This is a genomic window from Mycobacterium sp. 050272, from assembly GCF_039023525.1.
Classification (GTDB): Bacteria; Actinomycetota; Actinomycetes; order Mycobacteriales; family Mycobacteriaceae; genus Mycobacterium.
In genome coordinates this window covers 1-57,671 of record NZ_JBCHKV010000018.1, presented here as the reverse complement: position 1 = coordinate 57,671, position 57,671 = coordinate 1, and the positions used below count along the sequence as shown (strand labels likewise).

At 66.5% G+C, this 57,671-nt stretch carries 50 protein-coding genes and 2 tRNA genes (1 of these 52 running past the window's edge); 31 read left to right on the top strand and 21 right to left on the bottom strand.

All coding sequences use genetic code 11. The features are described 5' to 3' along the window. A protein-coding gene (gene gatB, locus AAHS21_RS26225; protein WP_342930445.1) for an Asp-tRNA(Asn)/Glu-tRNA(Gln) amidotransferase subunit GatB crosses the window boundary here: on the top strand, positions 1–463 show its end. 1,052 nt of this gene lie to the left of the window's left edge; the window shows 463 of its 1,515 coding nt (coding positions 1,053–1,515); the start codon falls outside the window, past its left edge; its stop codon occupies positions 461–463. Positions 464–500: 37 nt separating this feature from the next. Here the strand turns inward: gatB and AAHS21_RS26220 are convergent, their stop codons facing one another. Further along, positions 501–1,622: a PQQ-dependent sugar dehydrogenase gene (locus AAHS21_RS26220; RefSeq protein WP_342930444.1), complete on the bottom strand. Its 1,122-nt coding sequence runs from the start codon at positions 1,620–1,622 to the stop codon at positions 501–503. Between the two features lie 238 nt (positions 1,623–1,860). Between AAHS21_RS26220 and AAHS21_RS26215 the strand changes: the two genes are divergently transcribed. Then, positions 1,861–2,703 (top strand): DoxX family protein, encoded by an 843-nt coding sequence (locus tag AAHS21_RS26215; RefSeq protein WP_342930443.1) that lies wholly within the window; start codon positions 1,861–1,863, stop codon positions 2,701–2,703. Positions 2,704–2,718: 15 nt separating this feature from the next. Here the strand turns inward: AAHS21_RS26215 and AAHS21_RS26210 are convergent, their stop codons facing one another. Then, a complete protein-coding gene (locus tag AAHS21_RS26210) occupies positions 2,719–3,057 on the bottom strand; it encodes a PH domain-containing protein (protein WP_342930442.1) in 339 nt (112 codons plus the stop codon). A 379-nt stretch (positions 3,058–3,436) separates the two neighbouring features. On the opposite strand from AAHS21_RS26210, the gene AAHS21_RS26205 reads away from it, so the two are divergent. The 3 genes from AAHS21_RS26205 to ilvC are packed head-to-tail and all read left to right on the top strand — an operon-like array spanning position 3,437 to position 6,870. Beyond that, positions 3,437–5,305 carry an acetolactate synthase large subunit gene (locus tag AAHS21_RS26205; protein WP_342930441.1) on the top strand — a complete coding sequence of 623 codons (1,869 nt, stop codon included), beginning with the start codon at positions 3,437–3,439 and terminating at the stop codon, positions 5,303–5,305. 1 nt (position 5,306) lies between these two features. Next, positions 5,307–5,813 (top strand): acetolactate synthase small subunit, encoded by a 507-nt coding sequence (gene ilvN / locus AAHS21_RS26200; protein ID WP_090601096.1) that lies wholly within the window; start codon positions 5,307–5,309, stop codon positions 5,811–5,813. Between the two features lie 55 nt (positions 5,814–5,868). Next, the gene (ilvC, locus tag AAHS21_RS26195) at positions 5,869–6,870 is read left to right on the top strand and encodes a ketol-acid reductoisomerase (protein WP_342930508.1); all 1,002 of its coding nucleotides are present in this window, start codon (positions 5,869–5,871) and stop codon (positions 6,868–6,870) included. A 71-nt stretch (positions 6,871–6,941) separates the two neighbouring features. On the opposite strand, the gene wrbA is transcribed toward ilvC, so the two are convergent. After that, positions 6,942–7,544: an NAD(P)H:quinone oxidoreductase gene (gene wrbA, locus AAHS21_RS26190; protein WP_342930440.1), complete on the bottom strand. Its 603-nt coding sequence runs from the start codon at positions 7,542–7,544 to the stop codon at positions 6,942–6,944. Beyond that, positions 7,541–8,977, bottom strand: coding sequence for an NAD(P)/FAD-dependent oxidoreductase (locus AAHS21_RS26185; protein ID WP_342930439.1), 1,437 nt, complete (start codon positions 8,975–8,977; stop codon positions 7,541–7,543). The genes wrbA and AAHS21_RS26185 overlap by 4 nt, the downstream gene beginning before the upstream one ends. Before the next feature lie 41 nt (positions 8,978–9,018). Between AAHS21_RS26185 and serA the strand changes: the two genes are divergently transcribed. Together serA and AAHS21_RS26175 are read left to right on the top strand one after the other, a co-directional pair. Continuing rightward, positions 9,019–10,605: a phosphoglycerate dehydrogenase gene (serA, locus tag AAHS21_RS26180; RefSeq protein ID WP_342930438.1), complete on the top strand. Its 1,587-nt coding sequence runs from the start codon at positions 9,019–9,021 to the stop codon at positions 10,603–10,605. Next, complete coding sequence (locus AAHS21_RS26175) at positions 10,602–11,612, top strand: 3-isopropylmalate dehydrogenase (RefSeq protein ID WP_342930437.1); 1,011 nt, start codon at positions 10,602–10,604, stop codon at positions 11,610–11,612. The genes serA and AAHS21_RS26175 overlap by 4 nt, the downstream gene beginning before the upstream one ends. Here AAHS21_RS26175 and AAHS21_RS26170 read toward each other — a convergent pair. Next, a complete protein-coding gene (locus AAHS21_RS26170) occupies positions 11,512–12,828 on the bottom strand; it encodes an MFS transporter (protein ID WP_342930436.1) in 1,317 nt (438 codons plus the stop codon). The two genes, AAHS21_RS26175 and AAHS21_RS26170, sit on opposite strands and share 101 nt — an antisense overlap. A 71-nt stretch (positions 12,829–12,899) precedes the next feature. On the opposite strand from AAHS21_RS26170, the gene AAHS21_RS26165 reads away from it, so the two are divergent. The 4 genes from AAHS21_RS26165 (at position 12,900) to AAHS21_RS26150 (ending at position 15,506) form a co-directional block, all read left to right on the top strand. After that, positions 12,900–13,700, top strand: a complete 801-nt coding sequence (locus tag AAHS21_RS26165) for a fumarylacetoacetate hydrolase family protein (protein WP_096285956.1) — start codon at positions 12,900–12,902, stop codon at positions 13,698–13,700. Further along, the gene (gltX, locus tag AAHS21_RS26160) at positions 13,697–15,163 is read left to right on the top strand and encodes a glutamate--tRNA ligase (protein WP_342930435.1); all 1,467 of its coding nucleotides are present in this window, start codon (positions 13,697–13,699) and stop codon (positions 15,161–15,163) included. Before AAHS21_RS26165 ends, gltX begins: the two co-directional genes overlap by 4 nt. A 126-nt stretch (positions 15,164–15,289) precedes the next feature. Further along, positions 15,290–15,361: transfer RNA gene (locus AAHS21_RS26155), tRNA-Gln, on the top strand. Between the two features lie 72 nt (positions 15,362–15,433). Next, positions 15,434–15,506, top strand: a tRNA-Glu gene (locus AAHS21_RS26150). 5 nt (positions 15,507–15,511) lie between these two features. Here AAHS21_RS26150 and AAHS21_RS26145 read toward each other — a convergent pair. Both AAHS21_RS26145 and AAHS21_RS26140 read right to left on the bottom strand, forming a co-directional pair. Then, positions 15,512–16,024: a PPOX class F420-dependent oxidoreductase gene (locus AAHS21_RS26145; protein WP_096285960.1), complete on the bottom strand. Its 513-nt coding sequence runs from the start codon at positions 16,022–16,024 to the stop codon at positions 15,512–15,514. An 87-nt stretch (positions 16,025–16,111) separates the two neighbouring features. Beyond that, entirely contained in the window at positions 16,112–16,813 is a 702-nt protein-coding gene (locus AAHS21_RS26140; RefSeq protein WP_342930434.1) for an IclR family transcriptional regulator, read from the bottom strand. Positions 16,814–16,895: 82 nt separating this feature from the next. Between AAHS21_RS26140 and leuC the strand changes: the two genes are divergently transcribed. The 3 genes from leuC (at position 16,896) to AAHS21_RS26125 (ending at position 19,756) form a co-directional block, all read left to right on the top strand. Further along, entirely contained in the window at positions 16,896–18,326 is a 1,431-nt protein-coding gene (leuC, locus tag AAHS21_RS26135; RefSeq protein WP_342930433.1) for a 3-isopropylmalate dehydratase large subunit, read from the top strand. 20 nt (positions 18,327–18,346) lie between these two features. Then, entirely contained in the window at positions 18,347–18,943 is a 597-nt protein-coding gene (gene leuD / locus AAHS21_RS26130) for a 3-isopropylmalate dehydratase small subunit (RefSeq protein ID WP_342930432.1), read from the top strand. 213 nt (positions 18,944–19,156) lie between these two features. Continuing rightward, a complete protein-coding gene (locus tag AAHS21_RS26125) occupies positions 19,157–19,756 on the top strand; it encodes an HU family DNA-binding protein (protein ID WP_342930431.1) in 600 nt (199 codons plus the stop codon). 66 nt (positions 19,757–19,822) lie between these two features. Here the strand turns inward: AAHS21_RS26125 and AAHS21_RS26120 are convergent, their stop codons facing one another. From AAHS21_RS26120 to cofC, 3 genes are all read right to left on the bottom strand, one after another. Continuing rightward, on the bottom strand, positions 19,823–20,770 hold the full coding sequence (locus AAHS21_RS26120; protein WP_342930507.1) for a bifunctional NUDIX hydrolase/histidine phosphatase family protein: 948 nt from the start codon (positions 20,768–20,770) through the stop codon (positions 19,823–19,825). A 72-nt stretch (positions 20,771–20,842) separates the two neighbouring features. Continuing rightward, positions 20,843–23,014: an RNA degradosome polyphosphate kinase gene (locus AAHS21_RS26115; protein ID WP_342930430.1), complete on the bottom strand. Its 2,172-nt coding sequence runs from the start codon at positions 23,012–23,014 to the stop codon at positions 20,843–20,845. An 80-nt stretch (positions 23,015–23,094) separates the two neighbouring features. After that, positions 23,095–23,745, bottom strand: a complete 651-nt coding sequence (gene cofC / locus AAHS21_RS26110; RefSeq protein WP_342930429.1) for a 2-phospho-L-lactate guanylyltransferase — start codon at positions 23,743–23,745, stop codon at positions 23,095–23,097. Between the two features lie 123 nt (positions 23,746–23,868). Between cofC and AAHS21_RS26105 the strand changes: the two genes are divergently transcribed. Both AAHS21_RS26105 and AAHS21_RS26100 read left to right on the top strand, forming a co-directional pair. After that, positions 23,869–24,891: an NAD(P)H-dependent glycerol-3-phosphate dehydrogenase gene (locus tag AAHS21_RS26105; RefSeq protein ID WP_342930428.1), complete on the top strand. Its 1,023-nt coding sequence runs from the start codon at positions 23,869–23,871 to the stop codon at positions 24,889–24,891. An 88-nt stretch (positions 24,892–24,979) separates the two neighbouring features. Then, a complete protein-coding gene (locus AAHS21_RS26100; protein ID WP_342930427.1) occupies positions 24,980–26,122 on the top strand; it encodes a D-alanine--D-alanine ligase family protein in 1,143 nt (380 codons plus the stop codon). On the opposite strand, the gene AAHS21_RS26095 is transcribed toward AAHS21_RS26100, so the two are convergent. Beyond that, positions 26,119–26,691 (bottom strand): DUF3515 domain-containing protein, encoded by a 573-nt coding sequence (locus AAHS21_RS26095; protein WP_342930426.1) that lies wholly within the window; start codon positions 26,689–26,691, stop codon positions 26,119–26,121. The genes AAHS21_RS26100 and AAHS21_RS26095 overlap by 4 nt on opposite strands. A gap of 148 nt (positions 26,692–26,839) precedes the next feature. On the opposite strand from AAHS21_RS26095, the gene AAHS21_RS26090 reads away from it, so the two are divergent. Both AAHS21_RS26090 and AAHS21_RS26085 read left to right on the top strand, forming a co-directional pair. Then, positions 26,840–27,808 (top strand): thiamine-phosphate kinase, encoded by a 969-nt coding sequence (locus AAHS21_RS26090; RefSeq protein ID WP_342930425.1) that lies wholly within the window; start codon positions 26,840–26,842, stop codon positions 27,806–27,808. A 9-nt stretch (positions 27,809–27,817) separates the two neighbouring features. Further along, positions 27,818–28,501, top strand: coding sequence for a uracil-DNA glycosylase (locus tag AAHS21_RS26085; protein WP_342930424.1), 684 nt, complete (start codon positions 27,818–27,820; stop codon positions 28,499–28,501). Between the two features lie 2 nt (positions 28,502–28,503). On the opposite strand, the gene AAHS21_RS26080 is transcribed toward AAHS21_RS26085, so the two are convergent. From AAHS21_RS26080 to AAHS21_RS26065, 4 genes are read right to left on the bottom strand one after another with little or no spacing between them, the layout of a single operon-like run. Further along, complete coding sequence (locus AAHS21_RS26080; RefSeq protein ID WP_342930423.1) at positions 28,504–29,334, bottom strand: oxidoreductase; 831 nt, start codon at positions 29,332–29,334, stop codon at positions 28,504–28,506. Between the two features lies 1 nt (position 29,335). Continuing rightward, positions 29,336–30,580, bottom strand: a complete 1,245-nt coding sequence (locus tag AAHS21_RS26075) for a hypothetical protein (RefSeq protein WP_342930422.1) — start codon at positions 30,578–30,580, stop codon at positions 29,336–29,338. After that, positions 30,573–31,766: a sulfotransferase gene (locus AAHS21_RS26070; protein WP_342930421.1), complete on the bottom strand. Its 1,194-nt coding sequence runs from the start codon at positions 31,764–31,766 to the stop codon at positions 30,573–30,575. Before AAHS21_RS26070 ends, AAHS21_RS26075 begins: the two co-directional genes overlap by 8 nt. A 4-nt stretch (positions 31,767–31,770) precedes the next feature. Continuing rightward, positions 31,771–32,214 carry a nuclear transport factor 2 family protein gene (locus AAHS21_RS26065; RefSeq protein WP_342930420.1) on the bottom strand — a complete coding sequence of 148 codons (444 nt, stop codon included), beginning with the start codon at positions 32,212–32,214 and terminating at the stop codon, positions 31,771–31,773. A 61-nt stretch (positions 32,215–32,275) separates the two neighbouring features. Between AAHS21_RS26065 and AAHS21_RS26060 the strand changes: the two genes are divergently transcribed. Continuing rightward, positions 32,276–33,166 carry an SDR family NAD(P)-dependent oxidoreductase gene (locus AAHS21_RS26060; RefSeq protein WP_342930419.1) on the top strand — a complete coding sequence of 297 codons (891 nt, stop codon included), beginning with the start codon at positions 32,276–32,278 and terminating at the stop codon, positions 33,164–33,166. Positions 33,167–33,174: 8 nt separating this feature from the next. On the opposite strand, the gene AAHS21_RS26055 is transcribed toward AAHS21_RS26060, so the two are convergent. Both AAHS21_RS26055 and AAHS21_RS26050 read right to left on the bottom strand, forming a co-directional pair. Then, a complete protein-coding gene (locus tag AAHS21_RS26055) occupies positions 33,175–33,681 on the bottom strand; it encodes a hypothetical protein (RefSeq protein WP_342930418.1) in 507 nt (168 codons plus the stop codon). A 58-nt stretch (positions 33,682–33,739) separates the two neighbouring features. Further along, entirely contained in the window at positions 33,740–35,401 is a 1,662-nt protein-coding gene (locus tag AAHS21_RS26050) for a DUF4185 domain-containing protein (protein WP_342930506.1), read from the bottom strand. Positions 35,402–35,461: 60 nt separating this feature from the next. On the opposite strand from AAHS21_RS26050, the gene AAHS21_RS26045 reads away from it, so the two are divergent. Continuing rightward, positions 35,462–36,283 carry a mycofactocin-coupled SDR family oxidoreductase gene (locus AAHS21_RS26045; protein ID WP_342930417.1) on the top strand — a complete coding sequence of 274 codons (822 nt, stop codon included), beginning with the start codon at positions 35,462–35,464 and terminating at the stop codon, positions 36,281–36,283. A 6-nt stretch (positions 36,284–36,289) separates the two neighbouring features. Here the strand turns inward: AAHS21_RS26045 and rpmB are convergent, their stop codons facing one another. Then, a complete protein-coding gene (gene rpmB / locus AAHS21_RS26040) occupies positions 36,290–36,484 on the bottom strand; it encodes a 50S ribosomal protein L28 (protein ID WP_036467958.1) in 195 nt (64 codons plus the stop codon). A 225-nt stretch (positions 36,485–36,709) separates the two neighbouring features. Between rpmB and AAHS21_RS26035 the strand changes: the two genes are divergently transcribed. Genes AAHS21_RS26035 through AAHS21_RS26025 form a run of 3 tightly spaced genes read left to right on the top strand, consistent with a single transcriptional unit; the run spans position 36,710 to position 41,324 of the window. Continuing rightward, positions 36,710–38,383 (top strand): DAK2 domain-containing protein, encoded by a 1,674-nt coding sequence (locus tag AAHS21_RS26035; RefSeq protein WP_342930416.1) that lies wholly within the window; start codon positions 36,710–36,712, stop codon positions 38,381–38,383. Between the two features lie 2 nt (positions 38,384–38,385). Continuing rightward, a complete protein-coding gene (recG, locus tag AAHS21_RS26030) occupies positions 38,386–40,614 on the top strand; it encodes an ATP-dependent DNA helicase RecG (RefSeq protein WP_342930415.1) in 2,229 nt (742 codons plus the stop codon). Continuing rightward, entirely contained in the window at positions 40,611–41,324 is a 714-nt protein-coding gene (locus tag AAHS21_RS26025; RefSeq protein WP_342930414.1) for an HNH endonuclease family protein, read from the top strand. Before recG ends, AAHS21_RS26025 begins: the two co-directional genes overlap by 4 nt. 49 nt (positions 41,325–41,373) lie before the next feature. Here the strand turns inward: AAHS21_RS26025 and AAHS21_RS26020 are convergent, their stop codons facing one another. Further along, a complete protein-coding gene (locus tag AAHS21_RS26020) occupies positions 41,374–42,219 on the bottom strand; it encodes an aldo/keto reductase (RefSeq protein WP_342930413.1) in 846 nt (281 codons plus the stop codon). A gap of 5 nt (positions 42,220–42,224) precedes the next feature. Beyond that, positions 42,225–43,070, bottom strand: a complete 846-nt coding sequence (locus tag AAHS21_RS26015; protein WP_342930412.1) for an aldo/keto reductase — start codon at positions 43,068–43,070, stop codon at positions 42,225–42,227. On the opposite strand from AAHS21_RS26015, the gene AAHS21_RS26010 reads away from it, so the two are divergent. The 6 genes from AAHS21_RS26010 to coaD all read left to right on the top strand — a co-directional run bounded on the left by AAHS21_RS26010 (position 43,069) and on the right by coaD (position 50,123). Next, a complete protein-coding gene (locus tag AAHS21_RS26010; RefSeq protein WP_342930411.1) occupies positions 43,069–44,187 on the top strand; it encodes an alpha/beta hydrolase in 1,119 nt (372 codons plus the stop codon). The two genes, AAHS21_RS26015 and AAHS21_RS26010, sit on opposite strands and share 2 nt — an antisense overlap. Positions 44,188–44,277: 90 nt before the next feature. Next, a complete protein-coding gene (locus AAHS21_RS26005) occupies positions 44,278–45,045 on the top strand; it encodes a DsbA family protein (RefSeq protein ID WP_342930410.1) in 768 nt (255 codons plus the stop codon). Beyond that, on the top strand, positions 45,042–45,680 hold the full coding sequence (locus tag AAHS21_RS26000; protein WP_342930409.1) for a vitamin K epoxide reductase family protein: 639 nt from the start codon (positions 45,042–45,044) through the stop codon (positions 45,678–45,680). Before AAHS21_RS26005 ends, AAHS21_RS26000 begins: the two co-directional genes overlap by 4 nt. Before the next feature lie 10 nt (positions 45,681–45,690). Beyond that, entirely contained in the window at positions 45,691–49,074 is a 3,384-nt protein-coding gene (locus AAHS21_RS25995) for a pyruvate carboxylase (protein ID WP_342930408.1), read from the top strand. Continuing rightward, a complete protein-coding gene (rsmD, locus tag AAHS21_RS25990) occupies positions 49,071–49,625 on the top strand; it encodes a 16S rRNA (guanine(966)-N(2))-methyltransferase RsmD (protein WP_342930505.1) in 555 nt (184 codons plus the stop codon). The genes AAHS21_RS25995 and rsmD overlap by 4 nt, the downstream gene beginning before the upstream one ends. Before the next feature lie 24 nt (positions 49,626–49,649). Then, complete coding sequence (gene coaD / locus AAHS21_RS25985) at positions 49,650–50,123, top strand: pantetheine-phosphate adenylyltransferase (protein ID WP_096286008.1); 474 nt, start codon at positions 49,650–49,652, stop codon at positions 50,121–50,123. A 7-nt stretch (positions 50,124–50,130) separates the two neighbouring features. Here coaD and AAHS21_RS25980 read toward each other — a convergent pair whose 3' ends face one another. Further along, complete coding sequence (locus tag AAHS21_RS25980; RefSeq protein WP_342930407.1) at positions 50,131–51,681, bottom strand: HNH endonuclease signature motif containing protein; 1,551 nt, start codon at positions 51,679–51,681, stop codon at positions 50,131–50,133. A gap of 208 nt (positions 51,682–51,889) precedes the next feature. Here AAHS21_RS25980 and AAHS21_RS25975 point away from each other — a divergent pair, with 208 nt between their 5' ends. After that, entirely contained in the window at positions 51,890–53,494 is a 1,605-nt protein-coding gene (locus AAHS21_RS25975; protein ID WP_342930406.1) for a PfaD family polyunsaturated fatty acid/polyketide biosynthesis protein, read from the top strand. A gap of 644 nt (positions 53,495–54,138) precedes the next feature. Beyond that, positions 54,139–57,671: beta-ketoacyl synthase N-terminal-like domain-containing protein (locus AAHS21_RS25970; RefSeq protein WP_342930405.1), on the top strand; the 3,533-nt coding region annotated here is incomplete at its 3' end.

The following is a 57,671-nucleotide window of genomic DNA, read 5'->3' as shown; positions in this document are numbered from 1 at the left end:
CGCGGTCGAGTTGGTCACCGCCACCATCAAGCACGGCGCCACCAGCAAGGACGCCCGGTCTTGGTGGGGAAACTTCCTGGTGCAGAAGGCCAACGAGGCGAACATCGAATTGGACGAGCTGGCCATCACGCCCGCTCAGGTCGCCGCGCTGATCGCACTTGTCGACGAGGGCAAGCTGTCCAACAAGCTGGCCCGCCAGGTCGTCGAAGGTGTGCTGGCCGGAGAAGGCGAACCCGAGCAGGTGATGACCGCACGTGGCCTGGCTCTGGTGCGCGACGACTCGGTCACCCAGGCGGCCGTGGAAGAGGCCCTGGCCGCCAATCCCGATGTGGCGGAGAAGATCCGCGGTGGCAAGGTTGCGGCCGCCGGCGCGATCGTGGGCGCGGTCATGAAGGCCACCCGTGGTCAGGCCGACGCCGCCCGGGTACGCGAGCTGGTGCTGGCCGCCTGCGGGCAGTCCTAGCGCAGCAGGCGTACGCCGCGAGCGCTGGGCCTTTTCGTCAGGCCTTGTCGTCGTTGTTGCGCGGGAAGCCGCCGCCCTGCGGGAACAGCGGGAACACCACGTCGTCGAGCTTTTCGGCGTCGCCGGCGGTCTTGTTGATGGTGGCGCCCCAGATGTTTCCGTCCGGCGACATCCGCAGCGCCCACGCGTGGGCGTGCGTGTCCTTGCGGACGACGTCGGGTTCCCCGGTGACCGCACCCGATTTCGGGTCAAGCCGCACCGCCACCGTCATTTTGGTGTTGACCAGGTTGACCATCACGGTCCCGTCCATTGCCGCGCATCCGGCCACACCGGGTTTGTCCGGCCACGTCCACACCGTGGAGACCTCTGAGGCCTTGGTGATGCGCTGCAACCGGTCCGCGGTCGGCGTGCGGTCGGCGACATACAGCGAGCCGTCCACCGGGTCGACGCACAGTCCGCCGCCCGAGCCGACGCCGGACAGCGCGGTGGTCGGTGGCGCCTGACCGACCGTGGTCGGCTGCTCGATGCGCAGCACCTTGCCCGCCAACGACTTCGGATCGGCGGCTATGGCAGGGTTGCCCGCATCGCCGGTCAGCACCAGCAGCGTGGTCGGGCTGGTGAACAGCAGCGCCCCACTATTGCCGGTGGCGCCCTTGGGGATCCCGGTCAGGATGTCCTTGGGGATATCGCCGTCGGCGATGCGGATGACCCGGTTATCCGTGGGTGTGCTGATGTAGGCGTACATCAGCCGGTCCTGGGAGTAGGTCGGCGACAGCACGATGTCCATCAAGCCGCCATCCCCGGATCCGTCGACAGGGATGACCAGCTTCACCTTGGGCTCGGCGCTGACCGAGATCTCTTTGACCGCGCCGGTGGTGCGCTCGGCGACCAAGGCGGTTTTGCTGTCGGGCCCCATGATCAGGCCACTGGTGCTCTCCAGACATCCCTGCATCACCCCGGGGGCGGGGCAGGCTTTGGGGAACGGCGTGGGCGGCAGCGGCGGCGGCGGGGGAGGCGTCGAACTCGGCTGCGGCTTGAGTTCGGGGGCGGTGGTGAACGGCGCGGAGGCGGCGTCGTTGAACCGCGCGCAGCCCGTCGCGACCAGCATGGCCGCGCACAGCGCAGCGAGCCCGCACCGAACCGGCCACCCCAAACGCATGATCGACAGGCTACGGACAGGGCGGGCACCGGCGCCACAGGCGGGCCCGCACGGGCAGCGCGACGCCGATCCAGCGACCGACGGCGTGGCTGTTTTCAGCACGCGTTCACCATTTCGGAACCCCGCCGAGCCCGTTTGGAGTCAATCCGGGCCCATTTAATGGTCAAGCCGCCGATTACCCGGCGAAAGCGCCGCTCAAATCCCCAATTCGGGCCTAAATGCCCTTACCCTGACACCCGTGACCGGTCAATCGAATGACGCATCTTGGCAGCGGCCCGGCGAAGTTCCCGGGCAGGTACCGGGGCGCCCAGCCGCGGCACGGTTGGTCGACCCGGAAGATGACCTGACCCCCGTCGGGTATCCGGGCGACTTCGGAACCACGTCCGTCATCCCCTACCAAGACCCGAATCAGGTCGCCGCCCCCGCCGGGCCGGCCTACAACGTCCTCGACCAGCAGGAGCCGCTGCCGTACGTGCAGCCGCAGCCGGCCCCACGGCATTTGGCGGCCGAGCCCGCCGAGATCGACCCGAGTGAGGACTACGAACGGCAACGCGCGATCGGAAGGCGCGGCACCCAGAGTCTGGGTTTGCTGGTGCTGCGGGTCGGCCTCGGGGTGGTGCTCGGCGCGCACGGGCTACAGAAGTTGTTCGGCTGGTGGGGCGGTCAGGGCCTGACCAGCTTCAAAAACTCACTATCCGACGCGGGCTACCAGCACGCCGACATCCTGTCCTACGTCAGCGCCGGGGGCGAGATCGCCGCGGGTGTGCTGCTGGTGCTGGGTCTGTTCACCCCGGTAGCCGCCGCGGGCGCGCTGGCGTTTTTGATCAATGAGCTGCTGGTCAGCGTGTCGGCGCGGCCACACACGTTCGCGTACTTCCTGCCGCAGGGCCACGAGTACCAGATCACGCTGATCGTCCTCGCGGTTGCGATCATTCTGGCCGGGCCCGGCCGTTATGGCCTGGATGCCAACAGGGGATGGGCGCACCGGCCCTTCATCGGGTCGTTTGTGGCCCTGCTCGCCGGCATCGCCGCCGGTATCGCGGTGTGGGTGCTGCTCAACGGCGTCAATCCGATCGCCTGAATCGCTCGTTCGCCCTCAGCGGTAAGGGTTGGGCACTCGCCCCGAACTGGCCGCCGTCAACTGCGGCAGTGTCGCGAAAGTCACCGCCGGCAGGCGCAGTTCCGTTCCGCTCTTGAGCCTGGCGCGCGCCCACGAACCACGGTGGAAGCGCAGCCCGTCGATGTCGTCCCAGCCGACCGTTTGGCTGCTCATCAAGTTTCGCACCGTCACACCCTGGTTGTCGGCCACGGTGCGCAGCCGGATGATCAATGCGGACAACAGCACCGGGATCAGCAGCAGTGGGGCCGATAGCGGCCAGGCCAGCACCGGGATCAGCAATCCGAGCGTCAGAAATCCGACGGCTAGGTGCGCCATCGGTGAGATCTTGATCACTACGGGCACGGGTGTCGGGGCTGCAGAACCAGAGGCCACCCCAGCATCATTTCACCCCGGGTCGCGCCGATGACTCCGTGGCGCCGCGGGTGATGCCGGCAGGGCCATGACGGGGCCCCGCCGCACCGGATTTGACGGTTGAGCAGTGCGAAGGCTACCGTCGGGGGCTATGGAGACCACCGGAATGCCCGGGATGCTCGTAGTAATTAGCCGCGCGTTGGTGCGTGACTAGTTCCTTCAGTATGTGAAGCGATCCGGCACCAACGCGCAACCCTCGATCAGCGAGAGCTGACGGGGGTTTTTTCTTGCGTATCAACGAAACTTCCCCAGCCAAATCAGGACTAAGAGGACAATCACCAGAGTGAGCGCACCCACCAGGTCACAGACACCCAAGTCGCACAATGGAGACGACTGGGCGCCGGGCGCCGCGGAAGGCACCGCAGAAGTTCCGGCCAAGCAAACGAAACATGTTGCACCGCAGCAAGTTACCGGTGCCCAGTCGGTAATCCGGTCGTTGGAAGAACTCGACGTCGAGGTCATCTTCGGCATCCCGGGCGGCGCCGTGCTGCCGGTGTACGACCCGCTGTTCGACTCGAAAAAGCTGCGGCACGTGCTGGTTCGGCACGAGCAGGGTGCCGGTCACGCGGCAAGTGGCTATGCCCACGCCACCGGCAAGGTCGGCGTCATGATGGCCACCTCAGGTCCCGGTGCCACCAATCTGGTGACCCCGCTGGCGGATGCGCAGATGGACTCGATCCCCGTCGTCGCCGTCACCGGGCAGGTCGGGCGGTCACTGATCGGGACCGACGCCTTTCAGGAGGCCGACATCTCGGGCATCACAATGCCGATCACCAAGCACAACTTCCTGGTCCGCTCGGGTGACGAGATTCCGCGGGTGATGGCCGAGGCCTTCCACATCGCCGCTTCGGGGCGTCCGGGAGCGGTGCTCGTCGACATCCCGAAGGACGTGCTGCAGGGTCAATGCACGTTCAGCTGGCCGCCGAAAATGGATCTGCCCGGTTACAAGCCGAACACCAAGCCGCACAGCCGGCAGATCCGGGAAGCCGCCAAGCTGATCGCGCGTGCGCGCAAACCGGTGCTGTACGTCGGCGGCGGCGTCATCCGCGGCGAGGCGACCGAGCAGCTGCGGGATTTGGCTGAGCTGACCGGGATTCCGGTGGTCACCACGCTGATGGCGCGGGGCGCGTTCCCGGACAGCCACCGGCAGAACCTAGGGATGCCGGGCATGCACGGCACGGTCGCCGCGGTGGCCGCGCTGCAACGCAGCGATCTGCTGATCGCGCTGGGCACCCGCTTCGACGACCGGGTGACCGGAAAGCTCGATTCCTTTGCGCCCGAAGCGAAGGTCATCCACGCCGACATCGACCCGGCCGAGATCGGCAAGAACCGGGTCGCCGACGTGCCGATCGTGGGCGACGTCAAGAACGTCATCACCGACCTGATCGCGATGCTGCGCCAGTACGAAACCCCGGGCAAGATCGACATGACCGCCTGGTGGGCATATCTGGACGAGGTGCAGTCGACGTATCCGCTGAGTTACGGCCCGCAGAGCGACGGCAGCCTCAGCCCCGAATACGTGATCGAGCAGCTCGGCAAGATCGCCGGGCCCGACGCGATCTACGTCGCCGGCGTGGGGCAGCACCAGATGTGGGCGGCCCAGTTCATCTCTTATGAGAAGCCGCGCACCTGGCTCAACTCCGGCGGCCTGGGCACCATGGGCTTCGCGATCCCAGCGGCCATGGGCGCCAAGGTCGCTCGCCCTGAGGCCGAGGTCTGGGCGATCGACGGTGACGGGTGCTTCCAGATGACCAACCAGGAGTTGGCCACCTGCGCGATCGAGGGCGTGCCGATCAAGGTGGCGCTGATCAACAACGGCAACCTGGGCATGGTGCGGCAGTGGCAGAGCCTGTTCTACGAGGAGCGCTACTCGCAGACCGACCTGGCCACGCACTCCCATCGCATCCCGGACTTCGTCAAGCTGGCCGAGGCGCTGGGTTGTGTCGGAATCCGTTGTGAGCGTGAGGAAGACGTCATCGACGCGATCAAGGCTGCGCGCGCCATCAACGACCGCCCGGTGGTGATCGACTTCATCGTCGGCGCGGATGCACAGGTGTGGCCGATGGTGGCCGCCGGGACGAGCAATGACGAGATTCAGCACGCCCGCGGAATTCGGCCGCTGTTCGACGACGAAACCGAAGGGCACGCCTGACATGTACGCCAAGACACACACACTCTCGGTGTTGGTCGAAGACAAGCCGGGTGTGCTCGCGCGCGTCGCGGCACTGTTCTCGCGGCGTGGTTTCAACATCGAGTCGCTGGCTGTGGGTGCCACCGAGCAGAAGGACATGTCGCGGATGACCATCGTGGTTTCCGCCGAGGAGACTCCGCTCGAGCAGGTCACCAAGCAGCTCAACAAGCTGATCAACGTCATCAAAATCGTCGAGCAGGACGAGGACAACTCGGTGGCTCGCGAACTGGCGCTGATCAAGGTGCGGGCCGATTCCGGTACCCGCAGCCAGGTAATCGAAGCGGCAAACCTGTTCCGCGCCAAGGTAGTCGACGTATCGCTGGATTCGCTGACCGTCGAGGCGACCGGTACCCGCGGCAAGCTCGAAGCGCTGCTGCGTGTGCTGGAACCGTTCGGTATCCGCGAGATCGTCCAATCGGGAGTGGTGTCGCTATCCCGGGGGCCGCGTGGAATCGGCACCGCCAAATAAGCGATACACATTCCAAAAGTCGAATAAGAAAGAGAGATTCACCGTGCCACTAGAGATGTTCTACGACGACGACGCCGACCTGTCGATTATCCAGGGTCGCAAGGTCGGCGTGATCGGATACGGCAGCCAGGGGCATGCGCACTCGCTGAGCTTGCGCGACTCCGGTGTGCAGGTGCGTGTCGGACTCAAGGAGGGTTCGAAGTCGCGGGCCAAGGTCGCCGAGCAGGGTCTGGAGGTAGACACGCCCGCCGAGGTCGCCAAGTGGGCCGACGTCATCATGCTGCTGGCGCCCGACACCGCCCAGGCCGACATCTTCAAGAACGACATCGAGCCGAACCTCAACGACGGCGATGCACTGTTTTTCGGTCACGGTCTCAACATCCATTTCGATCTGATCAAGCCGCCCGGCAACGTCACGATCGCGATGGTCGCGCCGAAAGGGCCCGGGCACCTGGTGCGCCGGCAGTTCGTCGACGGCAAGGGCGTGCCGTGTCTGATCGCCGTCGACCAGGACCCGACCGGCCAGGGCGAGGCGCTGGCGCTGTCCTACGCCAAGGCGATCGGCGGCACCCGGGCGGGTGTCATCAAGACCACCTTCAAGGATGAGACCGAGACCGACCTGTTCGGTGAGCAGGCCGTGTTATGCGGTGGCACAGAGGAATTGGTGAAGACCGGTTTCGACGTGATGGTCGAGGCGGGCTACCCGCCGGAGATGGCGTACTTCGAGGTGCTGCACGAGCTGAAGCTGATCGTCGACCTGATGTACGAGGGCGGCATCGCCCGGATGAACTACTCGGTGTCCGACACCGCGGAGTTCGGCGGCTACCTGTCGGGCCCGCGGGTCATCGACGCCGGCACCAAGGAGCGAATGCGAGAGATTCTGCGCGACATCCAGAGTGGTGAATTCACCAAGAAGCTGGTCGCCAACGTCGAGGGCGGCAACAAGCAGCTCGAGCAGTTGCGCAAGGAGAACGCCGAGCACCCCATCGAGGTCACCGGTAAGAAGCTGCGCGACCTGATGAGCTGGGTCGACCGCCCGATCACCGAAACGGCGTAGTTCGCGTCATCGAGTGTGAAGCTGTTGCGAATTTTCCGCCCGATTCTCGCAATAGTTTCACGCTCGGTGATCTAGGGCGACGCCAGACGATCGGCGATCGTTACGACGCGGCGGGCCAGGTGCTCCAGCGCGTTGCCGGTGGCGTCGTCGAACTCGTCGATGTTGTCGTGCGTGGTGATCAGGCTGGCGCCGTAGGGGTTGCCGTCGACGAACTTGCACGGATCGGTGTAGCCCGGCGGCACCAGGATGCCGCCGAAGTGCATCAGCGTGAGGTAGAGCGCGACAAGCGTGGTCTCCTGGCCGCCGTGCACGGTGTTCGAGGACGTGAAGCCCGCGTACACCTTGTCGGCCAGCTTGCCTTCGGCCCACAGCCCGCCCAGCGAGTCCAGGAAGTTGCGCAGCTGCGACGCCGGTGAACCGAATCGGGTGGGCGAGCCGAAGATCACGGCGTCGGCCCACACGATGTCGTCGCCGGTGGCCGCCGGCAGGTCCTTGGTGGCGTTGTAGTTCGCCGTCCAGGCGGGATTCTGCGCGAAGGATTGCGGATCACGCGTCTCGGCGACGGGACGCACCCGCACTTGGGCGCCGGCGGCCTGCGCCGCCGCGGCGACCCGGTTGGCCATCGTGGTGCCGTGGCCGGTGGCCGAGTAATAGATGATCGCGAGTTTGGTCATGGCGCAAGCCTAGGCATGTCCATGCCGAACTCGCGGCGCAGCAGGCTGCGTGCGGCGTAGTAGCCGGCCATACCGTGCACGCCGCCGCCCGGCGGTGTGGCCGCCGAACACAGATAGGCCTTGGGAATCGTTGTGCGCCAAGGGTCTAGGCGCGGCGTGGGCCCGGCGATCGCGCGCCACGCGGAATTCCCGCCCATTCCGATGTCGCCGCCTACGTAGTTCGCGTTGTGGTCGCTCAGGTGGGCGGCGGGTATCGCCCGGGCGGCGACCACCACGTCACGAAAGCCCGGGGCGAACCGCTCGACGGTTGCGGTGACGGCCTCGGTCGCATCGAGGGTCGAACCCGACGGGACGTGCGCATACGTCCAGAACGGGCGGCGGCCCTGGCTGTCGATGCGGCCGGGATCGGCGATGTGCGGTGCGGCGGCCAGCACCATCGGCCACCGCGCGTGCCGGCCGGCCGCAATCTCCTTTTCGGCCAGCGCCATCTGCTCCCGGCTGCCGCCGAGATGCAGGGTGGGAGCCTGGCTCAGCCGCGGATCCGACCACGGGATCTCGTCGCTGAGCACGAAATCGACCTTGGCGACACCGGGCCCATAACGGTAGCGGCGCAATGCTTTTGCGTAGTGTTCCGGTAGCGCTGCACCGTATATCCGCAGCAGTGCGGTGGGCGCGGTGTCGTATGCGACAACTCCGGCCGACGGCCCGGGCGGCTCGCTGATTTCGACGCCGGTGGTCACCTCGCCGCCGTGTGCGCGCAGGTCGGCGAGCAGCGCGTCGGTGATCGCTTGGCTGCCGCCCACCGGGATCGGCCAGCCGACCGCATGGCCGAGCGTCGCCAGCATCAACCCGGCACCGGCCGCCGTCAGGGACGGCATCCGCGAAAGCACATGGGCGGCAACGCCGGTGAACAACGCGCGGCCGTCGGATCCGCCCAACGACCCCCACGCCGGCGTGCCCTGAGCCAGCATCCGCAGCCCCAGGCGCAGCGCGGCGGGCAGCGAACGGGGTGCCGAGCGTTTGTCGCCGAGCAACAGTTCCACGACCGCTGGCCAGTCGGTCACCAGCGGGCCCAGCAGCCGCCGCCAGGACGCGCCGTCGGACAGCTCGGCACAGGTGCGCTCGAGGTCGCGGTAGGCGATCGCGGCGGGCCGGCCCGGTAGCGGGTTGCCGTAGGCGATGTCGCAGACCTGCAGCTGCACGCCGCGCGCGGGCAGGTCGAACTCCGCGAAGAACGGCGACGCGAGCGCCAGCGGATGCACCGCAGAGCATATGTCGTGTTCGACTCCGGGAAATTCTGGGTCGGCCGCGGTGCGGGCACCGCCGCCCACAGTGGCCTGCGCCTCGACGACCTGCACTTTGAGTCCCGCGCGGGCGCAGATCACGGCCGTGGAAAGCCCGTTGGGTCCACTGCCGACGACGGTGACGTCCATCGGACAATTACAGCCCAGACCCCGGCCTATAACCTGGTCGGGTGAACCTGCCTGTTGTGTTAATCGCCGACAAACTCGCTCAATCAACTGTCGCCGCCCTGGGCGACCAGGTCGAGGTGCGCTGGGTAGACGGTCCGGACCGGGAGAAGCTGCTCGCAGCGGTGCCCGAGGCCGACGCGCTGCTGGTGCGCTCCGCGACCACCGTCGACGCCGAGGTACTGGCGGCCGCCCCCAAGCTCAAGATCGTCGCCCGCGCCGGGGTGGGTCTGGACAACGTCGACGTCGACGCGGCCACCGCGCGCGGCGTCCTGGTGGTCAACGCCCCGACGTCGAACATCCACAGCGCCGCCGAGCACGCTCTGGCGCTGTTGCTCTCGGCGGCCCGCCAGGTTCCGGCGGCCGACGCATCGCTGCGCGAACACACCTGGAAACGGTCGTCGTTCAACGGCACGGAGATATTCGGCAAAACCGTCGGAGTGGTGGGGCTGGGCCGGATCGGCCAGCTGGTCGCCCAGCGGATCGCCGCGTTCGGCACCCACATCGTGGCCTACGACCCCTACGTCTCGCCGGCCCGGGCGGCGCAGCTCGGCATCGAATTGCTCTCCCTGGACGACCTGTTGGCCCGTGCCGACTTCATCTCGGTGCACCTGCCCAAGACCGCCGAGACGGCAGGCCTGATCGACAAGGAGGCGCTGGCCAAGACCAAGCCCGGCGTCATCATCGTCAATGCCGCGCGCGGCGGGCTGGTCGACGAGGCCGCGCTGGCCGAGGCGATCACCAGCGGGCATGTGCGTGCGGCCGGTCTCGACGTGTACTCCAAGGAGCCGTGCACCGACAGCCCGCTGTTCGAGCTGCCGCAGGTGGTGGTGACACCGCACCTGGGCGCGTCGACGTCCGAGGCGCAGGACCGGGCCGGCACCGACGTCGCCGAGAGCGTGCGGCTGGCGCTGGCGGGGGAGTTCGTGCCCGACGCGGTCAACGTCGGCGGCGGCGTGGTCAACGAGGAGGTGGCGCCCTGGCTGGACCTGGCGCGCAAACTCGGCGTGCTGGCCGCGGCGCTGACCGATGGCCTGCCCGCGTCGCTGTCGGTCCAGGTGCGCGGCGAGCTGGCGTCCGAAGACGTTGAGGTGCTGAAGCTTTCGGCCCTGCGCGGCCTGTTCTCGGCGATCATCGAGGACCCGGTCACCTTCGTCAACGCGCCGGCGTTGGCGGCCGAGCGCGGCGTGACCGCCGAAATCAGCACGGCCACCGAGAGTCCCAACCATCGCAGCGTCCTGGACGTGCGCGCCGTCACCCACGACGGCTCGAGCGTCAACGTCGCGGGCACGCTGTCGGGTCCGCAGTTGGTCGAGAAGGTCGTCCAGATCAACGGCCGCAACTTCGACCTGCGCGCGCAGGGCAAGAACCTGGTGATCAATTACATCGACCAGCCCGGAGCGCTGGGCAAGATCGGCACCCTGCTGGGGGCGGCCGGGGTCAATATCCAGGCCGCACAGCTCTCCGAGGACGCCGAGGGTCCGAGCGCGACGATCCTGCTGCGGCTCGACCAGGACGTGCCCGCCGACGTGCGCTCGGCGATCTCGCAGGCGGTCGGCGCGAACAAGCTGGAAGTTGTTGACCTGTCATGAAATTGGCGATCATCGGTGGTGACGGCATCGGGCCCGAGGTAGTCGCCGAGGCGGTCAAGATTTTGGATGCCGTCAAGCCGGGCGTAGAGAAGACCGAATACGACCTGGGCGCACGGCGTTTCCACGCCACCGGCGAACTGCTGCCGGAGTCTGCGCTCGCCGAGCTGCGCCAGCACGACGCGATCCTGCTCGGCGCGATCGGTGACCCGTCGGTCCCCAGTGGCGTGCTGGAGCGAGGGCTGTTGTTGCGCTTGCGCTTTGAGTTGGACCATCACGTCAACTTGCGTCCGGCCCGGCTGTACAAAGGCGTCAGCAGCCCGCTAGCGGGCAACCCTGAGATCGATTTCGTGGTGGTGCGCGAGGGAACCGAAGGGCCGTATACGGGTAACGGCGGCGCGATCCGGGTCGGGACGGTGCATGAGGTGGCCACCGAGGTCAGCGTCAACACCGCGTTCGGGGTGCGTCGCGTCGTGGTCGACGCGTTCGAGCGGGCCCGGCAGCGTCGCAAGCATCTGACGTTGGTGCACAAGAACAACGTGCTGACCTTCGCCGGGAAACTGTGGTCGCGAGTCTTCGCCGAAGTCGGTGCGGACTATCCCGACGTCGAGGTGGCCTATCAACACGTCGACGCCGCGACCATCTTCCTGGTCACCGACCCCGGACGCTTCGACGTGATCGTCACCGACAACCTGTTCGGCGACATCATCACCGATCTGGCCGCCGCGGTGACGGGCGGAATCGGCTTGGCCGCCAGCGGGAATATCGATGCCACGCGGACCAACCCGTCGATGTTCGAGCCGGTGCACGGCAGCGCCCCCGACATCGCCGGCAAGGGCATCGCCGATCCGACCGCGGCCATCGTCTCGGTCGGGCTGCTGCTTGCCCACCTCAGTGAGACCGAAGCCGCTAGCCGGGTGGACCGAGCGGTCGAGACGTATCTGGCGTCTCGGCGCGACGAGCGGCGCTCGACCGCCGAAGTCGGCGAGCGGATCGCGGCCGCGCTGTAGCTGTTGGGCTGGATGCCAAGCCGGGCGGCAACAGCTTGGCCGGCACCAACGGTATTGCCGCCAAAGGGAACAACCCGCACAACGCCCATGCCGTCGGATATTTGGCCGCGTCGATCAGCACACCGAACAGCGGGGCGCCCGCGGCCGCGAACAGCCGCTGGGTGGTGTTCTGGATTCCCAGCGCGCGTCCGCTCCAGAATTGCCCGGCGAATTCGGTGATCGCCGTTGCCTCCAATCCGTTGTCGAGCACCGCGATCACCGAGACGACGATCATCACCGGCACTTCGAAACCCCAGTCGCCGTCGTCGGCGAGCGTGAGCAGAAACAAGCTCAAGGTCGCGACGACGGCGATGATGCGTACCGGGCGCATCCGGGAGCCCACCCGGTCCGACCACCGGCCGACCGCGACACGGCCCAGCGCGCCAAGGACCTGCGAGAGGGTGACCACACCGCCGGCTTCGGCGACGGTCCAGCCATGGTGCCTCATCAACCACACCAGCATGAACGTCACGGTCACGGTCTGCGGCATCATCAGCAGACCAGCCACCGCGTGAATTCGCCACAGCGTCAGCGACTCCCGGTAGGGGCTGGCCAATTCTTGCGGAGTGGCCGCTTTGCGGTGTTTGCGCGGCGGGTCAACGATTCCGACCGCGCAGGCCACCGCCGAGCAGGTGCATGCGAGTGCCGGGAACATCAGCCCGGCGTGCAGTCCCCGTTCGGCCAGCTCGGGCATTACCAATGCGCCCAGGGCGATTCCCAACGGCTGGGCGGTCTGGCGGATGCCCATCGCCAGGCCGCGCTGGTGCACCGGGAACCACGCCGACACCAGCCGGCCGCCGGCGGCGTTACAACTCGCCGCGGCCATGCCACCCAGAAACAGGTAGGCACCGACCAACACCATCGAATGGGCCGACGCCGCGGCATAGGTCGCTGCCGCGGTGAGCGCCGAGCCCACTGTCAGGACGAGCCGCTCGCCGACGCGGTCGAGCAGGTAGCCCCAACCGATCAGGGTCACGACCATTCCCCAGCTCGGCATCGACGACAACAGACTGGCTTCGGTCAGCGGAATCCCGCGTTTGGCCTGCAGCGACGGAATCAGGAAAGCGACGCCGTTGATGAAGAGGAACGAACTCGCCGTCACCCATAGCGAAATGACCATGACGGACCAGCGGGCGCCGGCGCTCAGTTGGCCCGTGACTCCCGGGTCCGTGGGCATCCCTCATCGTGGCACACGCGAGGTCGCGCCCGGCTGCTGTCAGGCTCACGGCCGTCATTAGGCTCAACAAAATGCGCCTAGGTCGAATCGCCAGTCCGGATGGTGTCTCCTTCGTCAGCATCGAGGGTCCGCTGGAGGATCCCAGCGCGATGACTGCCCGTGAGATCGCCGAGCACCCGTTCGGCACCCCGACGTTCACCGGCCGCTCGTGGCCGGTGGCCGACGTCCGGCTGCTGGCGCCGATGCTGGCCGGCAAGGTGGTGTGCGTCGGCAAGAACTACACCGACCACATCGCCGAGATGGCGAACTTCGCAACGGGCCCGGCCGCGGCCGATCCGATCATCTTCCTCAAACCCAACACCTCCATCATCGGACCCAACGTGCCGATCCGCTTGCCCGCCAACGCATCACCCGTGCACTTCGAAGGGGAGTTGGCTGTGGTGATCGGCCGGCCGTGTAAGGACGTGCCCGCCGCCCAGGCCGCCGACAACATCCTCGGGTACACGATCGCCAACGACGTGTCCGCGCGCGATCAGCAACAGGCCGACGGCCAGTGGACTCGCGCCAAGGGGCACGACACCTTCTGCCCGGTGGGTCCCTGGGTTGTCACCGACGTCGACCCGGCCGACCTCGCGTTGCGCACCGAGGTCAACGGCCAAGTCAAGCAGGACAGCCGCACCTCGCTGATGATTCACGACGTCGGCGCCATCGTGGAATGGATCTCCGCGGTGATGACCCTGCTGCCCGGTGACCTCATCCTGACCGGGACGCCGGCCGGCGTCGGCCCCATCGAGGACGGCGATACCGTCGCCATCTCCATCGAGGGCATCGGCACCCTGTCCAATCCCGTGGTCCGAAAGGGAAAGTCGTGACTGCGCCAGGGACTGTTCGGGTTCGGTTCTGCCCGTCGCCCACCGGCACCCCACATGTCGGGATGGTCCGCACCGCGCTGTTCAACTGGGCCTATGCGCGGCACACCGGCGGCACTTTCGTCTTTCGCATCGAGGACACCGACGCCGAGCGGGACAGCGAGGAAAGCTATCTGGCGCTGCTCGACGCGCTGCGTTGGCTCGGGCTGGATTGGGACGAGGGGCCCGAGGTCGGTGGACCCTATGGGCCGTACCGGCAGTCGCAGCGCGGCGACGTCTACCGCGAGGTGGTGGACAAGCTGCTCGCGGCGGGTGAGGCCTACCATGCCTTTTCGACGCCGGAAGAGGTCGAGGCTCGCCATATCGCCGCCGGCCGCAATCCCAAGCTGGGCTACGACAACTACGACCGCGAGCTGACCGAGGAGCAGCGTGCGGCGTATCTGGCCGAGGGCCGTAAGCCGGTGGTGCGGCTGCGCATGCCCGACGAAGACCTCGCGTGGGATGATCTGGTGCGCGGGAGGACCACCTTCGCGGCGGGCTCGGTGCCCGATTTCGCGCTGACCCGGGCAAGCGGAGATCCCTTATATACCTTGGTCAACCCATGCGACGACGCACTGATGAAGATCACCCACGTGCTGCGCGGCGAGGACCTATTGCCGTCGACGCCGCGTCAGATTGCCTTGTACCAGGCGTTGATGCGGATCGGGGTGGCCGAGCGGGTCCCGGAATTCGCACACCTGCCAACGGTATTGGGGGAGGGCACGAAGAAGCTGTCCAAGCGCGATCCACAGTCCAATCTGTTCGCTCACCGCGATCGCGGCTTCATCCCCGAGGGACTGCTGAATTACCTTGCGCTGCTTGGCTGGGCGATCGCCGACGATCACGACCTGTTCAGCCTCGGCGAAATGGTGGCCGCGTTCGACGTCGTCGACGTCAACTCCAATCCGGCCCGCTTCGATCAGAAGAAGGCCGACGCGCTCAACGCCGAACATATCCGAATGCTGGAGGTGGCCGACTTCACCGGCAGGCTGCGCGACTACTTCGCCGTGCACGGGCATCGCCTGGAGCTCGACGAAGCGGAATTCGCGTTCGCGGCCGAGCTGGTGCAGACCCGCATCGTGGTGCTCGGTGACGCGTGGGATCTGCTGAAGTTCCTCAACGACGACGAATACGCGATCGACCCCAAGGCCGCGGCCAAGGAGTTGGGTCCGGAGGCGGGCGCGGTGCTGGACGCCGCGCTGACGGCGCTGGAAAAAGTGACGGACTGGACCGTGGCCGCGATCGAGGAGGCCCTCAAGACCGCGCTGATCGACGGTCTGGCGCTCAAACCGCGCAAGGCGTTCGGCCCGATCCGGGTCGCCGCGACCGGGACGACGATCAGCCCGCCGCTGTTCGAGTCGCTGCAGCTGCTCGGTCGTGACCGTAGCCTGGGGCGGCTGGGGGCGGCGCGGCAAGAGGCGGTCTAAATCTTTGGTAGTCTGCACTGCGGTTTGCAAAGGCCGACAACGGCTGGCGGCGGCGGACTCCCATGCTGGCAACAGCCCTTGAAGAAGTACGGGAAAACGCTCTGAACAGCGGTTTTAGGCAGCCAATGGGGTATGGTGTAATTGGCAACACAGCTGATTCTGGTTCAGCCATTCTAGGTTCGAGTCCTGGTACCCCAGCAAAATCGGTCCACTGCAAGCGATTAGGTGCCCCCCGTTAGGTGAGCTATGCTGGCAGCTCGGATCGGTTCTGGCCCCGTCGTCTAGCGGCCTAGGACGCCGCCCTCTCACGGCGGTAGCGTGGGTTCGAATCCCATCGGGGCTACATATTTACTGGCCGGTCCCCAGCACGGCCGGTGCGGTGGAACCACCCACCGGCATCGGCGGCAATCCCAGTTTGCGGTGATCCCACGAGCGCGCCCGTCGCGCGACGATGCGCACGCAGACGCGCTTGTTCATCATCTGCTCGACGAACGGCTTCATCTCGTCGGTGTAGGGGCCGGTGTAGCGCTCCCAGACACTGACGCCGACCCGGTGCGCGACGTCCGGATCGTCGACGATCTCGGCCACGCCTTCGAAGGCAACCCCGCGCAGCGTGTCATAGGTGTCGCCGTCCTCGATCAGAAAGGTCACCCGGGGGTCGCGGGTCAGGTTGACCGCTTTCTGAGACTTGGCCTTTGTCTCCAGCCAGATCTCGCCGTCGACGACGGCGTACCACATGGCGGTCAAGTGCGGCTGGCCGTCCGAACCAATGGTGGCCATTGTTCCGGTGCGGCTCTTGACGACGAAATCGGCGATCTCATCGTCGGACATGACGATGCTCGCGCGCTGATTGGTTCCCATCGCGTCAGTCTGTCAGCGGGGGATTTTGAGTGCGCGCTCAGGGCGTCCGGGACGCACTGACCGCCCTGGACGCACGGTCTACGCACACTAGAGACGGCGAGTCATGGCGTCGGCGGCCGATAGCAGGTCGGCGGCCCAGCGCGCCCCTGGGCGCCGGCCGATGCGGTCGATGGGTCCCGATACCGAGATGGCGGCGACGACCACGCCGCGACCGTCGCGCACCGGCGCCGAGACGCTCGCGACCCCAGGTTCGCGCTCGGCAACGCTTTGCGCCCAACCGCGCCGGCGTACTTCGGCCAGCGTCCGGTCGGTGAACTTCGCCGTCGGCAGAACCGCTTTCTGAGTGGCGACATCGCTGTGTGCCAGCAACACTTTGGCTCCCGAGCCCGCCGTCATCGGCAACCGCGCGCCAACCGGAACCGTATCCCGAAGGCCCGCAGACGGTTCCAGGGCGGCCACGCAGACCCGCGACGTGCCCTCGCGCCGGTACAGCTGCACGCTTTCGCCGGTGCTCTCGCGCAATTGGGGGAGGACCGCGGCACCGGCCGCCAGCAATGGATCGTTGACGTGCGCGGCGAGTTCGCTCAGCGCGGGGCCCAGCTGCCAACGCCCTTCGTCGTCACGCGCCAGCAGGCGATGTACCTCCAGCGCGGCGGCCAGCCGGTAGGTGGTGGCCCGCGGAAACCCGGTTCGCTCGCACAGTTCGGCTAACCCGCAGGGAGATTCCGCGACCGTATGCAGCACATCCACGGCTTTATCCAGAACGCCGATGCCGCTATGCTGTCTCATAAAGAGATACTAGCGTCTCGCATTCTGAGATCACCAGCCCTGTTGGTCATCGAGGCGCAACAGGATGATTGAGGTGACTCCGATGGCAGCTGCTCACCAGCCGCGCACCCTGGCCGAAAAGGTTTGGGACGACCATGTTGTGGTATCCGGCTCGACGGGCGAAGGGGTCAGCGCGCCCGACTTGATATACATCGACCTGCATTTGGTGCACGAGGTCACCAGCCCGCAGGCGTTTGACGGCTTGCGCCTGGCCGGTCGGCCGGTGCGCCGGCCCGATCTGACGCTGGCCACCGAGGACCACAACGTACCGACCGTCGACATCGACAAGCCGATCGCCGACCCGGTATCGCGCACTCAGGTCGAGACATTGCGGCGCAACTGCGCCGAATTCGGTGTGCGGTTGCATCCGATGGGCGACATCGAGCAGGGCATCGTGCATGTGGTCGGACCCCAATTGGGGTTGACCCAACCGGGAATGACGATTGTGTGTGGGGACAGTCACACATCTACCCATGGCGCATTCGGCGCATTGGCGATGGGCATCGGCACCTCGGAGGTCGAGCATGTGCTGGCCACTCAGACATTGCCGTTGCGCCCCTTCAAAACAATGGCGGTCAACGTCGACGGCGAATTGGCGCCCGGTGTTACGGCCAAAGACATCATCCTCGCGCTGATCGCCAAGATCGGCACCGGCGGTGGGCAAGGCCATGTCATCGAATACCGGGGCAGCGCGATCGAATCGCTGTCCATGGAAGGCCGGATGACGGTCTGCAACATGAGTATCGAAGCCGGGGCGCGGGCCGGAATGGTGGCACCGGACGAGACCACCTACGAATTCCTGCGGGGCCGCCCGCACGCGCCGACGGGTGCGCGGTGGGATGCCGCGTTGCAGTATTGGCAACGGCTGCGCACCGACGACGGTGCCGTCTTCGACACCGAGGTCTATCTGGACGCGGAGTCATTGACCCCGTTCGTCACCTGGGGCACCAATCCGGGCCAGGGCGTGCCATTGGGCGCGGCGGTGCCGGACCCCGAATTGATGACCAACGACGACGAGCGCCAGGCCGCCGAGAAAGCGTTGGCGTATATGGACCTTCGGCCGGGCATGCCGATGCGCGAGATCGGCGTCGATGCGGTGTTCGTCGGGTCTTGTACCAACGGTCGTATCGAAGATCTTCGGGTGGTGGCCGACGTCCTGCGCGGTCGCACCGTGGCCCAGGGCGTGCGAATGCTGGTCGTGCCGGGTTCGATGCGGGTGCGCGCGCAAGCCGAAGCCGAAGGCCTCAGTGAGGTATTCATCGCCGCCGGCGCCGAATGGCGGCAGGCCGGCTGCTCGATGTGCCTGGGCATGAACCCCGATCAGCTTGCGCCCGGCGAGCGTTGCGCCGCGACGTCCAACCGCAACTTCGAAGGGCGGCAGGGCAAAGGGGGCCGTACGCATTTGGTATCGCCGGCCGTCGCGGCGGCGACCGCGGTCCGCGGCACATTGTCTACCCCGGCCGACTTGAACTGAAAACGAAATCGAGGACGAAAATGGAAGCCTTTCACACCCACACCGGGATTGGCGTGCCGCTGCGGCGCTCCAATGTCGATACCGACCAGATCATTCCCGCGGTCTATTTGAAGCGCGTCACCCGAACCGGTTTCGACGACGGCTTGTTCGCGACGTGGCGCTCAGATCCGTCATTCGTGCTCAATCTCAGTCCATTTGACCGAGGTTCGGTCTTGGTCGCCGGACCCGACTTCGGGACCGGATCGTCGCGCGAGCACGCGGTGTGGGCGTTGATGGACTACGGGTTCCGGGTCGTCATCTCGTCTCGATTCGGTGACATTTTTCGGGGCAACGCGGGCAAGGCGGGGCTACTGGCGGCCGAAGTCGACCAAGACGGTGTTGAACTGCTTTGGAAGCTGATCGAGCAGAGTCCGGGACTGGAAATCACTGCCAATCTTCAAGATCGAAATATCACCGCGGGAACGACGGTGCTGCCGTTCAAGATTGACGACCACACCGCTTGGCGACTACTCGAAGGGCTCGACGATATAGCCCTTACGCTGCAGAAACTCGACCAAATCGAATCTTTTGAGTCGGCCCGTCCGGACTGGAAACCGCGCACGCTACCCGCCCCGTGAACGGTTGATCGAGGCGCGAATTACCCCGATCGCCTTAGCTAGCAAGGCTTATTTTTCGCCTGCGTCACCGGCCAAGGGCGGCAAGCGGATTGCGGAATTTCCTGTCGCATAGCCGTGAAATTGCGCGTGGCGCTTGGCAATTTGCTGGGTGAGGGTTTACCGTGTTCGCTAGTCGGTTCCCAAAATGGGACCACTGGCTTCGGAGGGTTTTGGATGAACAAAGCAGAGCTCATAGATGTGCTCACACAGAAATTGGGCTCGGACCGTCGGCAGGCGACCGCCGCCGTCGAGAATGTTGTCGACACCATTGTGCGTGCGGTGCACAAGGGCGACAGCGTGACCATCACCGGGTTCGGTGTGTTCGAACAACGGCGCCGCGCAGCGCGTGTGGCCCGCAACCCGCGGACCGGTGAGACGGTGAAGGTAAAGCCGACGTCCGTCCCCGCGTTCCGCCCGGGTGCTCAATTCAAAGCGGTTGTTGCTGGCGCGCAGCGCCTCCCGTCGGAAGGACCGGCCGTGAAACGTGGTGTTGTCGCAGGAGCAGCCAAGAAGGTTGCCAAGAAGGCTCCCGCCAAGAAGGCTGCGGTGAAGAAGGCCGCGACCAAGGCTCCGGCTAAGAAGGCCGCGACCAAGGCTCCGGCTAAGAAGGCCGCGACCAAGGCTCCGGTCAAGAAGGCCGCGACCAAGGCTCCGGTCAAGAAGGCCGCGACCAAGGCTCCGGTCAAGAAGGCCGCGACCAAGGCTCCGGCTAAGAAGACTGCTGCCAAGAAGGCGCCGGCCAAGAAGACGGCCGCCAAGCGCGGTCGCAAGTAAGTCAACCGAGTTCAGACGCGAATACCCTTCGGGCGGCATTGCTGCCCCCGAAGGGTATTTCGTGTATCAGGCCCGAACGTTGGCGGCCAGCGCGCCGCCGATGTGATCGGCCGCCACCAGTCGGCCCCCGGACAGCGACAGCACCCAGGTGCTGCCCTTGTGGTTGCGTGACTTGTCCGGGTCCACGCCGTCGCGTTCGCACCACCAGGTGATCAGATCCGGAATTACCTTGCCCTGCGTACAGATCACCGGTGTGCCCTCGCGGCCGGCGATGCGCAGCATCCGCTGCCGGCCCCGTTTGGGGCTCTTGGCGTAAGCCTCTTCGGTGAGCGTGGACTCGCTCTCGATGCTGACACCCAGTTCCTCGGCGAGTGGTTCAACCGTCTGATGGCAGCGCACCCGGTCGGCGGCGTACACGTCGGTGACGCCGAACGCCATCAGCTGGGCGACCAGCGCCTCGGCTTGCGCGCGTCCTTTTTTGTCCAGCGGTCGTTTGGTGTCGTCGCCGGAAAAGCGTGACTTGCGGCCTGCGGTGCCGTGCCGCACCACCAACACAGTATGCGTGTCCGCAGGCTGTTTCATGAAGCGCCGCAACACATTTCGGTCCTGGGCGTAGTCGAGCTTCTTCATCGCGGCAGCGACGGGCAACCAGATCAATTCGTCGACCTCTTTGCCCGGCACGAATTTGCCACCGGTGCTGCGAGCCGCCCAGTAGTACACCTTCTTGACACCCGCGTCGATCGGATAGCTCACCTTGGCCAGTCGCCGGCCGAGGACGGCGTGGTGGCCGGTCTCCTCCAGTACTTCGCGTACCGCGGCCATGGGCGCCGTTTCGCCGGGGTCCACCTTGCCCTTGGGCAACGACCAGTCGTCGTAGCGAGGGCGATGGATGAGCGCTATCTCGAGCTCGGGATTGTCCGAATCAGCACTGCTGTGTCGCCACAGCACCGCGCCTGCGGCGTAGACGATCCGCTTGCCTGAGCGCCGACCGCCTGACGAGTTCTGGTCCGACAACTTACTCCTGCAGGTCAATTCGGCCAGCGCCATGCCGGCCATCGGGTGGCCTGGAAAATTACCACATGGGCGTTAGGCGCCCCGGTGCCGCTCCATCAGCGACTCCTGGTGGTCGCGCACGGAGTGACCTTCCCGTGGCGAGGCGGTCCACTGCCCGTCGGCCTCGAGCTCCCAGCACCGCGTGGACGGGTCCAGCGCCGAATCGAACAAATCGTTCAAATAGGAGGTCAGCTTCGGATCCTTGACCTGAACCAGCGCCTCGACGCGACGGTCGAGATTGCGGTGCATCATGTCGGCGCTGCCGATCCAGAACTCGTTGATGCGATTGAAATGCATGATCCGCGAGTGCTCCAGGTACCGGCCGAGGATCGAGCGCACGGAGATGTTCTCCGAGAACCCTTCTGCGCCTGGGCGCAGCGCGCAGATTCCGCGTACCACCACCTCGACTTGCACACCGGCCCGCGAGGCGCGATACAACGCGTCGATCACCTGCTCGTCGACCAGAGCGTTCATTTTCATCCGGATCCGGCCGCCGCCGTGGTCGCGGTGCGCCGCGATCTCGCGATCGACGCGTTCGATGATGCCCGTCCGAATGCTGTGCGGGGCAACCAACAGATTGCGGTAGGAGACTTTGCGTGAGTAGCCGGTCAGCGAATTGAACAGGTCGGTCAGGTCAGCCCCGATTTCGGGAGACGCCGTGAGCAGACCGACGTCCTCGTAAAGCCGCGCCGTCTTTCCGTTGTAGTTGCCGGTCCCAATATGGCAGTAGCGCCGGATGGTTGACCCTTCGCGGCGCACCACCAGGCAGGTCTTGCAGTGCGTCTTGAGCCCGACGTAGCCGTAGACGACGTGCACGCCCGACTGCTCAAGGGTGCGTGCCCAGCGGATGTTGGCCTGCTCGTCGAAGCGTGCCTTGATCTCCACCATTGCCACGACTTGCTTTCCGGCCTCGGCGGCTTGGATCAGCGCACGAACGATCGGCGAGTCACCGGAGGTGCGGTACAGCGTCTGTTTGATCGCCAGCACGTTGGGGTCGGCGGCGGCCTGCTCGATGAATCGCTGCACGCTCGTGGAGAACGACTCATACGGATGGTGCAGCAGCACATCGCCTTCGCGCAGCGTCGCGAAAATGCTCTTGGGTGTTTCCTTGTCGGCGAACGCCGGGCTGGTGGCCGGGACGAAGGTCCAGTCCTTGAGCGCGGGGCGGTCGATGCCGTAGATCTGCCACAGCGACGAGAGGTCCAGCAGCCCGGGCACTTCGATGACATCGCTGGGATTTACGTCGAGTTCGCGCAGCAGCAGCTCCAACATGCCCTCGGTCATGTCGTCGGAGACTTCGAGTCGCACCGGCGAACCGAACCGCCGGCGCGCCAATTCCCGCTCCAGCGCCTGCAATAGGTCTTCGTCGCGGTCCTCTTCGACCTCATAGTCGGCGTTGCGGGTGATGCGGAACGTGTGGTGTTCGACGATCTCCATGCCGGGGAACAGCTCCGGGAGAAACGCCGCGATCAGCTCCTCGGTCGGCAGGTAGCGAACGACGGCGTTGCCCTCCTCGCCGCCGAGTTCGACGAAGCGGTCGACGTTGTCGGGCACCTTGACTCGGGCGAAGTGCTGGCCACCGCCGTCCTTGACCGTGACGGCCAGGTTCAGGCTCAGCCCGCTCACGAACGGGAACGGGTGTGCCGGGTCCACCGCGAGCGGGGTCAGGACCGGGAAGACCTGTTCGGTGAAATAGGTCGACAGTTGGTCGCGCTCAGCCTGATCCAAATCGGCCCACGTGACGATATAAATGCCTTCTTGCGCGAGTGCCGGGCGCACCGAGTCGAGGAACTCGCGCGCATGCCGGGTCGCGATGCGCTGGGTCTGCTCGCCGATGCGGGCCAGTTGCTCGCGCGGCGTGAGGCCGTCAGCCGAGCGGACCGACAGCCCCATCTCGTCGCGACGCTTGAGGCCGGCGACCCGGACCATGTAGAACTCGTCGAGGTTCGACGCGAAGATCGCCAGGAACTTGGCTCGCTCCAACAATGGCAGCGAGGTGTCGGCGGCCAGTGCCAGCACTCGCGCGTTGAAGTCCAGCCAGCTCAGTTCACGGTTGAGGTACCGGTCCTCCGGCAGCGCGTCATCGATCACCGCGTGGGTGGTAGCAGGGGGAGCGCCCAGAGCGCTGTCGCCGTGTTGCCACACGGTTTCGTCAATCCGTGCTTCAGCTTCGATTTCGGTCACCAGGGAATCATTGCTCATCACCGGGTGGTGCTGCTAGCGCTCGGTAGACATCCATCCGCCGTTGGCGCGCCGTTCATCCCCCGGACAGGTTTGCTACGCGCTCAGGGGTGGGCGATAGCGCGGGCGGTTGCCCCGCCGATGCCGAGCCGGCGGGCCGCGACCAAATCGGCGGGGGTGTCGACGTCACAGCGCAGGCCGGGCCACGCGCCGGTCAGCTCGATCGCGCCCGAACGACGATGCCGCGCGGCCGAATCCGAGCCGAACTGCGGCTGCAGCGCCGTGCCGAATGCGCACAAAGCCGCGGTGCCGGTGGCCAGCCGGTCGGCGACGAAACTGCGCCGGTGCGCGCGTGCCGCGGCGATCGCCTCGGCCAGCTCCTGGGTCTGTAGCGCGGGCAAATCACCTTGCAGCGCAACAACATTGGCGAATGACTCCGCGACGAAGCGTTCGGCGGTGGCGATCGCATGGTTCAGCGGATCGTCATGGTCCTGGGGCGTCGGGTCGGCGATCACCTGCGCCCCGAGCCGTACCGCCGCGGCTGCCGCGGCGTCGTCGGGGGTGACGACCGTGATCGAGCCGACGGCGGCGACACCGACCGCCGCCGTCACGGTGTCCACCAACATGGCCAGCACCACGGTCTCGCGGGTCCGCGCCGAGAACACCGGAGCCAGTCTGGTCTTGGCGGCGGCCAACCGCTTGACAGCGATGATCAACGCGACATCGCCGGCGCCGTCACCCCGGGTGCCGCTCATGGCGTCAATCCTGCCAGCGCGCGTCGTCGCGCCGGTCGCGAGCCGTCATGGTGACGGCGGCGGATCGCTGTTCTAGGGTGTAGCGGCTGCAGATGCCGCGTTTGTTAGAGATCGGGATGGGAAATGGCCAGCACAGCGGGCGCCGTTGCGGTGATGGGCGCCGGAGCATGGGGAACGTCGCTGGCCAAGGTGCTCGCCGAGGCCCTCGACGGGACCGGAGCGCAGATCAGGCTGTGGGCGCGTCGATCCGACGTCGCCGAGCAGATCAACGCCACCCGCTACAACCCCGCCTACCTGCCCGGCACCCTGTTGCCGCCAGGTATCCGGGCCACCGCCGACGCGGCCGAGGCGCTACACGGCGTGACGACGGTGCTGCTGGGCGTCCCGGCGCAGAACCTGCGCAGCAACCTCGAGCAGTGGGCACCCCTGATCGCCGACGGCGCGACCCTGGTCAGCCTGGCCAAAGGCATCGAGCTGGGCACCCTGATGCGAATGAGTCAGGTCATCGTCTCGGTGACCGGCGTCGACATGTCGCAGGTGGCGGTGATCTCCGGGCCGAACCTGGCCAGTGAAATTGCGGAATGTCAACCCACCGCCACCGTGGTCGCGTGCAGCGACTCCGGGCGCGCGGTCGCCCTGCAGCGCATGCTGAATACCGGCTACTTCCGCCCGTACACCAACAGCGACGTGGTCGGCACCGAGATCGGCGGGGCCTGCAAGAACGTCATCGCCCTCGCGTGCGGGATGGCGGCCGGCGTCGGGCTGGGCGAAAACACCGCCGCGGCGATCATCACCCGGGGTCTGGCCGAGATCATGCGGCTGGGCATCGCGCTGGGCGCCAAGGGCGCGACCCTGGCGGGCCTGGCCGGCGTCGGCGATCTGGTCGCTACCTGCACATCTCCGCATTCGCGCAACCGGTCGATGGGTGAGCGCCTGGGGCGGGGCGCAAGCATGCAGTTGGCGCTGGAAGGAAAGGACGGCCACGTCGTCGAGGGCGTGACGTCCTGCGAATCGGTGCTCGCCCTGGCGTCCAGCTACGACGTCGAGATGCCGCTCACCGATGCGGTACACCGGGTCTGCCACAAGGGACTGTCGGTGGACGACGCGATGGCCCTGCTGCTGGGCCGCAGCACCAAGCCGGAATGAGCGCGCCGCCGGCCGCCGTTCCGGCAAAACCCCGCCACACCTCGGCGACCCGACCCGTCGGCATCCCAACCGGTACCCTCTCCAGGTTGTGAACGCCAGTGATGCGACCAGCCGGCCCTCCGCGTCAGGGGGCAGCCGGGTGCGCGTTGCTGTCGTCTTCGGTGGGCGCAGCAACGAGCACGCCATCTCGTGCGTGTCCGCGGGCAGCATCCTGCGCAACCTCGATCCGCAACGATTCGATGTGGTCGCGATCGGCATTACCCCCGAAGGCTCGTGGGTGCTCACCGACGGCGACCCGGACGCGCTGGCGATCAGTGACCGGCGACTGCCCGGGGTGACCACCGAATCGGGAACCGAGCTGGCCCTGCCGGCCGATCCGCGCCGCGGCGGCCAGCTGGTGTCGCTACCGCCGGGCGCGGGTGAAGTCCTGGGTTCGGTCGACGTGGTCTTCCCGGTTCTGCACGGACCCTACGGCGAGGACGGCACGATCCAGGGGCTGCTCGAACTCGCCGGTCTGCCCTACGTCGGCGCCGGTGTACTGTCCAGCGCCGTCGGGATGGACAAGGAATTTACCAAGAAGCTGCTTGCCGCCGAGGGGATTCCGGTCGGGCCGTATGTGGTGCTGCGCCCGACGCGGCAGACGCTGGCGCCCGAGGAGCGCGAGCGCCTCGGCCTTCCGGTGTTCGTCAAACCCGCGCGCGGTGGTTCCTCGATCGGGGTCAACCGGGTCGCGAGCTGGGATGAACTGGCCGTCGCGGTGGCCGATGCTCGCCGGCACGATCCGAAGGTGATCGTCGAAGCCGCGATCAATGGTCGCGAGCTGGAGTGCGGAGTGCTCGAAATGCCGGACGGCACAATAGAGGCCAGCACGGTAGGTGAGATCCGGGTGGCCGGTGTGCGCGGTCGCGAGGACGGCTTCTACGACTTCGAAACGAAATACCTCGACGACGCAGCCGAATTGGATGTGCCCGCCAAGGTCGACGACGAGATCGCAGACGACGTGCGCCAATTGGCGATCCGGGCGTTCAAGGCCATCGACTGCCAAGGCCTGGCGCGGGTCGACTTCTTCCTCACCGAGGACGGGCCGGTGATCAACGAGGTCAACACGATGCCGGGGTTCACCACGATCTCGATGTACCCGAGGATGTGGGCGGCCAGCGGCATCGACTACCGGAGTCTGCTGGCCACCATGGTGGAAACGGCGCTGGCCCGGGGCACGGGTCTGCGCTAACGCTCACCGGGCCGGGCGGGGTCGATCGGCACCGCCGTGATGGTGTGGTCGATCACCTCGGAAAGCTGCTGGATCGGTGTGGGCCCGGATCCCGACGGCAGGGTCAGCGCCACATACACCGGCCGGTCCACCGTGTACCAGGTGGATCTGCCTGCGTCACCGCCGGATTGCTGCTCGGCCGCCACCTCGAACCACTGCACCCGGTCGACGATCTGGATCGGGGACCCCACCACAAAGGCGGTCGGACGGTCGAGCCCGCAGCGCAGTACCACCGGCTCGTTGCCGGTTCCGGTGCGCCAGGCGGCCGCGCCCTCGGGTGCCGGCTGTGCCAGCGGCGCGCGCTGATAGTCGCCGAGCCGCTGCGGCAGCGCCGCCGACAGCGCGTGGCATGCGGGGCTGTTGGCCTGCGGCGCCGGCACCGTGGGAAGGGCGACCGGCTGCGGCGGCGCTTCGCGGGTTGCCGCGATGACAAGCACGATGCCGATGGCGAGGACCGCCACCACAACCGCGGCGATCAGCAGGGCCCGCGGCGGTCCGCCTGGGTCGTCGGAGTCCGAACCGGTCATCATCGCCCGGCCGTCGACGCCCGTAGCGTCGAGAACCGGGCACCTCCCATCTCATACACTGGCGCCGTCCGCCCGCGCGGGCAGGGACCAAACTTACCGCAGGTCGGGCCGCTGTACGAGGGCCTTGTAGTACCACGCCGGAGGAGCTGACGTGCGCGAAGAAGTATCCGGCGAGTCGGCCACCCTGGGGCAGCTCGGTGAATTCGCGGTCATCGACCGGCTGGTGCGCGGCCGGGTTCAGCCCGACGCCGTGCTGCTCGGGCCCGGTGACGACGCGGCGGTGGTATCGGCCGGTGACGGCCGCAGCGTGGTGTCGACCGACATGCTGGTGGCCGGCCGGCATTTCCGGCTGGATTGGTCCACGCCGCATGACGTCGGCCGCAAGGCGATAGCCCAGAACGCCGCGGACATCGAGGCGATGGGCGGGCGGGCCACGGCGTTCGTGGTCGGCTTCGGTGCCCCCGCCGATACGCCGACGGCGGACGCGGAGGCGTTGGTCGACGGAATGTGGGACGAGGCCGCGCGGGTCGGCGCCGGCATCGTCGGCGGCGATCTGGTCAGCTCCCCGCTGTGGGTGTTGTCCGTGGCGGTGCTGGGCGACCTGGGCGGCCGGGCCCCGGTGTTGCGTTCGGGGGCCAAGCCCGGCGCGGTGCTCGCCATCGCCGGCGAACTGGGCCGTTCGGCGGCGGGATACTCGTTGTGGCGCAACGACATTAGTGGATTCGACCGCCTGCGAACCCGGCATCTGGTGCCTGAGCCGCCCTACGGCCAGGGTGCCGCCGCCGCGGCCGCGGGCGCGCAGGCGATGATCGACGTCTCCGATGGCCTGATCGCCGACCTGCGACATGTCGCCGACGCCTCGGGGGTGGGCATTGACTTGTCCACCGCGGCGCTGGCTCCTGATCGCGACGCGCTGAGCGCCGCCGCGACGGCGACCCAGGCCGATCCGTGGGCGTGGGTGCTGGGCGGCGGCGAAGACCACGCCCTGGTGGCCTGTTTCGCCGGTGCGGTGCCATCCGGGTGGCGCGTGATCGGGCAGGTGCTCGACGGCCCGGCCCGGGTACTCGTCGACGGCGCCGCATGGCAGGGATACGCGGGCTGGGAGTCGTTCGAAGGTTAGGGTTGCCCGGTGACCGCACGTCCATTGAACGAACTCGTCGAGCAGGGGTGGGCGGGTGCGCTCGAGCCGGTGGCCGAACAGGTGACCAAGATGGGGCAGTTCCTGCGCGACGAGATCGCGGCCGGCCGCAAGTACCTACCAGCTGGTCCGAACGTGTTGCGGGCCTTCACTTTTCCCTTCGATCAGGTCCGGGTGCTGATCGTCGGACAAGATCCCTACCCCACGCCGGGGCATGCGGTCGGCCTGAGCTTCTCGGTGGCTCCCGAGGTGCGGCCGCTGCCGCGCAGTCTGTCCAACATCTTCGACGAGTACTCAGCTGACCTGGGTTACCCGCAGCCGTCGTGCGGCGATCTGACGCCCTGGGCGCAGCGTGGCGTGCTGCTGTTGAACAGGGTCCTCACGGTTCGCCCGAGCAACCCGGCGTCGCATCGCGGCAAGGGCTGGGAAGCGGTCACCGAGTGCGCCATCCGCGCCCTGGTCGCGCGGTCGCAGCCGATGGTGGCCATCTTGTGGGGCCGCGACGCGTCCACCCTCAAACCGGTGCTGGCAGAGGGCAATTGCGTGGCAATCGAGTCGCCGCACCCCTCGCCGCTGTCCGCCTCGCGCGGATTCTTCGGCTCGCGCCCGTTCAGCCGCGCCAACGAGCTACTCACCGGGATGGGCGCCGACCCGATCGACTGGCGGCTGCCCTGAGCTCACGATTCGGGGAAGTTCACGTCCTTCGTGACGGCATTCCATTCTTCGATCGACGCCGACATCGCGGCGATCTTGTCGCGCATCGCCTTGAGCACGTCGCGGCCCAGCAGCAGCCGCAGCGGTGGCTCGTCAAGCGTGGTGACCATCAGCACCGCCTCGGCCACCTTGCGCGGGTCACCCGGCAGATGGTCGGCGAACTGCTTGATCAGGTCCTTGCGCGCGGCCACGTCGGCGTAGGCGGCGATCGGGTGGCGCGATTCCTTCATCGACCGCGTGGCCCAGTCGGTCCGGAATGCGCCCGGCTCGATCGCGGTCACCTTGATGCCCAGCGGCCGCACCTCGGTGGCCAGCGCCTCGGTCACGGCCTCGAGCGCGAACTTGGTCGACGAGTAGTAGGCGTTGGGCGGGTTGGCCACCAGGCCGGTCATCGACGAGATGTTGATGATGTGTCCCGCGCCGCGCTCGCGCATGGCCGGCAGCACCGCCTTGATCATGTCGACGGCCCCGAAGTAGTTGACGTCGAACAGCTTTCGCACCTCGGCGTCCTCACCCTCTTCCACCGAGGACAGGTAGCCGTGACCGGCGTTGTTGACCAGGACGTCGATCCCACCGAACGCCTTGTCGGCCGCCGCTACCGCGGCCGCGATCTGGGCGGCATCGGTCACATCGAGCGCCACCGCGACGGCCCGGCCCCCGAATTCGTCGGCCAGATCGGCCACCGCCTCGGCCCGCCGTGCGGTCACCACCACGCTGTGGCCGGCTTCCAATGCGGCGCGGGCGATCTCACGTCCGAAGCCGGTGGAGCAACCCGTGATCAGCCAGCGCGCCATCTCAGGCCGTCCCTTCCGGCAGCCGGCGCAGATACGCCGTGCGCCGCTGCGCCAGCGCGGTGGCCCGCTCTTGGGCGCTGACCCGTGGCAAGTGCGGCACCTCGGCGTCGAGCCGATCCAGCTTGATCACTCGTCCGCGCGCGCCGAGGTCCTCGCGCGGGCCGGTCTCGCCGAACTCCGCCATCCGCAGGGTCAGGATGGCCTCGCGCAGGCCGTCGGAGTCGATCCAGTTCGCGACGCCGGGGTCGACCGGCGAGATCACGTAGGTGTAGCTGCCGTCCGCATTGGGCACCGACTGCGCCTTGTTGAGGCTGCCGGTGCGGTCGACGAGATCGAGTGTGGTGCCCCAGATATTGCTCAGTGGCACGGTGAAGTATTCGGCGCCCCCGTCGTTGAGGTCGACGACGAACGCTTCGTCGGGCGCGAGTTCGAAGCGGCCCATCACATACACCTGGTTGCGCATCGCACCGACCTTGTCCGCCGACCAGGCCAGGTTGAAATGGTTGGCCGGCATCTTGTAGATGCCATGGCTGAGCTTGCCGGTGAAGTTGGCGAAATACTCCATCATCGCCGCGGTCGCCTCGGCCTGCTCGTCGCGCGTGCGCGCCGGGGTGGCCGGTGAGCCGCCAAGTCGTTGCACCTCAATGTAATTGGGGTCATCGCGGCCCCAGTCCAGCAGCACGTCGCGGATGTAGAACTCGTGAGCTTCCGGGGAGGTCTGCACATGGTTTACCCGCCCGTTGGCCGGGTCGGCATCCACGGTGATGGTGTAGCTGCCGTCGGAGTCGACCTCCATGGTGCGGCCGTTGAGCACGTTGACGGTGCCCATGTTGGCGTCCCACAGGGTGAAGTAGTTCTCGGTCATGCGGTGCTCGCCGACTCGCCCGCGGATCTCGTAACGCTCGTCGCCCGAGATCGGGATCACCCGATACACGCTGTCGGGATTGTCGATGCCCCAACGTGATCCGGGAATGCGACGGCCCGCAACCGGGTGCGCCAGCCGGGTGATGCAGGTGACCTTGGGCCGCAACTTGTCCTGGTTGGACGACCACATCGCCGCCGAGAACATCACCTCGGCGAACGAATCGTCGAACCGCTCGCGCATCGCGTCCGACGCCTTGGCCCGTCCCAGCCAGGTCTCGGCAACGGTGCGATAGGCGGCCTGGACGGTGGGATGGGAGATCAGGTCGAGGGCGGCCAGCTCCTGTTCGTGCTGGGATGCGGTCGAGACTGGATCGTCAGGCATGTGCTGTTCCTCCAAGGTGCTGTCCGAAACGCTGGTTGTACACGGTGAATCGCTCATCGACCTGCTCGGGTAGCAGGCCGTAGTTCGCCAAACCGTAGGGCGGGCGGGCCGCCTCGCGGGGACGCTCGTTGAGCCATCGCCGCATTGCATCCTCGGCGTCACCGGTGAGCGGCAGGCCGACGGCGTCGTAGACCCGAGTCACCTGTGCGATTGGATCGGCCACCGCGTCGTCGAATCCAATGTCGGTCACCACGGCGGCGTCGTCAGTCCAGCCGTCGCGGGTCGACATGGCCCGATCATTGGTCCAGCCCATCCGCTGCAGCCACTGCTGGCCCACCCGATGCACATCGACGCCGTCGGCGTGCATCGCGTGCAGGGTGGCGTTCAGGCTGGCCCCGGAAGCGATTGTGGTGCGCGGGTCGCGGTGCATGTGGACGATGTGCAGGCCGGGGAACCGCGCGCGCAACAAGTCTAGATACCCAAGGTGCGCAGGCGATTTCAGTACCCAGCGCTGGGCCACCTGTCCGCGCCTGCGCTTCTGCCACTGGATGAACTGCAGCATGCGGTGCAGGTGATCGTAGGCGGGGGAGAAGTCTTGCTGGTCGAGCCAGGACCGGTAATACGGAAGGTGCGCACCGGATTCGGGGACGTGGGACAGAAACGCGTCGGCCAGGAAGACGATCTCTTCTTCGGCCTCGCGTGCGTACATCGGGTGGATCGCGAACAGATCCGGCGCCAACTCGCGCGATTTCGCCTCTCGCGCTTCGCTGATCGCGATGCGCGGGTCGTCGGCAGCACTGAACTCATAGTCGAGCCGCGGCGCGACCTCGACAACCTCCCAACCGTAGGCGCAGACGAAACGCGGGTCGGCGGCCAGCAGCCGCTGCAGCAGGGTGGTGCCGCTGCGCATCATTCCGACGACGACGATCGGCGCGGCGACCTGCTCGTCGAGGATCTCCGGGTGCCGGCGGATCCACTCCTGGGTGCGAAGCCGCATGCGCAGGCTGTGCACGAGGCCGGAGCGCAGGATGTGCACGCCGATGGCGTTGAGGTCGGCGCGCGCGTAATCGTCCAGCAGCACCCGCAGCGGGCCCTCGAATTCGCCGGGGCCCCAATCGGTTAGCGTCTCTTTGCGCTGCGCGTCGGCCAGCACGCCCACTGGGTCAAAGGCGTTAGGGGCTGCCACGCGTTCAGAACTTCAGGTGCTGGCTGACGTCGCCGACCTGGTCGACGAACATGATGCGGCTGTCGAACCACCAGGCTCCGTCCACCCGGTGGAAGGTGTCCTTGTAGTGCCCGGTGACGATCACCTGCAGCGGAAGCTCAGGGGTGGCCTGCGTGACGCAGTAATAGGACGTGCTGCGCGCGGTGCCCGCGGCCTCGTCGATGTGGAGCGCCACATTGCTGGTGTTGTGTTTGGTCTTCGGGGTGCCGTCCTCGTAGATCCGGGTGGCCATGTCGTACATCTGGCGCACCCGGGCCGACCCTTCGAACACCGTCTCCGGCGGGCCGTCCTCCACGCCGCAGATGCGGCCATGCGCGAAAAGCCCGGCCACCCCGTCCAGGTCGCCACCGTCGAGGAGCTCGGCGTACCTGTAGATCAGGTTGGTGATTTCGCGTCCGCTGTCACTCATGCAGACCATGTTGGCAGAACTGACCCAACTTACATAGAACCGCCCATTACTCTTAAGCGTCGTGACGACACCCTGGACGCCGAGCCGCCTCGGCAACTTGACCGGCAAGCGAGTCATCGTGACGGGCGCGACCAACGGCGTCGGCCTGGGCACCGCGCAGGCGCTGACGAAAGCCGGCGCCCACGTGATCCTGGCCGTGCGCAACATCGACCTCGGCAAGGAGCGCGCCGCTGCGATGGGCGGCTCGACGTCGGTGATCAAGCTCGATCTCGCAGACTTGTCCTCGGTGCGGGCGTTCCCCGATCAGGTCGACGGGGACATCGACATTCTGATCAACAACGCCGGCACGCTCACCAACCATCGCAAGGAGACCGTCGACGGTTTCGAGATGACGCTGGGCACCAATCTGCTCGGGCCGTTCGCGTTGACGAATCTGCTGCTGGCCCGGGTGCGTTCGCAGATCATCAATGTGGGCTCCGATGCGCACAAGTCGGCCACGCTGCGCCTCGACGACATGCACCTGCGTCGCACCAAGTGGACACGACTGGGCTCCTATGCCATGTCCAAGCTCGGGGTCATGCTGTGGGGGCTTGAGCTGGATCGCCGGTTGCGCGCCGCCGGATCGCCGATCGTCACCCAACTGACTCATCCCGGATGGGTGGCCTCGAACCTGTCGAACATCTCCGACGCGCCGCTGATGTCGTTGGTGCAAAAAGTCGTCACCGTCGTCGCCGACCGGTTGGCCAACGACATCGCCGAAGGTGCGGCCACCACTTTGTACTGCATCAGCGAACCGGTGCCGCCGGGCAGCTTCGTCGGTGTCAGCGGCAGGTTCGGCCTGCGCGGCGAGCCGGCGTTGATCGGCCGCACACCGCTGGCGTCAAACTACGACGTGGCCGCCCGCCTGGTGGCCTTCGCCGAAGAACAGACGGGCACCACGCTGGCCGTCTAGCAGCCGGTTCACACGTGCGGCAGCCAGCCGGACCCGTGCGCCGACAGCACGAAGCCATGGCCTTCGGGGTCTTTGCACGCGGTGGTACCCGCGTTGTCGACGCCGCAGATCACGCCGTCCACGGTGATCGAGTGCAGCGGCGGCAGCGTCTTGACTCCGTTCGGCGTACCCCCGGAGGGTGCGATCTGTTGTAGGCCCGTCCGGGTTCCCATCCAGTTCGTGCGCACAGCACCCTTGGACGTCGGTGAAGCAGCCGGGATACCCGGGAGATTGTTTCCCGTGCACTGCGCTTGACCCGATTGGAAATTGCAGTTGACGCCGTCCGGGGTAACGAAAAATACTTGCGCCGCAGGTATTCCCGGGGTGGACGCGTCCACTTCGTAGTCCGCGACATTGACCGGTGCATAGCTCGCGATATCAGGGAACGACGGCGGATCGGCGTGGGCTGTGCAGGCGCTGAGCACCGCGGTGACCGCCGGTGCTGCCACAACTGCCGCGAACGCTCTAGTGATCATGTATGTCCTATCGAGAGTTGCGGTCTATCTATTACTTTCGTACCCGGGGGCACGACGATCATGGCCCCGGATTGACCAGAACCTGCTGCACGTTGTACGGGACGTTCAACTGGGTGTTCCACTGGCTGACGAAGATATTCAGGTTGTCCAGTGTCGAGCCGGGCATGATGTAGCCGCCGTAAGGCTGAGGAACCGAGACTGGTGTGCCCTGATTGTCGTTGTGCGCGATCACGGTTGGCGAGTTGCCGCTGAAAACGTCCGTCGGAGTATTGGCGACGCGCACCTCTACTTGATTCACGCCCGGGCTGCTGTTGAATCCCGACAACACCGGCTTTCCGTCTACTTCCTGGAAACTGAGTTCGCCGTACCTGTCTGGACTCAGCGGTACGGTCGCGACTTCTCCGGCTTTGCCCCAGCCGCTGCCGTTCCAGGGTTGCCATGCGCCGCGGTCGGTAACGTGCTCGGGATCCACGCGGTACATGGTGACGCCCTGGCTGCGGTCGAAGGAGTCCGCGGCGATGTACACGTTGCCGTCGTTGGCCTGATAGCCGCTGATCTGGGTGGGTTGGCTGGTCAAACTGGTGCCGGGGTGCGGGACGTGGTTCGGGTTGGGCGCCGGTGTCCACGGACGCCACGATCCGTCGATGGGCTTCCAGCCCCCGGCCGGGTCGTTGGTGACTTTGGTCAGCCACGTGCCGCCGTCGGGATTCAGGTCGGTGGTGCCCGCGACCATCATGTACGTGGTGCCGTCGCGCATCCGGATGCTCCCAGCCGGGAGTGTGTTCTTGCCCGCGGCTTGCGGCGGCGGGGGAAACAGGATGGTCGGGCTGCCGTCCGGCCCGGTCAAGGGCTCGCCGAAGTGGGGACGGCCCTGTTTGTCGAAGGTCACCGGCACGGCCACCGACGGGTAGTGCGTCCCGTCGTAAGCCTTGTTGCCGGAGAACGAATCCCCGAAGATCGCGAGATAACGGCCGTCTTGCAGCTGCACCACTTCGCCGAGGTCCGCCGCTCCGATTCCGGGGATGCCCGGATTGGCGCCGGTCCCCGCGATCGGTCCCAGATTCCGTACCTGGCCGGGTAGCAACGGGCCTTCGAACCAGCCACCGACGGTCTGCGGCGGGTCGTAGCCTTCGCTGTGCAGGCTCGCCATCGTGGTCTTCAGCGTGCCCTCATAGCCGTTGCGCGTCGCCAGCAGATCGTTGAGCGCGGCCTTGGTGTCATTGATGGCGTTGTCTTCACACGTCGTGATGAAGGCAGCCAGCGCATGCTTGTCCGCTTCGCTGAGATTGGCTTGCTTTTCCATTGCCAACGCTTGGGTGATCATGTTGTCGAGCGTCTGCAACTGGCTCTCGAGAGCGGCGATCCGTGCCGCGCCGGCCTTCTGGGCTTCGGCCAGTGCCGCAGCGATTTTTTCCAGGTCGACGCCGATCTTGGGTAACTGAAGCGACTGCGCACCAAGGGATTTGGTGACGCGCTGCACCTCATCGGAGTCGTTGATCGGATGGCCGCCGTTCTCCCTGTTCCAGGCCGCTTCGAAGCGCTGGCGGGCATCCGCGAAAGCCTGGCTGGATTCGGCGGTGCACACCGCCGCGCCGTGAAAAGCCTCCGCCAAATCGGAAATCTGGGCGGGACGCCCCGCTTGCAGGCTCTGGTTGATGGCCCAGGGATCGCCGCCGGCATGGGCAATGAGCATGGGGATGTTGATGGACTGCAGCTGCATTGTCATAGCCATCCTCCCCTGATGCAGATGTTAAGGCCGCAGGCAGGTACGTTGCCCGTCATGGGTGAACTCGACAATTCGGTAGCCGTCATCACGGGTGCGGCACGCGGCCAGGGACGCAGCCACGCCGTGGCGCTTGCCGAACAGGGCGCCGACATCGTCGCCGTGGACATCTGCGCCGATATCGACGCGATTCCCTATCCATTGGGGACCAAAGCGGATCTCGAAGAGACCGCGCGCCTGGTCGAAGCCGCGGGCCGCAAGGCGGTGCCCGTCGTCGCCGACGTCCGCGACCTGCCCCAGTTGGAGGCCGGTGTGCAGACCGCGGTCGACGATCTCGGCGAGGTGGACATCGTCATCGCCAACGCCGGGGTGGTGGCGATCGGTGACACCGAGATCCGCAACGAGCCGGTGTTCAACTCGATCGTGGACACCAACCTCAAGGGGGTCTGGCACACGCTGCTGGCGACGGTGCCGTCGATGATTCGCGGGGGCAAGGGCGGATCGATCGTGATGGTCAGCTCGTCGCAGGGCCTGACCGGCCGGGGTGGCGACGGCACCGCGGCGATGTTCGCCTACGCCGCATCCAAGCACGGTGTGGTGGGGCTGATGCGTTCGGCCGCCAATGCCTATGCGCCGCACAAGATTCGGGTCAATTCGATCCATCCGGCCGGAGTCATGACCCCGATGATCCTCAACGACTTCGTGGTGAACCGGATGCTGGAGAATCCGAACCCCGCCGTCGCGCAGATGCTGTTACCCGACGTGCCGCTGGTCGAGCCGCAGGACGTGACCGAAGCCGTGCTGTGGCTGGTCGGTCCCCGCGCCCGCTACATCACCGGCGTATCGATACCCGTGGACGCCGGACACATCGTGATGTAGCTGCGGCTAGCCGCGTACGACCTTGCCGGCCTTGATGCAGGACGCGCAGACATTGAGACGTTGCTTGTTGCCGCCGGGACGCGCCACGACGTGCACCGTCTGCACGTTCGGGTCCCAGCGCCGGCTGGTGCGCCGGTGGGAGTGCGACACCGACTTACCGAAGCCGGGGCCTTTCCCGCAGATATCGCACACAGCGGCCATCGTTCAAGCTCCTCAAATGTTCGGGGGTCCGGCACGGATTGCGCGCCGCGACAGCCCAGGATACCGACTGTGGTGGGCAACCACCAAAACGATCCACAACTGACGCTCGGCTTACTTCTGAACGCGTCGGCGCGGCTGGCTAGGCTCAATAGGCCGGTCAGCCCATACCGGCACGATGTGGCTCGCGGGCGGTCTGCTCGAACGGTTCCGAGGAGGTGGGTCGCAGTGCGCAGTTCGGATCGTCTGCTCGACGCACCGGCGCTGCGGGACTGGGCGCACACCGCCGTCAGCGACCTGATCACTCACATCGACGAGATCAACCGTCTCAACGTCTTCCCGGTCGCCGACTCCGACACCGGGGCAAACATGCTGTTCACGATGCGTTCCGCGCTGGCCGAGGCCAACGCCGGGATCGGCGCGGATGCCAGCCCCCGCTGCGTCGCCCGGGTCGCGTCCGCCCTGTCCGCCGGTGCGCTCAACGGAGCGCGTGGCAACTCCGGGGTGATCCTGTCGCAGATCCTGCGCGGTATCGCCGACGTCACCGCCACCGCGGCCGCGGGCTCCGGCGGTGAGCTGCCACACATGGATGCGGTGCTGCTCGGTGCGGCGTTGCAGCGCGGTGTCGAGCTGGTGATCACCTCGATGGGCGGCCAGGAAGTCCCGGGAACCATCGTCTCGGTGCTGCGGGCGGCCGCCGACGCCGTGGAGAAGTGCGCGAACGACGGGCTGGCCTCGGCCATCACCGCGGCCGGCGACGCCGCAGTCGTCGCGCTGGAAAAGACCCCTGAGCAGCTGGATGTGCTGGCCGACGCCGGTGCCGTGGACGCCGGTGGGCGGGGCCTGCTGGTGCTGCTGGATGCGCTGCGTTCGACGGTCGGCGGCCAGCCACCCGCCCGCACGGTCTATGAGCTCTCACCGCGCGAACAGCAGGTGGCCGGCGCCCCCGAACGGCCGGCACCGCAGTTCGAGGTGATGTATCGGCTGGACGGAAGCAATCCGCCGGCGGCCACCGCACTGCGGGACCGGCTGATGAAATTGGGTGATTCCGTGGCCATCGCGGCCGCGCCGTTCACCAACCAGGCCAGCTATTCGGTGCACGTGCACACCGACGACGCCGGCGCCGCCGTCGAAGCCGGACTGGCGGCCGGACGGCTGAGCCGGATCATGATTTCGTCGCTGAGCTCCGGGTCCGTCGGGCTGCCCGCGGGCAGCTGGACCAAGGAACGGGCCGTGCTGGCGGTCGTCGACGGCAGCGGCGCCGCCGAGCTGTTCGCCGGCGAGGGCGCCCACGTGCTGTCGCCCGCGGCGGACGCGGGCGACCCGGTCACCGGTATCAGCGCTCACCAGCTGATGCGGGCCGTGGTCGACACCGGCGCCGCGCAGGTGATGGTGCTGCCCAACGGCTACGTGGCGGCCGAGGAGCTGGTCGCCGGCTGCACCGCGGCCATCGGCTGGGGCATCGACGTGGTGCCGATACCGACCGGGTCGATGGTGCAAGGGCTGGCGGCGCTGGCCGTGCACGAAACGGACCGGCAGGCGGTCGACGATGGCTACACGATGGCGCGTGCCGCCGGCGGCGCTCGGTACGGATCGGTGCGTATCGCCACCGAGAGCGCGCTGACCTGGGCGGGCCGCTGTCAGCCCGGCGACGGCCTGGGTATCGCGGGTGATGAGGTGTTGATCGTGGCCGCCGACGCGCCCGGGGCGGCGATTGGCCTACTCGATCTGCTGTTGGCGTCCGGTGGCGACCTGGTGACCGTGCTGGTCGGTGCCGGCATCGACGACGATTCGGTGACGAGCGTCCTGCAAGAGCACGTCCACGACCACCATCCGGGCACCGAGCTGGTGACCTACCGCACCGGCCATCGCGGCGACGCACTGCTGATCGGCGTCGAGTAATCGTGGCCTCGCGCAGCGATCGGCTGGACTACGTGCTGGGCGCCAAGGCGGCGAATTCCCTGGACGAGGTGTTCGGCATCCGCACGGTCGACGACCTGCTGCGCCACTACCCGCGCAGCTATACCGAGACGGCCGCGAGATGGGATGCCGCCGACGACTCGCCCGAAGTCGGCCAGCACATCACCCTCGTCGACACGATCACCGACACCCACTCGTTCCCGATGAAGAAGAACCCGCGGCGCAAATGCCTGCGCATCACCGTGGGCGCGGGTCGCAGCAAGGTGACGGCGACGTTCTTCAACGCCGACTACCTCAGCAAGGACCTCACCGAGGGCACTCGGGTGATGCTCTCCGGGGAAGTCGGCTACTTCAGAAACGTCATGCAGCTGACGCATCCGGACTTTCTCATCCTGGATTCGCCGAGCGGGCGCAACCGCGGCAGCAAATCGCTGAAAACCATCGCCGACACCTCCGCGGGCCTGTCCGGCGAGGAACTGACGTCGGTATTCGACCGCCGCTTCTTCCCGATCTACCCGGCCAGCACCAAGCTGCAGAGCTGGGACATCTACGCCTGCGTGCGCCAGGTGCTCGAGGTTCTCGATCCGGTGCCCGATCCGCTGCCCGCCGAGTTGGTCGCCGAGCGCGGCCTGATGTCCGAAGACGCCGCGCTGCGGGCGATCCACCTCGCCGAGGACGAGGCGCAGCGCCGCCGCGCGCGCGAACGATTGACGTTCGACGAAGCCGTCGGCCTGCAATGGGCACTGGTTGCACGCCGGCACGGCGAGCTGTCGCAATCGGGACCATCGGCGCCCCGACGGTCAACTGGTTTGGTCGCGCAACTGTTGGGCCGCTTGCCCTTCGAGCTGACGGCCGGACAGCGCGAAACGCTCGCCGTGCTGTCCGATGGACTGGCGGCCAATCGCCCGATGAACCGGCTGCTGCAGGGGGAGGTCGGCTCGGGCAAGACGATCCTCGCGGTGCTGGCGATGCTGCAGATGGTCGATGCGGGCTACCAGTGCGCACTGCTGGCTCCCACCGAAGTCCTTGCCGCACAACATTTGCGGTCGATCAACGACGTACTAGGACCACTGGCGATGGCCGGCCAGCTGGGCGGGGCCGATAGTGAAGGCGGCGTGGCGACCCGGGCCGCGCTGCTGACCGGATCGATGTCGACCGCGCAGAAGAACCAAGTGCGCCGCGAGATCGCCGGCGGTGAGGTTGGCATCGTCATCGGCACGCATGCCCTGCTGCAGGACGTGGTGGAATTCGCCAACCTGGGCATGGTCGTCGTCGACGAGCAACACCGATTCGGCGTCGAGCAACGAGATCGTTTGCGCGCCAAAGCACCTGCGGGCATCACGCCGCACCTGCTGGTGATGACGGCGACGCCGATACCGCGCACCGTCGCGTTGACCGTCTACGGCGACCTGGAAACCTCGACACTGCGCGAGCTGCCGCGCGGCCGCCAGCCCATCACCAGCAACGTCATTTTCGTCAAGGACAAACCAGCCTGGCTGGACCGCGCCTGGCAGCGCATCCGCGAGGAGGTGGCAGCCGGCCGGCAGGCCTACGTGGTGGCACCGCGCATCGACGAGACCGACGAGCCTGACACTGAGGGCGATGCCCGCAAATCGACTACCGCCGAAGGCCTCTTCGCGCAATTGCGTTGCGGTGAGCTGTCGAACGTGCGGCTGGGGCTGATGCACGGACGGTTGTCCGCCGAGGACAAGGACGCCGCCATGGCCGCGTTTCGCAACGGCGAAACCGATGTGCTGGTGTGCACCACCGTGATCGAGGTCGGTGTCGACGTCCCCAATGCCACGGTGATGCTGGTGATGGACGCCGACCGATTCGGGATCAGTCAATTGCATCAGCTGCGTGGCCGCATCGGCCGCGGCCGGCATCCGAGCCTGTGCCTGCTGGCGACGTGGAGTTCGCCGGGCTCTACGGCCGGCCGGCGGCTGACCGCGGTGGCCGCGACGCTGGACGGGTTCGCCCTTTCCGAGCTGGATCTGAGAGAGCGCCGGGAAGGAGACGTGCTGGGCCGCAACCAGTCCGGCCGGGCGATCAATTTGCGGCTGCTGTCGCTGGCCGATCATCTGGCCTACATTGAAGCCGCGCGCGATTTCTGCACCCGAGCGTATGAGGCTGACCGTCAAAATCCCGAATTAGATTCCCTGGCAGCACAATTCACCGACTCGGATCGCATCGAATACCTGGACAAGTCGTGAGCCGCAAAGTGCTGCTGTGGTTATCGGCAGCCGCGGTGCTCGCGGTGCTGGTCGCCTACCAGACGCTGGGATCGACATCGGCCAGGCACGCGGAGATCGCCGCACGCGCAGACGTGCCCACGGTGGCGCCCGGCACCGATGTGCTGGCCGGCGTTGCGGTGGCACCACTTCGGGTGCACCACTATGACTACCGCAGGTCGGCCTTCGGCGATGCATGGGACGACGACAACGACGCCCCGGGCGGGCACAACGGATGTGACACCCGCGACGACATCCTGGACCGCGATCTCGTCGACAAGACATATGTGGCAATCAAGCGGTGCCCCACCGCCGTCGCCACCGGCACACTGCACGACCCGTATACCAACACCACGATCGCATTCCAGCGCGGCGCGAAGGTCGGCGAAGCGGTGCAGATCGACCACATCGTCCCGCTCGCCTATGCCTGGGACATGGGGGCTTTCGGCTGGCCGGATCCCGAACGGTTGCGCTTCGCCAACGATCCGGCCAACCTGCTGGCCGTGCAGGGCCAGGCCAATCAGGACAAGGGTGACCAGGCGCCGGCCCTATGGATGCCGCCCAACAAGGCGTTCGCCTGTCAGTACGCGATGCAATTCATCGCGGTGCTGCGCGGGTATCAGCTGCCAGTGGACCAGGCATCGGCGACCGTGCTGCGGCAGGCCGCGGCCACCTGTCCGGCGGGACCGTGAGAGGGCCAGACGCACAGTCGGGCCGGGTGCCCGGCGCCGTCGCCGGGTCCTAGGTGCCTTCGTAGGTGTCAGGATCCGGGCGCAGCCGGGTTCCGTCGTTGAGCGCGTTGATCGCGTCCACGTGCTCGGCGGCCAATTCGAAATCGAAGATGTCTAAGTCGGTGGCGATGTGCTCCGGTGCCGCCGAGCGGAAGACGACGGCGTTGCCCAATTGCACGTTCCACCGTAAGAGCACCTGCGACGCCGTCTTGCCGTACTCACTGGCCACCGAATTCACGGTCGGATTGTCGTTCAGCTTGCCCAGGGCCAGCGGTGTGTAGGACTGCGTCACGACGTTGTGCTGCGCGTTGGCCTTGCGCATGTCGTCTTGGTTCAGCAGCGGGTGCAGTTCGATCTGATTGACCGCCGGGGTGGTGAAGGTCAGGTCGATCACCATCTCGAGGTGTTCGGCGGTGAAATTCGAGACACCGATCGAGCGGGCGTGTCCGGCGGCGCGGACCTGCAGCAGGCCACCGAAGGAATCCACATACTTGCCCAGCGCCGCGGCCGGCCAATGGATCAGATACAGGTCCAGGTAATCCAGGCCCAGTCGTTCCAGGCTGGCTTCGCAGGCATCCTGCGCGCCCTTGAGACCCTGGTCGGCGGTGGCGAGTTTGGTGGTGACGAACAGCTCCGCGCGGGGAATCCCGGATGCGGCAATGGCGCGACCGACGGCGGCTTCATTGCCGTAAGCCGCAGCGGTGTCGATCAGCCGGCAGCCGATCTCGAGCGCCGCCGATACGGCGCGTTCGGTCTCGTCCTCCGACAAATCCGCGACGCCGAGACCAAGCACCGGCATCGTGTTTTCGTCATTGAGAGTGATCGAGGGCACGGCGAGGCCCGCATCGCCAGTCACGTCATTCACCTACCTGTGAAACTGAAGGTTCGTGGATCAGGACCAAGCCGACTTCCGTCATCGAGCGAGGAAATCGTCGCCATTTCATCGGCGCTGAGATCGAAATCGAACACGTCGAAGTTACTCGCAATCCGGGCAGGGTTCACTGACTTGGGGATCACGATATTACCGAGCTGGATGTGCCATCTGATCAGCACCTGGGCGGGTGTCCGCCCGCACCCTTCCGCAACAGCCGTGACGGTCGGATTCGTGAGCAGCGCTCCTTGGCCCAGCGGCGCCCACGCCTCGGTCGCGATTCCGCGCTGGGCGTGCACCTTTCGTAATTCCGTCTGGGGATAGCGAGGATGCAGCTCGATCTGATTGACCGCGGGAACGATGCCGGTGGCATCGATCAGAACCATCAGATGCTCCGGCGCGAAATTGCTGACTCCGATGGAGCGGATCCGGCCCTGGTCGCGCAGATGGGCGAAAGCCTTGAAGGTTTCGACAAACTTTCCCAGCGCCGGCACCGGCCAGTGGATGAGGTAGAGGTCGAGATAGTCGAGGCCGAGCCGGTCCATGCTGGCGTCGAAGGCCGTCAACGTGCTGTCGTAACCCTGCTCGGAGTTCCACAGCTTGGTCACCACGTAGAGTTGATCCCGCGGCACGTCGGAATCGGCGATCGCGCGCCCGGTTTCCCGTTCATTGCGGTAGGCGGCAGCGGTGTCGATATGCCGGTAACCGGCTTGCAGCGCGGTACGTACCGCCTGCTCAGTCTCTGCCGGAGGGACCTGGAAGACTCCGAACCCGACGGCGGGGATCGTATGACCGTCATTGAGGGTGACTGAGTTTGATTCGAGGGGGCCGGACATGACACAGAGTCTGCCAGGCGCGCCGGACCTGCATCCCGGAGCTCGACGCGGATCGACGCGCTGGGCCGATCGCGTGCAGGACGTCGTCACCAATGTCGGCGTCAAGGCCATTCCCTGGATCCCGACACCGGCGAAGCGGCTGATATTCGGCGGCCGGTCGATCATCATCGATGGCAACACGCTTGACCCGACGCTGCAGCTGGTCCTGTCCGCGACGCGGCTCTCCGGCATCGAGGGACTGGACGTCAATGACGACCCGGTGGCGTCGCGGGCGCAGATGCGCCAGACGCTGCTGTCGCTACCCGGTCCCCAGATTCACGTCATGGTCGACGACCTGACGATTCCGGGGCCGGCGGGCGGGATCGGAGCCCGCCACTACCGTCCGGCCGGCGATGGGCCCGCGGACTTACTGGTCTTCTATCACGGTGGCGGCTGGACGATCGGAGATCTGGACACCGCCGATGCGCTGTGCCGCTTGACCTGCCGAGACGCCGGGATTCAGGTGCTGTCGATCGACTACCGGCTGGCGCCGGAGCATCCGGCGCCGGCCGCGATCGACGACGCCTACGCGGCGTTCAAGTGGGCCCACGACCATGCCGGAGAACTCGGCGCGAACCCGGGGCGCGTCGCGGTCGGGGGAGACAGCGCGGGCGGCAACCTGGCCGCCGTCGTATGCCAATTGGCGCGCGACGAGGGCGGTCCGGCGCCGCTGCTGCAGTGGCTGATCTACCCGCGGACCGATTTCACCGCGCAGAATCGCTCGCTGAGCCTGTTCGCCCGCGGCTTCCTGCTGACCAAACGCGATATCGACTGGTTCACCGCGGAGTACCTCAACGGCACCGGCATCGACCTGACCGATCCGCGCGTCTCGCCGGCGTATGCCGAATCATTGTCCGGGTTGGCGCCAGCGCTGATCGCCGTGGCGGGATTCGATCCGTTGCGCGACGAAGGTCAGGCTTACGCCGCCGCACTGCAGGACGCCGGCACCCCGGTGGACCTGCGGTACATGGGCTCGCTGACACACGGCTTCGCCAGCCTGTTTCAGCTGGGGGGCGCCAGCGCGGCCGCGACCAGTGATCTGATTTCCGCACTGCGCGCTCACCTGAGCCGGGCCTGATTTGCCGCGCCGCGCTCGCCGGTAATCTAGTAGCGCGGTCTCCGACTTAAGGTCCGCACGCCGACCCAACACAGAAGGATCACCGAAGCTGTGGCCGACAAATCGAAACGTCCCCCCCGATTCGACCTGAAGGCGTCAGAAGGGAAGTCCGGCCGGCTGATCCAGATCGGCGGCACCGCGTTCATCATCGTCTTCGCGGTCGCGCTGGTGTTCTACATCGTGACATCGCACAAGGACAAGAAGGGTGGCATCGCCGGTCAGGGTGACACCGTTCGCGTGACGTCGAGCAAGGTGGTCAACCAGCCCGGGACGAACAACCCCAAGGCTGTCGTGACCTTCTACGAGGACTTCTTGTGCCCGGCCTGCGGCAATTTCGAGCGCACCTTCGGGCCGACGATCTCCAAGCTGATCGATTCCGGAGCCATCGCGGCCGACTACTCGATGGTGGCCATTCTCGACAGCTCCAAGAACCAGAACTATTCGTCGCGGGCGGGGGCGGCAGCGCTGTGCGTCGCCGACGAGAACATGGACGCGTTCCGTCGTTTTCACACTGCGTTGTTCACCACCGGTATCCAGCCCGACGAGCGCGGGAGCAGCTTCCCCGACAACGCCAAATTGATCGAACTCGCCCGCGAGGCCGGCGTCGTCGGCAAGGTACCGGATTGCATCAACAGCGGGAAGTACATCTCCAAGGTCAGTGGCGAAGCCTCGGCCGCGGGCATCACCGCGACCCCGACGATCAAGATCAACGGTGAGAACTACGAGCCGTCGACACCCGATGCGCTGGTCGGAAAGATCAAGACCATCGTGGGCGACGTGCCGGGTATCGACGCACCCGTCGCTCCTCCGGCTTCGTGACGGTCCCGGTGTCGGTCGAACCCGCCGGGGGATCCGGCGATCCGACACCGGCTTCCCCGCGTGATCCATCGGTACCGGCGCTCAGCGCGTGGTGGGTGCTGATTGCCGGAGCGATCGGACTGGCCTCGTCGGCGACCCTGACCGTCGAGAAGATCGACCTGCTGCTCAACCCGTCGTATGTGCCGTCGTGCAATCTCAACCCGATCCTGTCGTGCGGTTCGGTGATGGTCACGCCGCAGGCGTCGCTGTTTGGCTTTCCGAACCCGTTGCTGGGTATCGGGGCGTTCACCGTGGTGCTGGTCGCCGGCGTCCTGGCGGTGGCGAAAGTCCGTTTGCCTCAATGGTTTTGGGTTTCGCTCGAAATCGGACTGCTGATCGGTGCGGGGTTTGTGCACTGGCTGATCTTCGAAAGTCTGTACCGGATCGGGGCGTTGTGCCCCTACTGCATGGTGGTGTGGGCGATGACGATCACGCTGCTGGTGGTGGTCGGATCCATCGTGTTTCGTCCGGTGCTCGACAGCACCGCCGCGCGGCTGCTCTATCAATGGCGATGGTCGATCACCGCGCTGTGGTTCACCGCGGTGTTTCTGCTGATCATGGTGCGGTTCTGGGACTATTGGTCGACACTTCTGTAAGGAGTCGCAGGTGATCTCCAAGGTGCTGGTGGCCAATCGCGGTGAGATCGCGATACGCGCGTTCCGCGCGGCCTACGAACTCGGCGTCGGCACGGTGGCCGTGTATGCGTACGAGGACCGCAATTCGGTACATCGGCTCAAGGCCGACGAGTCGTATCAGATCGGCGACGTCGGTCATCCGGTGCGCGCTTACCTGTCCGTCGACGAGATCGTCGAAACCGCCTCTCGGGCCGGCGCCGACGCCGTCTATCCCGGGTACGGCTTCCTGTCGGAGAATCCGGCCTTGGCCGCGGCCTGCGCGGCCGCCGACATCACGTTCGTCGGTCCCAGCGCCGAAATCCTTGAGCTGACCGGGAATAAGGCACGGGCAATCGAGGCCGCCCGCGAAGCCGGGTTGCCCGTGCTCGCATCTTCGGCGCCGTCGGCGTCTGTCGAGGAGCTGGTGTCCGCTGCCGCCGACATGCGGTTTCCGTTGTTCGTCAAGGCTGTTGCCGGTGGCGGGGGACGAGGTATGCGGCGCGTCACCGACATCGATTCGCTGACCGAGGCGATCGAGGCCGCCAGCCGTGAGGCCGAGTCGGCGTTCGGTGACCCGACGGTCTATCTCGAGCAGGCGGTGGTCAAGCCGCGTCACATCGAGGTGCAGATCCTGGCTGACAACACCGGCAACGTAATCCACCTGCACGAGCGCGACTGCAGCGTACAGCGTCGCCACCAGAAGGTCATCGAATTGGCGCCCGCGCCAAACCTTTCCGTCGAGTTGCGCGACAAGATCTGCGCCGACGCCGTCTCCTTCGCCCGGCATATCGGGTACAGCTGTGCCGGCACCGTGGAGTTCTTGCTGGACGAGAGCGGTCATTACGTCTTCATCGAGATGAATCCGCGGATTCAGGTCGAGCACACCGTGACCGAGGAGATCACCGACGTCGATCTGGTGTCCAGCCAGTTACGCATCGCCTCCGGCGAGACGCTGGAGGATCTGGGCCTGAGCCAGGAGAACATCCGGCCGCACGGCGCCGCACTGCAATGCCGGATCACCACCGAAGATCCGGCCAACGGGTTCCGCCCCGACACCGGGCGGATCAGCACCTACCGCAGTCCCGGTGGTGCCGGCATCCGTCTGGACGGCAGCACCAACCTCGGCGCGGAGATCAGCGCCCACTTCGATTCGATGCTGGTCAAGTTGACCTGCCGGGGCCGCGACTTCCACACTGCGGTGTCCCGGGCCCGGCGCGCGATCGCGGAGTTCCGGATTCGCGGGGTGTCGACGAATATTCCGTTCCTGCAAGCGGTTCTGGATGATCCGGATTTCCAGGCCGGCCGGATCACCACGTCGTTCATCGATGAGCGCCCACACCTGCTGACCGCGCGCGGCTCGGCCGACCGGGGCACCAAGATCCTCAACTACCTGGCCGACGTCACGGTCAACCATCCGCATGGCACGCACCCGTCGACGGTGTACCCACACGACAAGCTGCCTTTGGTCGATCTCGAGGCGGAGCCGCCGGCCGGATCAAAGCAGCGGCTGGTTGAGTTGGGGCCCGAGGGTTTTGCGCGCTGGCTGCGCGAGTCGCCCGCGGTGGGCGTGACCGACACGACCTTCCGCGATGCCCACCAGTCGCTGCTGGCGACCCGGGTCCGCACCAGTGGGCTGATGATGGTGGCGCCCTATTTGGCCCGGACGATGCCGCAACTGCTGTCGGTGGAGTGCTGGGGCGGTGCCACTTACGATGTGGCGCTTCGCTTTCTGAAAGAGGATCCTTGGGAGCGGCTGGCCACGCTGCGCGAAGCGATGCCCAACATCTGTCTGCAGATGTTGCTGCGAGGCCGAAACACGGTGGGGTACACGCCATATCCGGAACTGGTCACCTCGGCGTTCGTCGAAGAGGCGACCGCGACCGGTATCGACATCTTCCGAATTTTCGACGCGCTCAACAACCTGGACTCGATGCGCCCGGCTATCGATGCCGTTCGCGAAACCGGTTCGGCGATAGCCGAAGTCGCGATGTGCTACACCGGTGACCTGTCCGACCCGGGGGAGCGGCTCTACACGCTGGACTACTACCTGAAGCTGGCAGAGCGGGTCGTGGACGCAGGTGCGCACGTGCTGGCCATCAAGGACATGGCCGGGCTACTACGGCCACAGGCCGCACATCAGCTGGTCAGCGCGCTGCGCAGTCGGTTCGACCTGCCCATCCACGTACACACTCACGACACCCCGGGCGGCCAGCTGGCCAGCTATATGGCCGCCTGGCATGCGGGTGCCGACGCCGTCGACGGTGCCGCCGCGCCGCTGGCGGGCACCACCAGCCAGCCGGCCCTGAGCTCGATCGTCGCCGCCGCCGCACACACCGAGCACGACACCGGCCTGTCGCTCTCGGACGTATGCGCACTGGAGCCGTACTGGGAGGCGCTGCGAAAGGTGTACGCGCCCTTCGAATCCGGGCTTCCCGGTCCTACGGGGCGAGTCTATCGCCACGAAATCCCGGGTGGTCAATTGTCGAACCTGCGCCAGCAGGCGATTGCGCTGGGATTGGGCGATCGATTCGAAGAGATCGAAGAGGCGTACGCGGGCGCCGACCGCGTGCTGGGCAGGCTGATCAAGGTCACTCCGTCGTCGAAGGTGGTCGGCGACCTGGCGCTTGCCCTGGTCGGTTCGGGTCTCACCGCAGACGAATTCGCTTCGGAGCCTTCGCGATTGGACATCCCGGAGTCGGTGGTGGGATTCCTGCGTGGCGAGCTCGGGGATCCGCCCGGTGGCTGGCCGGAGCCGCTACGCAGCGCCGCGCTGGAGGGCCGCGGGCCCGCCAAGCCGGTTCAGCAGCTCAGCGGAGAAGACGAGGCCGGGCTCGCGCTCAGTGGTACCAAACGCCAAGCCACCCTCAATCGACTGCTATTCCCCGGTCCGACAAAGGAATTCGAGGAGCACCGGGAAATCTACGGTGACACGTCGCATCTGTCGGCCAATCAGTTCTTCTACGGTCTGCGGCAGGGCAAAGAGCACCAGGTGACACTGGAACGCGGGGTCGACCTGTTGATCGGTCTGGAGGCCATTTCCGAGCCCGATGAGCGTGGTATGCGCACGGTGATGTGCATCATGAACGGCCAGCTGCGGCCGGTGCTGGTGCGCGACCGCAGCATTGCCAGCACGATCCCGACCGCCGAGAAGGCCGAACGAAACAACGCCGACCACATCGCGGCGCCCTTCGCCGGGGTCGTCACCGTGTCAGTGGCCGAGGGCGATCGGGTGAGCGCGGGCCAGACCATCGCCACGATCGAGGCGATGAAGATGGAAGCGCCGATCACCGCTCCGAAGGACGCCACCGTGGGCCGGGTGGCGGTGTCGAGCACCGCGCAGGTCGAGGGTGGAGATCTGCTGGTGGTGCTGAGCTGACGCGCATCATCGGCGGCGTCGCCGGAGGGCGACGCCTCGCAGTGCCGGCGCGCGGGACCCGGCCGACCACCGATCGGGTGCGTGAGTCGTTGTTCAACATCGTCACCGCGCGGCGTGACCTGAGCGGCTTAGCGGTGCTCGACCTCTACGCGGGCTCGGGCGCACTGGGTCTGGAAGCGCTCTCGCGTGGTGCGGCCTCGGCGCTGTTCGTCGAGTCCGATCAGCGCACCGCGGCCGTCATCGCGCGCAACATCGACGCCCTGGGTCTGCCCGGCGCGACGCTGCGCCGGGGCCCGGCGGCCGGGGTGCTGGCCGGTGGGACCGCATCCCCGGTCGATCTGGTGCTGGCCGACCCGCCCTACGACGTCGAGGCCACCGAGGTCGAGGCGGTCCTGACCGCGTTGAGCGCCCATGGCTGGGTGCGCGCGGGCACGGTCGCGGTCGTCGAGCGGGCCGCCGCCGGCGCCTCGCTGACCTGGCCGGACGGCTGGACCTCGTGGCCGGAGCGGATTTACGGCGACACCCGCTTGGAGCTGGCCGAATATGGCTGAGGCGCCCTGCTACCTTGGTCGCTTATGAGCGGCGCCGTATGCCCGGGGTCATTCGACCCGGTGACGTTGGGCCACATCGACGTCTTCGAACGCGCCGCGGGTCAGTTCGACGAGGTCGTGGTGGCGATCCTGACCAACCCCGCCAAGAAGGGCATGTTCGAGATCGACGAGCGGGTGGCGATGATCGAGGAAGCGACGGCCCATCTGCCGAATCTGCGCGTCGAGGTCGGGCAAGGCCTGGTGGTGGACTTCGTCACCTCCCATGGGATGACCGCGATCGTCAAGGGCCTGCGCACCGACACCGATTTCGAGTACGAGTTGCAGATGGCGCAGATGAACAAGCACATCGCCAACGTGGACACCTTCTTCGTGGCGACCGCGCCGCAGTATTCGTTCGTGTCGTCGTCGTTGGCCAAAGAGGTCGCGATGATGGGCGGCGACGTCTCGAAGCTGTTGCCGGAGTCGGTGAATCGCCGTCTGCGCGAAAGGCTGTCGTGAGGTTTTATCAATAGGGTGGGTCGTCGGGCAACCGCGTCGGGACGTCGGGGACCCAATCATCGGGTAGTTCCTCGGGCTCGCGGGGTTCGTTGATCCAGGTGCAGAACGGGCTGGTGCTCGATGTGCCCTTGAATGCGAACAGACTGTCGCGCATATAGTTTCGGAACTTGCGCGCGGCAACTTCCTCTTTGCGGGCTTGCGACCGCCGATTCTGCATGCGCGCTTGACTGATCCGAGCACGTCGCTGCTTGGATTTGTCGCGTCGCACCGGGGTCGGTGTGGCACACGCCGGTCCGCGCGCGTGCGCGAAAAGGTCCGCCCCTGCCGGGTGCGTCCGGTACACCCGCCCGCTGGGTGAGGTCCAGTTGACGGTGCCGTCGGCAAGTTGTGTGTCACGCCATCCGCCGTGGAAGGTCTTTAGCCGATGATGTTGGCGGCAAAGGCATTTGAGATTGTGTGCCACCGTCAGGCCACCGGCTGTTGGGTCCTGGTGGTTGAACGGGATGGTGTGGTCGATATCGCATACCACTGCGGGACGGCTACAGCCCGGGAAGCGACAGGTCAGATCCCGGCAACGAACAAAGCGTTCGAGTGCCGCGGATGGCTGGTAGCGCAGTGCCTCCGCCGGGCTGGAGAGCGGGTTGGCAACGAGTTGTGCTGCGGCGCCGGACAATTCACGGACCTGCTCGGCGTCGATGATCCCGTAGCCCTCGAGGTAGCCCGGCTCATCGCTGTCGGCATAGACCGTTTGTGCGCTGGCGACCACGTTGACGACCACCCGCACACCGGCTGAATCCGGTTCGCTGTCGTCGGCGCCGGCCATCGCAGGACAGCCCGGCTGTTCGCAGCGGCATCCCAGGCGGCGCCCCTGCGTCAGCGCGGCCAAGGCGTCGGCACGGCGCTGATCCATCGTCCGAGGGTCCGCTGCGCACACTTGGCCCGCGAGTTGGGAGAGCCGACGATCGAAGGCGGTCGCGGCCGTGGCCCCGACGGTGCCGTAGATGTCCGCCATCCCGTTGTCCAGCGTGCTGATCGCGATATACCGGTCATTCTCGGCGGTCTCGCGTCGTTGACGGGCAGCATCGGGATCGACGCCCCGCACCGTGGCGTCGACCGCATTGACGATGCGTTGTCGTGACCAGCCGTGCCATTTCCCGATGCGGGTGGCCAGTGAACGGTCGACCTCGGCGATCAGCCGGTCATCGGTGATCAGGTCGGTCCGGCTGATGATCAACCGGACGGTGCGCCAGTCGGTGCGGCCCTCGGACAGCAGAGCCGCGAGGTTGGGAAGCCGGGTATCGAGTGCCTCGGCGTAGGACACCAGATAACTTGCCGCCATCGGGGACAGGTTCATCGCGGCGGCCACCTCGGCCGCGGTCCGCTCGAACCCGTCGATCACGGCATAGTCCCGCCCGCGTTCGGTCTGCTCGGTGGCGGCCACTCGGTGCCGAAGCAATGCCGCCACGGCGGCCATCCGCCGCGCCACCAACATCGACTCCTGCCGGTGCGTCGACTCGATCTCTGTCACCAGATCGGCGGGATCGGCCAGTTCGAACATAAGTTCGATTATAAAAAGGTGCTCCGACAAGTTTCCGGACGGAGTTGAGATTCCTCAGCCGCGCGGTCGCGGTCCATGAGAAGCTCATTCTTGATTTTCGACAGATGGCTTCGGCCACCGCGGGGGATACGCGTCAACGCTGTGATGGAAGGACTCGGCAGTGGATGAGCGGCCTACCGCTGTATTGAGCGATCGCACCGAAGCGGCTGTGAGCCCAATCTTGGGCGGCTGGCGCGCGACGACCGCGCCGGCGGCATTCGCGCCGCAAGATATCGCTCACATCCTGCAGTACGTGCGCCACCCGGTTCATGTCGTCCGCGAGGATGCCACCGGTCAGCTGGGCCTGGCGATGGGCGGTGAACTGGTCGGCGCCGGTGGGTCCGACATATCCCTGATGGGGACGCTGCCGCCGATCTATCCGGAATGGCTCGGCGACCGCGAGTTCTGCGAGTCCCACGGGATCCGCTTCCCCTACGTCACCGGTGCCATGGCTAACGGGATCGCCACTCCTGCACTTGTGGTGGCCATGGCGGAGGCCGGGATGCTGGGCTTCTTCGGCGCGGGCGGCCTCTCGTTCGCTGCCGTCGAACGAGGGCTGGGCGAGATTCAGGCGAGGCTGGCCGGCAGACCACTTGCCTGGGGCGCCAACCTGATCCACTCGCCCAACGAGGTTGCGCTCGAGGGCCGGGTCGCCGAGCTGTTCATCGAACGGGGCGTCCGTGTCGTCGAGGCCTCGGCGTTCATGAAGCTGACCCCCGCGGTCGTGCACTACGCCCTGTCGGGCTTGTCGACCGACCCGGCCGGCGCGATCGTCCGCAAGAACCACGTGATGGCCAAGATCTCGCGTCCCGAGGTCGCCTGCATGTTCATGGAGCCCGCGCCCGCGGCCTTGGTGTCGGCGCTCGTCGCGTCCGGCAAGCTGACTCAGCGGGAAGCCGAGCTCGCCCAGCATGTACCGGTGGCCGAAGACATCACGGTCGAGGCCGACAGCGGCGGCCACACCGACAACCGCCCGCTGCCGGCGTTGTTCTCGGAAATCGTCCTGCTGCGCGACAGGCTGGCACAGCAGCACGGCCTGGCCACCCGGATCCGCGTGGGTGCCGCCGGGGGGCTTGGAACACCACAGTCGGTCGCGGGCGCGTTCGCGATGGGCGCCGCCTACGTACTGACCGGCTCTGTCAACCAGTCGTGCATCGAGTCGGGCCTTTCGCCGCACGCCCGCGGCATGCTGGCCAAGGCGGCAGTGGCCGACGTGATGATGGCCCCGGCGTCCGACATGTTCGAGATGGGCGTGAACCTTCAGGTCCTCAAGCGTGGTGCCATGTTCGGCCCCCGGGCGAAGAAGCTCTATGAGTGGTATGCGGCCAACCCCAACCTGAGTGCCGTCGTGGACAAGCACGGTGCGGAGCTGGAGAAAATCCTCGGCAAGACTGTCGGAGAGGTCTGGGCCGAAACACATCAGTACTGGGAGCAGCGCGACCCCGCGGTGCTTGAACTCGCGACCCGAGACTCGAAATATCAGATGGGGCTGGTCTTCCGCTGGTACCTCGGCAAATCAAGCCGGTGGGCGATCGACGGGCAACCGGATCGTGTCCTGGACTACCAGATCTGGTGCGGCCCCTCGATGGGAGCCTTCAACAGCTGGGTGGCGGGTAGCTATCTGGAGGACGCCGAGCAGCGGACAGTCGATCAAGTAGCGCTGAATTTGCTTGAGGGCGCCACCCACATCAGCCGGGCCCACCAGGCTCGCAAATGCGGTGTGCCCGTTCCGGCGGATGCGTTCAACTACACCCCACGCCCGCTTTCTTTGTAGGTGTTTCCGGCCTCCGGCAGATGAATGCCGAACGCTTTCCGCATGGCGACAAACTGTACCGGTGTTGCGGAATTGTGAGCTGCTGACGTGCGGTTAGCGCATTGTGGTCCGATAATTCCGCGGGGACGATCCGCTTTCGCGGCGCACCGGAGCTGACACGGTCTATTCGAGTGCGCGCAAAAGACGGCGGAACGCGCACAATATCCAACTATTTCCTGTTACTCGCCAGTAACTGCGAACTGACAGATTTGGAGACGCCCGAATTGAACGTCGTCGATCACCACGGCGTCGTATCCGGGCGTTTTAGCAAAGCTCGCCGGGTGCGTTTACGCATCCGCCCGGCGGCTGTTGCCGCGGCGACCGGACGCACGTTGTGCGACAACGGAAATTGCTGGCAGACGTGCTCGAATCACTCACAACGGGCGATGTCAACCCAGGAAACCGTTAGTCACTGCCGGATCCGAATGTCGGTCAAACGGTATTGACAGTTCGTCAGTACAAGAGACGCGGTTCTGATATGGTCCCGGCGAGCGCTCGGCCTGTCTGGGGGGACAGGTCAATGCAGCAAAACCCGGACGATCAATCTTCGGCGTGCCGCAAGTAAACACTCGATGTTGCTCGTCTAGCCAATGCAAAGGTGATCGATGGCATCCAAGCACCCCCCAGTCGCGGTTGTTGGCGTCAGCGCGCTGTTTCCCGGGTCTCCCGAAGCCGAGCGCTTCTGGCGCAACATCATCGGAGGCGTCGACCTGTTCTCCGAGGTCCCCGAGTCACACTGGCGCATTGACGACTACTACCACCCCGATCCGCATATGCCGGACAAGGTATACGCGCGTCGCGGTGGATTCTTGCCTGATGTCGACTTTTCACCAATGGATTTCGGCATTCCGCCGAACGTTATGCCCGCAACCGATACCGCCCAGCTGCTTGCTCTTCGGGTCGCGCAACAGGTATTGGAGGACGCGGCGGGGGGTGATTTTTCTCACATCGATCGCGAACGGATCAGCGTCATCCTCGGCGCCTCCGGCGGGACGGAGCTGATCACCTATATCAGCGGACGTCTGCACCGGCCGGTCTGGGAGCGAGGACTTCGGGCTGCCGGTCTGTCGGAGCCTGAGGTTGCCGCGTTCAGCAAAAGCGTGACGTCGAACTACGCGACCTGGCAGGAGAACACCTTTCCCGGGCTGCTCGGCAATGTGATCGCCGGGCGGATCGCCAACCGCTTCGATCTCGGCGGTACCAACTGCGTCATCGATGCGGCGTGTGCCAGCTCGCTGGCGGCACTCGAAGCCGGGCTGCACGAGCTGTACCTCGGCGAATCAGACATGGTGCTCGCCGGCGGAGTCGATGCCTTCAACGACATCTTCATGTACATGTGCTTCGCCAAGGTGACAGCGCTGTCGGCCAGTGGCGACTGCCGCCCCTTCTCCGACCAGTCCGACGGCACGATGCTGGGCGAAGGACTGTCCATGTTCGCGCTCAAGCGTCTCGACGACGCCGAGCGCGAGGGCGACCGGATCTACGCGGTGATCCGGGGCATCGGCACCTCCTCGGACGGCCGGGCAAAGAGCATCTATGCACCCAGCCCGGCTGGCCAGGCGAAAGCGCTTCGGCGCGCCTATGCGGCCGCGGGCTACGGCCCGGAAACGGTCGGGCTGGTCGAAGCGCACGGCACCGGGACCAAGGCCGGGGACGCCGCGGAGTTCGAAGCGTTGCGGGAGGTCTTCAACGCGTCGGGGCGCGAGGATCGCCAGTGGTGCGCACTCGGCTCGGTCAAGTCCCAGATCGGGCACACCAAGGGCGCGGCCGGCGCGGGTGGGCTGTTCAAGGTGGTGATGGCCCTGCACCACAAGGTCTTGCCGCCGACGATCAAGATCGACCGGCCGAACCCGGCCCTCGAGATCGAGCAGTCGCCGTTCTACCTTTCCACCCAGTCCAAGCCATGGCTGGCCGACAACGGTGTTCCCCGGCGTGCGTCGGTCAGCTCGTTCGGCTTCGGCGGCACCAACTTTCACGTCGCCGTCGAGGAGTACACGGGTACCGGAAAGCGTGCGTATCGGTTCCGTTCCTGGGATTGCGAACTGGTCGTCCTTGGCGCGCCTTCTGCGGCGGCGCTCTCCGAGCAAGCCGCTGCGCTGTCCGCGTCGCTGGTCGACAGTCCGGACATGCTCAGCTGGATCGCGCGCAGCACGCAAGCCGCGTACAACGCCGCGCAACCCCACCGCCTGGCCGTCGTCGCCGACAGCGTCGCGACCTTGCAGACGATGCTCGACGAAGTCGCGGCGAAGCTCAGCGCGGCGGATGTCCCGTCGTCGTTCGCCTCACCGAGGGGTTACTTCTACTCGGCGCAGCGACCGGGGCCGGTCGCACTGCTGTTCCCGGGCCAGGGCAGCCAGTACGTCGGCATGGGCGCCGACCTGCCGCAACTCCATGAGCCCGCGTTGGCGGCATGGGAGTGCGCACGAGCTGACCGGTTGAATGCCGATCGCGATCTGCACGACGTCGTCTGGCCGAAGACGGCATTCACCGATGACGAGCGCGCGGGGCAGTCGGCGGAGCTGACGAAAACCGAGTGGGCACAACCGGGCATTGGCGCGCACAGTCTGAGTCTGCTCTCGGTGATTCGCTCGCTTGGCATTGCACCCGTTGCCGTCGGTGGTCACAGCTTCGGCGAAGTCACCGCGCTCTGTGCCGCAGGAGTTTTCAGCGGTGAGGTGGCGCTGCAGATCGCGCGTAAGCGCGGTCAGCTGATGGCCGAAGCGGCCACCAACAGCGACGGCGCGATGTGTGCGGTGACCGCGCCCGTCGAGCAGGTCCGCCAGCTGATCGGGGAGTGGGGGCTCCCGGTTGTCATCGCGAACCACAATGCTCCCAATCAGGCTGTGCTGTCCGGAAATAGCACCGCCATCGACCACGCGGCGCAGCGATTTGCCGCGGCGGGCATCAAGGCGCGACGGCTGGATGTCGCCACCGCATTCCATTCCGACATCGTCAGCCCCGCGGCGGTTCCATTCGGTTCATTCCTGGCCGGTGTCGCGTTCGGCATGCCCGAGGTGCCCGTCTACGCCAATGCGACGGCGCAGCCGTATGCCGGTGATGCGCAGCAAATGCGGACCACGCTTGCCAACCAGATCGCTCAGCCGGTGCGGTTCGTCGAGCAGATTCAGGCAATGTGGCGCGCCGGTGCGCGCACCTTCATCGAGGTCGGCCCCGGCGGCGTGCTGACAAATCTCGTCGGCAAGTGTCTCGCCGGCGAGGAGCACTCCGCGGTATCGCTGGATGCCAAGGGCCGCAATGGTATTCGATCGCTGTGGATCGGATTGGCCCAACTCGTCGCCGCCGGAGTCCCGATGAATTTCGAGGGCCTGTGGGCCGACTATCGCATCGGTGACGATCCGCGTAACCGCGAGAAGCCGAAGCTGACCTTAAAGATCAATGGATCCAACTATGGACGGCCGCCAATCAGCGATGAGGCTGTGCGCCGACCGTCCGATATCGAAGCAATTCTCGACCGCAGTGGCCGCAGCAACGGGCACAGGACCGAATCGGAGTCCAAATTCATGCCATCTGAATCCATTACCCCCGTGGTCCACATCAACGGCACGCCGTCCGCGGTCCCGCCGCCGGCGCCGGTTGCCCCGACGGTGATGCCTGCCGCGCCCGCGGCCGCGCTCAACGGTCACGCCGCCGGTAACGGCAACGGTCATGCCGCCAGCAATGGCAATGGTCACGGCCACCTCGGTGCGTCCGCGACCGCCGTGATCGCTCCGCCCGCACCGGTGACGATGGCCGCTCCTGCGCCCGTTGCGGCGCCCTCGGCCGCACCCGTGCTGAGTGCCGAAGCGGTGACGGAGATGATCGCAGCGGTAGGAACGCTGCGGGACGCCTTCGACAGTCTGCAACGCGTTTTGCAAGGTCTCGTGGCCCCGCCGGCGGTCACCGCGCCCCCTGCTCCAATTACCGTCATTGCCAACGGAACTGCGGTGGTGGCGCCGGTCGCTCCGCCTGCCCCTGTGGCTCCGCCTGCCCCGGTGGCTCCGCCTGCCTCGGTAATAGCGCCTGCTCCGGTGGTTCCGCCTGCCCCGGTGGTTGCGCCTGCTGCGGTGGTTGCGCCTGCTGCGGTGGCGCCGGTGGTGGGGGTGGATTTGGTGGGTCAGATGTTGGAGGTGGTGGGGGA

Excerpts from the sequence above, each read along its gene's own strand:
- AAHS21_RS26210 (WP_342930442.1), bottom strand. The coding sequence starts at position 3,057 with ATGGCGCACCTAGCCGTCGGATTTCTGACGCTCGGATTGCTGATCCCG.
- AAHS21_RS26185 (WP_342930439.1), bottom strand. The coding sequence starts at position 8,977 with ATGGACGTCACCGTCGTCGGCAGTGGACCCAACGGGCTTTCCACGGCC.
- coaD (WP_096286008.1), top strand. The coding sequence starts at position 49,650 with ATGAGCGGCGCCGTATGCCCGGGGTCATTCGACCCGGTGACGTTGGGC.
- AAHS21_RS26140 (WP_342930434.1), bottom strand. The coding sequence starts at position 16,813 with ATGAGACAGCATAGCGGCATCGGCGTTCTGGATAAAGCCGTGGATGTG.
- AAHS21_RS26170 (WP_342930436.1), bottom strand. The coding sequence starts at position 12,828 with ATGCCCACGGACCCGGGAGTCACGGGCCAACTGAGCGCCGGCGCCCGC.
- AAHS21_RS26175 (WP_342930437.1), top strand. The coding sequence starts at position 10,602 with ATGAAATTGGCGATCATCGGTGGTGACGGCATCGGGCCCGAGGTAGTC.
- AAHS21_RS25980 (WP_342930407.1), bottom strand. The coding sequence starts at position 51,681 with ATGTTCGAACTGGCCGATCCCGCCGATCTGGTGACAGAGATCGAGTCG.
- AAHS21_RS26220 (WP_342930444.1), bottom strand. The coding sequence starts at position 1,622 with ATGCGTTTGGGGTGGCCGGTTCGGTGCGGGCTCGCTGCGCTGTGCGCG.
- AAHS21_RS26015 (WP_342930412.1), bottom strand. The coding sequence starts at position 43,070 with ATGTCCGGCCCCCTCGAATCAAACTCAGTCACCCTCAATGACGGTCAT.
- AAHS21_RS26080 (WP_342930423.1), bottom strand. The coding sequence starts at position 29,334 with ATGGCGCGCTGGCTGATCACGGGTTGCTCCACCGGCTTCGGACGTGAG.
- leuC (WP_342930433.1), top strand. The coding sequence starts at position 16,896 with ATGGCAGCTGCTCACCAGCCGCGCACCCTGGCCGAAAAGGTTTGGGAC.
- AAHS21_RS26050 (WP_342930506.1), bottom strand. The coding sequence starts at position 35,401 with ATGCAGCTGCAGTCCATCAACATCCCCATGCTCATTGCCCATGCCGGC.
- AAHS21_RS26165 (WP_096285956.1), top strand. The coding sequence starts at position 12,900 with ATGCGCCTAGGTCGAATCGCCAGTCCGGATGGTGTCTCCTTCGTCAGC.
- cofC (WP_342930429.1), bottom strand. The coding sequence starts at position 23,745 with ATGAGCGGCACCCGGGGTGACGGCGCCGGCGATGTCGCGTTGATCATC.
- AAHS21_RS26010 (WP_342930411.1), top strand. The coding sequence starts at position 43,069 with ATGACACAGAGTCTGCCAGGCGCGCCGGACCTGCATCCCGGAGCTCGA.
- AAHS21_RS26105 (WP_342930428.1), top strand. The coding sequence starts at position 23,869 with ATGGCCAGCACAGCGGGCGCCGTTGCGGTGATGGGCGCCGGAGCATGG.
- AAHS21_RS26065 (WP_342930420.1), bottom strand. The coding sequence starts at position 32,214 with ATGAGTGACAGCGGACGCGAAATCACCAACCTGATCTACAGGTACGCC.
- AAHS21_RS26055 (WP_342930418.1), bottom strand. The coding sequence starts at position 33,681 with ATGATCACTAGAGCGTTCGCGGCAGTTGTGGCAGCACCGGCGGTCACC.
- AAHS21_RS26075 (WP_342930422.1), bottom strand. The coding sequence starts at position 30,580 with ATGCCTGACGATCCAGTCTCGACCGCATCCCAGCACGAACAGGAGCTG.
- AAHS21_RS26125 (WP_342930431.1), top strand. The coding sequence starts at position 19,157 with ATGAACAAAGCAGAGCTCATAGATGTGCTCACACAGAAATTGGGCTCG.
- wrbA (WP_342930440.1), bottom strand. The coding sequence starts at position 7,544 with ATGACCAAACTCGCGATCATCTATTACTCGGCCACCGGCCACGGCACC.
- ilvN (WP_090601096.1), top strand. The coding sequence starts at position 5,307 with ATGTACGCCAAGACACACACACTCTCGGTGTTGGTCGAAGACAAGCCG.
- AAHS21_RS26095 (WP_342930426.1), bottom strand. The coding sequence starts at position 26,691 with ATGATGACCGGTTCGGACTCCGACGACCCAGGCGGACCGCCGCGGGCC.
- AAHS21_RS26045 (WP_342930417.1), top strand. The coding sequence starts at position 35,462 with ATGGGTGAACTCGACAATTCGGTAGCCGTCATCACGGGTGCGGCACGC.
- AAHS21_RS26145 (WP_096285960.1), bottom strand. The coding sequence starts at position 16,024 with ATGGGAACCAATCAGCGCGCGAGCATCGTCATGTCCGACGATGAGATC.
- rpmB (WP_036467958.1), bottom strand. The coding sequence starts at position 36,484 with ATGGCCGCTGTGTGCGATATCTGCGGGAAAGGCCCCGGCTTCGGTAAG.
- ilvC (WP_342930508.1), top strand. The coding sequence starts at position 5,869 with ATGTTCTACGACGACGACGCCGACCTGTCGATTATCCAGGGTCGCAAG.
- leuD (WP_342930432.1), top strand. The coding sequence starts at position 18,347 with ATGGAAGCCTTTCACACCCACACCGGGATTGGCGTGCCGCTGCGGCGC.